This is a genomic window from Acinetobacter sp. CIP 102637, assembly GCF_000368425.1.
GTDB lineage: Bacteria > Pseudomonadota > Gammaproteobacteria > Pseudomonadales > Moraxellaceae > Acinetobacter > Acinetobacter parvus.
In genome coordinates this window covers 1,775,899-1,833,569 of sequence record NZ_KB849435.1, presented here as the reverse complement: position 1 = coordinate 1,833,569, position 57,671 = coordinate 1,775,899, and the positions used below count along the sequence as shown (strand labels likewise).

54 protein-coding genes, 1 tRNA gene, 2 rRNA genes and 3 pseudogenes (1 of these 60 running past the window's edge) are annotated in these 57,671 nt (G+C 42.7%); 38 read left to right on the top strand and 22 right to left on the bottom strand.

The features are described 5' to 3' along the window. The 4 genes from F967_RS11820 to F967_RS11805 all read left to right on the top strand — a co-directional run. Positions 1-762, top strand: a 23S ribosomal RNA gene (locus F967_RS11820) (it extends 2,132 nt beyond the left edge of the window). A 195-nt stretch (positions 763-957) separates the two neighbouring features. Beyond that, positions 958-1,072 (top strand): 5S ribosomal RNA (gene rrf / locus F967_RS11815). Positions 1,073-1,297: 225 nt separating this feature from the next. Then, complete coding sequence (locus F967_RS11810) at positions 1,298-2,461, top strand: acyl-CoA dehydrogenase family protein (RefSeq protein ID WP_004800099.1); 1,164 nt, start codon at positions 1,298-1,300, stop codon at positions 2,459-2,461. 91 nt (positions 2,462-2,552) lie between these two features. Further along, positions 2,553-3,722 (top strand): acyl-CoA dehydrogenase family protein, encoded by a 1,170-nt coding sequence (locus F967_RS11805; protein WP_004800097.1) that lies wholly within the window; start codon positions 2,553-2,555, stop codon positions 3,720-3,722. A 71-nt stretch (positions 3,723-3,793) separates the two neighbouring features. Here the strand turns inward: F967_RS11805 and F967_RS11800 are convergent. From F967_RS11800 to F967_RS11785, 4 genes and pseudogenes are all read right to left on the bottom strand, one after another. Beyond that, positions 3,794-4,532 (bottom strand): annotated as a pseudogene (locus F967_RS11800) (hypothetical protein). A gap of 17 nt (positions 4,533-4,549) precedes the next feature. Continuing rightward, positions 4,550-5,167 (bottom strand): DUF6915 family protein, encoded by a 618-nt coding sequence (locus F967_RS11795; RefSeq protein ID WP_004800094.1) that lies wholly within the window; start codon positions 5,165-5,167, stop codon positions 4,550-4,552. A 249-nt stretch (positions 5,168-5,416) separates the two neighbouring features. Further along, positions 5,417-5,821, bottom strand: coding sequence for a YbbD-related protein (locus F967_RS11790; protein WP_004762126.1), 405 nt, complete (start codon positions 5,819-5,821; stop codon positions 5,417-5,419). Positions 5,822-5,856: 35 nt separating this feature from the next. Beyond that, positions 5,857-6,456, bottom strand: coding sequence for a TetR/AcrR family transcriptional regulator (locus F967_RS11785; RefSeq protein WP_004800092.1), 600 nt, complete (start codon positions 6,454-6,456; stop codon positions 5,857-5,859). Between the two features lie 194 nt (positions 6,457-6,650). Between F967_RS11785 and F967_RS11780 the strand changes: the two genes are divergently transcribed. The 6 genes from F967_RS11780 to F967_RS11755 all read left to right on the top strand — a co-directional run bounded on the left by F967_RS11780 (position 6,651) and on the right by F967_RS11755 (position 15,607). Then, on the top strand, positions 6,651-8,456 hold the full coding sequence (locus F967_RS11780) for an acyclic terpene utilization AtuA family protein (RefSeq protein WP_004800090.1): 1,806 nt from the start codon (positions 6,651-6,653) through the stop codon (positions 8,454-8,456). 18 nt (positions 8,457-8,474) lie between these two features. Beyond that, positions 8,475-9,395 carry an SDR family oxidoreductase gene (locus F967_RS11775; RefSeq protein ID WP_004800087.1) on the top strand — a complete coding sequence of 307 codons (921 nt, stop codon included), beginning with the start codon at positions 8,475-8,477 and terminating at the stop codon, positions 9,393-9,395. 3 nt (positions 9,396-9,398) lie between these two features. Continuing rightward, positions 9,399-11,012 (top strand): acyl-CoA carboxylase subunit beta, encoded by a 1,614-nt coding sequence (locus tag F967_RS11770; RefSeq protein ID WP_004800084.1) that lies wholly within the window; start codon positions 9,399-9,401, stop codon positions 11,010-11,012. 43 nt (positions 11,013-11,055) lie between these two features. Continuing rightward, positions 11,056-12,216, top strand: a complete 1,161-nt coding sequence (locus tag F967_RS11765; RefSeq protein ID WP_004800081.1) for an acyl-CoA dehydrogenase family protein — start codon at positions 11,056-11,058, stop codon at positions 12,214-12,216. Positions 12,217-12,720: 504 nt separating this feature from the next. Continuing rightward, entirely contained in the window at positions 12,721-13,551 is an 831-nt protein-coding gene (locus F967_RS11760; protein WP_004800080.1) for an enoyl-CoA hydratase/isomerase family protein, read from the top strand. Positions 13,552-13,660: 109 nt separating this feature from the next. Beyond that, positions 13,661-15,607: an acetyl/propionyl/methylcrotonyl-CoA carboxylase subunit alpha gene (locus F967_RS11755; protein ID WP_004800078.1), complete on the top strand. Its 1,947-nt coding sequence runs from the start codon at positions 13,661-13,663 to the stop codon at positions 15,605-15,607. Between the two features lie 108 nt (positions 15,608-15,715). On the opposite strand, the gene F967_RS11750 is transcribed toward F967_RS11755, so the two are convergent. The 9 genes from F967_RS11750 to rplM all read right to left on the bottom strand — a co-directional run bounded on the left by F967_RS11750 (position 15,716) and on the right by rplM (position 21,321). Further along, the gene (locus F967_RS11750; protein ID WP_004762112.1) at positions 15,716-16,135 is read right to left on the bottom strand and encodes a roadblock/LC7 domain-containing protein; all 420 of its coding nucleotides are present in this window, start codon (positions 16,133-16,135) and stop codon (positions 15,716-15,718) included. A gap of 22 nt (positions 16,136-16,157) precedes the next feature. Further along, entirely contained in the window at positions 16,158-16,700 is a 543-nt protein-coding gene (locus F967_RS11745; RefSeq protein ID WP_004800075.1) for a GTP-binding protein, read from the bottom strand. Positions 16,701-16,708: 8 nt separating this feature from the next. Beyond that, positions 16,709-17,677 (bottom strand): hypothetical protein, encoded by a 969-nt coding sequence (locus F967_RS11740; protein ID WP_004800074.1) that lies wholly within the window; start codon positions 17,675-17,677, stop codon positions 16,709-16,711. A 167-nt stretch (positions 17,678-17,844) separates the two neighbouring features. Then, positions 17,845-18,204 (bottom strand): roadblock/LC7 domain-containing protein, encoded by a 360-nt coding sequence (locus tag F967_RS11735; protein WP_004800072.1) that lies wholly within the window; start codon positions 18,202-18,204, stop codon positions 17,845-17,847. A gap of 385 nt (positions 18,205-18,589) precedes the next feature. After that, complete coding sequence (locus tag F967_RS11730) at positions 18,590-19,249, bottom strand: hypothetical protein (protein WP_004800070.1); 660 nt, start codon at positions 19,247-19,249, stop codon at positions 18,590-18,592. Positions 19,250-19,264: 15 nt separating this feature from the next. Next, on the bottom strand, positions 19,265-19,690 hold the full coding sequence (locus tag F967_RS11725; protein ID WP_004675483.1) for a ClpXP protease specificity-enhancing factor: 426 nt from the start codon (positions 19,688-19,690) through the stop codon (positions 19,265-19,267). A 14-nt stretch (positions 19,691-19,704) separates the two neighbouring features. Beyond that, complete coding sequence (locus F967_RS11720; RefSeq protein WP_004675484.1) at positions 19,705-20,361, bottom strand: glutathione S-transferase N-terminal domain-containing protein; 657 nt, start codon at positions 20,359-20,361, stop codon at positions 19,705-19,707. A gap of 132 nt (positions 20,362-20,493) precedes the next feature. Continuing rightward, complete coding sequence (gene rpsI, locus F967_RS11715) at positions 20,494-20,880, bottom strand: 30S ribosomal protein S9 (RefSeq protein WP_004675485.1); 387 nt, start codon at positions 20,878-20,880, stop codon at positions 20,494-20,496. A gap of 12 nt (positions 20,881-20,892) precedes the next feature. Further along, positions 20,893-21,321, bottom strand: a complete 429-nt coding sequence (rplM, locus tag F967_RS11710; protein WP_004675486.1) for a 50S ribosomal protein L13 — start codon at positions 21,319-21,321, stop codon at positions 20,893-20,895. A 261-nt stretch (positions 21,322-21,582) separates the two neighbouring features. Between rplM and F967_RS11705 the strand changes: the two genes are divergently transcribed. The 17 genes from F967_RS11705 to F967_RS11625 all read left to right on the top strand — a co-directional run bounded on the left by F967_RS11705 (position 21,583) and on the right by F967_RS11625 (position 37,344). After that, a complete protein-coding gene (locus tag F967_RS11705; protein WP_004800067.1) occupies positions 21,583-22,218 on the top strand; it encodes a hypothetical protein in 636 nt (211 codons plus the stop codon). A gap of 36 nt (positions 22,219-22,254) precedes the next feature. Continuing rightward, on the top strand, positions 22,255-23,229 hold the full coding sequence (gene pdxA, locus F967_RS11700; RefSeq protein ID WP_004800065.1) for a 4-hydroxythreonine-4-phosphate dehydrogenase PdxA: 975 nt from the start codon (positions 22,255-22,257) through the stop codon (positions 23,227-23,229). A 32-nt stretch (positions 23,230-23,261) separates the two neighbouring features. Continuing rightward, on the top strand, positions 23,262-24,074 hold the full coding sequence (gene rsmA / locus F967_RS11695; RefSeq protein ID WP_004800062.1) for a 16S rRNA (adenine(1518)-N(6)/adenine(1519)-N(6))-dimethyltransferase RsmA: 813 nt from the start codon (positions 23,262-23,264) through the stop codon (positions 24,072-24,074). Between the two features lies 1 nt (position 24,075). After that, positions 24,076-24,915, top strand: a complete 840-nt coding sequence (locus F967_RS11690; protein ID WP_004683188.1) for a symmetrical bis(5'-nucleosyl)-tetraphosphatase — start codon at positions 24,076-24,078, stop codon at positions 24,913-24,915. Between the two features lie 158 nt (positions 24,916-25,073). After that, positions 25,074-26,360, top strand: coding sequence for a glycosyltransferase family 4 protein (locus F967_RS11685; protein ID WP_004800060.1), 1,287 nt, complete (start codon positions 25,074-25,076; stop codon positions 26,358-26,360). Positions 26,361-26,387: 27 nt separating this feature from the next. Beyond that, positions 26,388-26,939, top strand: coding sequence for a phosphatase PAP2 family protein (locus F967_RS11680; RefSeq protein ID WP_004675495.1), 552 nt, complete (start codon positions 26,388-26,390; stop codon positions 26,937-26,939). Positions 26,940-27,044: 105 nt separating this feature from the next. Next, the gene (iscX, locus tag F967_RS11675; protein WP_004652532.1) at positions 27,045-27,245 is read left to right on the top strand and encodes a Fe-S cluster assembly protein IscX; all 201 of its coding nucleotides are present in this window, start codon (positions 27,045-27,047) and stop codon (positions 27,243-27,245) included. 112 nt (positions 27,246-27,357) lie between these two features. Next, the gene (gene ndk, locus F967_RS11670) at positions 27,358-27,789 is read left to right on the top strand and encodes a nucleoside-diphosphate kinase (protein ID WP_004683185.1); all 432 of its coding nucleotides are present in this window, start codon (positions 27,358-27,360) and stop codon (positions 27,787-27,789) included. A 122-nt stretch (positions 27,790-27,911) separates the two neighbouring features. Beyond that, on the top strand, positions 27,912-29,147 hold the full coding sequence (rlmN, locus tag F967_RS11665; protein WP_004800057.1) for a dual-specificity RNA methyltransferase RlmN: 1,236 nt from the start codon (positions 27,912-27,914) through the stop codon (positions 29,145-29,147). 17 nt (positions 29,148-29,164) lie between these two features. Further along, entirely contained in the window at positions 29,165-29,965 is an 801-nt protein-coding gene (pilW, locus tag F967_RS11660; RefSeq protein ID WP_004800054.1) for a type IV pilus biogenesis/stability protein PilW, read from the top strand. Further along, positions 29,956-30,747, top strand: a complete 792-nt coding sequence (locus tag F967_RS11655) for a helix-turn-helix domain-containing protein (protein WP_004675501.1) — start codon at positions 29,956-29,958, stop codon at positions 30,745-30,747. Before pilW ends, F967_RS11655 begins: the two co-directional genes overlap by 10 nt. 22 nt (positions 30,748-30,769) lie before the next feature. Continuing rightward, positions 30,770-31,885: a flavodoxin-dependent (E)-4-hydroxy-3-methylbut-2-enyl-diphosphate synthase gene (gene ispG / locus F967_RS11650; protein WP_004800052.1), complete on the top strand. Its 1,116-nt coding sequence runs from the start codon at positions 30,770-30,772 to the stop codon at positions 31,883-31,885. Continuing rightward, positions 31,882-33,174, top strand: coding sequence for a histidine--tRNA ligase (hisS, locus tag F967_RS11645; RefSeq protein ID WP_004800051.1), 1,293 nt, complete (start codon positions 31,882-31,884; stop codon positions 33,172-33,174). The genes ispG and hisS overlap by 4 nt, the downstream gene beginning before the upstream one ends. A 32-nt stretch (positions 33,175-33,206) precedes the next feature. Then, positions 33,207-33,905, top strand: coding sequence for a YfgM family protein (locus F967_RS11640; RefSeq protein ID WP_004800049.1), 699 nt, complete (start codon positions 33,207-33,209; stop codon positions 33,903-33,905). Beyond that, complete coding sequence (bamB, locus tag F967_RS11635) at positions 33,905-35,047, top strand: outer membrane protein assembly factor BamB (protein WP_004800048.1); 1,143 nt, start codon at positions 33,905-33,907, stop codon at positions 35,045-35,047. Before F967_RS11640 ends, bamB begins: the two co-directional genes overlap by 1 nt. Positions 35,048-35,222: 175 nt before the next feature. Beyond that, positions 35,223-36,632, top strand: coding sequence for a ribosome biogenesis GTPase Der (gene der / locus F967_RS11630; RefSeq protein WP_004757160.1), 1,410 nt, complete (start codon positions 35,223-35,225; stop codon positions 36,630-36,632). Positions 36,633-36,696: 64 nt separating this feature from the next. Beyond that, positions 36,697-37,344, top strand: a complete 648-nt coding sequence (locus F967_RS11625) for a 4'-phosphopantetheinyl transferase family protein (protein ID WP_004800045.1) — start codon at positions 36,697-36,699, stop codon at positions 37,342-37,344. Between the two features lie 53 nt (positions 37,345-37,397). Here F967_RS11625 and secF read toward each other — a convergent pair whose 3' ends face one another. From secF to F967_RS11585, 8 genes are all read right to left on the bottom strand, one after another. After that, the gene (secF, locus tag F967_RS11620) at positions 37,398-38,366 is read right to left on the bottom strand and encodes a protein translocase subunit SecF (RefSeq protein ID WP_004800042.1); all 969 of its coding nucleotides are present in this window, start codon (positions 38,364-38,366) and stop codon (positions 37,398-37,400) included. Between the two features lie 10 nt (positions 38,367-38,376). Beyond that, the gene (gene secD / locus F967_RS11615) at positions 38,377-40,278 is read right to left on the bottom strand and encodes a protein translocase subunit SecD (protein ID WP_004800041.1); all 1,902 of its coding nucleotides are present in this window, start codon (positions 40,276-40,278) and stop codon (positions 38,377-38,379) included. Positions 40,279-40,329: 51 nt separating this feature from the next. Next, the gene (gene yajC / locus F967_RS11610) at positions 40,330-40,659 is read right to left on the bottom strand and encodes a preprotein translocase subunit YajC (RefSeq protein WP_004675516.1); all 330 of its coding nucleotides are present in this window, start codon (positions 40,657-40,659) and stop codon (positions 40,330-40,332) included. Positions 40,660-40,768: 109 nt separating this feature from the next. Beyond that, entirely contained in the window at positions 40,769-41,899 is a 1,131-nt protein-coding gene (tgt, locus tag F967_RS11605) for a tRNA guanosine(34) transglycosylase Tgt (RefSeq protein WP_004800039.1), read from the bottom strand. 386 nt (positions 41,900-42,285) lie between these two features. Then, complete coding sequence (locus F967_RS11600) at positions 42,286-42,855, bottom strand: LemA family protein (RefSeq protein WP_004762077.1); 570 nt, start codon at positions 42,853-42,855, stop codon at positions 42,286-42,288. A gap of 31 nt (positions 42,856-42,886) precedes the next feature. Then, positions 42,887-43,912: a hypothetical protein gene (locus tag F967_RS11595; protein ID WP_004762075.1), complete on the bottom strand. Its 1,026-nt coding sequence runs from the start codon at positions 43,910-43,912 to the stop codon at positions 42,887-42,889. Positions 43,913-44,089: 177 nt separating this feature from the next. Then, positions 44,090-45,127 (bottom strand): tRNA preQ1(34) S-adenosylmethionine ribosyltransferase-isomerase QueA, encoded by a 1,038-nt coding sequence (queA, locus tag F967_RS11590; protein WP_004800037.1) that lies wholly within the window; start codon positions 45,125-45,127, stop codon positions 44,090-44,092. Between the two features lie 101 nt (positions 45,128-45,228). Beyond that, positions 45,229-45,315, bottom strand: a tRNA-Leu gene (locus F967_RS11585). A gap of 314 nt (positions 45,316-45,629) precedes the next feature. On the opposite strand from F967_RS11585, the gene F967_RS11580 reads away from it, so the two are divergent. The 11 genes and pseudogenes from F967_RS11580 (at position 45,630) to F967_RS11530 (ending at position 57,139) form a co-directional block, all read left to right on the top strand. Then, a complete protein-coding gene (locus F967_RS11580; protein ID WP_004762073.1) occupies positions 45,630-46,901 on the top strand; it encodes a sensor histidine kinase in 1,272 nt (423 codons plus the stop codon). 73 nt (positions 46,902-46,974) lie between these two features. Next, positions 46,975-47,055: pseudogene (locus F967_RS14645) on the top strand (hypothetical protein); the annotation flags it as partial. A 49-nt stretch (positions 47,056-47,104) separates the two neighbouring features. Next, a protein-coding gene (locus F967_RS13965) for an IS5 family transposase (RefSeq protein ID WP_155756412.1) occupies positions 47,105-47,856 on the top strand; the annotation gives its coding sequence in 2 pieces (ribosomal slippage) (positions 47,105-47,441 and positions 47,441-47,856; 753 coding nt in all). Beyond that, a pseudogene (gene glnE / locus F967_RS11565) lies at positions 47,849-50,542 on the top strand (bifunctional [glutamate--ammonia ligase]-adenylyl-L-tyrosine phosphorylase/[glutamate--ammonia-ligase] adenylyltransferase); the annotation flags it as partial. The gene F967_RS13965 and the pseudogene glnE, both read left to right, overlap by 8 nt. Before the next feature lie 101 nt (positions 50,543-50,643). Beyond that, complete coding sequence (locus F967_RS11560; RefSeq protein WP_004683158.1) at positions 50,644-51,570, top strand: branched-chain amino acid transaminase; 927 nt, start codon at positions 50,644-50,646, stop codon at positions 51,568-51,570. 137 nt (positions 51,571-51,707) lie between these two features. Next, complete coding sequence (locus F967_RS11555) at positions 51,708-52,868, top strand: nucleotide sugar dehydrogenase (protein WP_004757172.1); 1,161 nt, start codon at positions 51,708-51,710, stop codon at positions 52,866-52,868. Between the two features lie 111 nt (positions 52,869-52,979). Next, positions 52,980-53,600: a 2OG-Fe(II) oxygenase gene (locus F967_RS11550; protein WP_004675532.1), complete on the top strand. Its 621-nt coding sequence runs from the start codon at positions 52,980-52,982 to the stop codon at positions 53,598-53,600. A gap of 6 nt (positions 53,601-53,606) precedes the next feature. Beyond that, on the top strand, positions 53,607-54,365 hold the full coding sequence (locus tag F967_RS11545) for a hypothetical protein (protein ID WP_004675534.1): 759 nt from the start codon (positions 53,607-53,609) through the stop codon (positions 54,363-54,365). A 31-nt stretch (positions 54,366-54,396) separates the two neighbouring features. Then, complete coding sequence (locus F967_RS11540) at positions 54,397-55,392, top strand: Stealth CR1 domain-containing protein (RefSeq protein ID WP_004675536.1); 996 nt, start codon at positions 54,397-54,399, stop codon at positions 55,390-55,392. 15 nt (positions 55,393-55,407) lie between these two features. Next, the gene (locus F967_RS11535; protein WP_004675538.1) at positions 55,408-56,166 is read left to right on the top strand and encodes a glycosyltransferase family 25 protein; all 759 of its coding nucleotides are present in this window, start codon (positions 55,408-55,410) and stop codon (positions 56,164-56,166) included. A gap of 61 nt (positions 56,167-56,227) precedes the next feature. After that, positions 56,228-57,139: a capsular polysaccharide synthesis protein gene (locus F967_RS11530; RefSeq protein WP_004675540.1), complete on the top strand. Its 912-nt coding sequence runs from the start codon at positions 56,228-56,230 to the stop codon at positions 57,137-57,139. Between the two features lie 55 nt (positions 57,140-57,194). Here F967_RS11530 and F967_RS11525 read toward each other — a convergent pair whose 3' ends face one another. Next, positions 57,195-57,590 carry an SGNH hydrolase domain-containing protein gene (locus F967_RS11525; RefSeq protein WP_004757174.1) on the bottom strand — a complete coding sequence of 132 codons (396 nt, stop codon included), beginning with the start codon at positions 57,588-57,590 and terminating at the stop codon, positions 57,195-57,197. Positions 57,591-57,671 lie beyond the last annotated feature (81 nt).

Here is a 57,671-nt window from a genome sequence, read left to right as displayed (position 1 = left end):
CGCTAGTTTCGGTGGAGCCAATCTTGAAATACCACCCTGGTAATATTGAGGTTCTAACTCTGTCCCGTTATCCGGGACGAGGACCATGTCTGGTGGGTAGTTTGACTGGGGCGGTCTCCTCCTAAAGAGTAACGGAGGAGTACGAAGGTGCGCTCAGCGTGGTCGGAAATCACGCGTAGAGTATAAAGGCAAAAGCGCGCTTAACTGCGAGACCCACAAGTCGAGCAGGTACGAAAGTAGGTCTTAGTGATCCGGTGGTTCTGTATGGAAGGGCCATCGCTCAACGGATAAAAGGTACTCTGGGGATAACAGGCTGATACCGCCCAAGAGTTCATATCGACGGCGGTGTTTGGCACCTCGATGTCGGCTCATCTCATCCTGGGGCTGAAGCAGGTCCCAAGGGTATGGCTGTTCGCCATTTAAAGAGGTACGCGAGCTGGGTTTAGAACGTCGTGAGACAGTTCGGTCCCTATCTACCGTGGGCGCTGGAAATTTGAGAGGATCTGCTCCTAGTACGAGAGGACCAGAGTGGACGAACCTCTGGTGTACCGGTTGTGACGCCAGTCGCATCGCCGGGTAGCTATGTTCGGAAGGGATAACCGCTGAAAGCATCTAAGCGGGAAGCCTACCTCAAGATAAGATTTCCCCGAGGCTTTATGCCTCCTAAAGAGCCGTTCGAGACCAGGACGTTGATAGGTTGGGTGTGGAAGCACGGTGACGTGTGAAGCTGACCAATACTAATTGCTCGTGAGGCTTGACTATACAACACCCAAACAGTTGTTGTATTCAAGATAAATTCAATACACAACTTGATTTAGTGTGAAAACTAGTTAAAATGCTGAACACAAAGTTAGACTCAATATCTAATCCGTTAATAACTCTTTGGTTCGTAAGTAAGGCAGACATGAAGTGAAAACACAACATGATCAATAAGACCCCAAAACACCACAACAGTTTGCTGGCGACAATAGCAAGAGTGAACCACCTGATCCCTTCCCGAACTCAGAAGTGAAACCTCTTCGCGCTGATGGTAGTGTGGCGTTTGCCATGTGAGAGTAAGTCATCGCCAGCTTTTAAATTCAAATACCCCCTCCGCTAATGCAGAGGGGGTGTTTTTTATTTCTTATTTGTTTAAACAGTTAATAGAAAATTTAATAGTTTCCTCATTTTTACTGGCTTTTCTAAGTATTTTTTAACTTTTAATTTTGCCAAGCGCTTGCTTGGTTTTTATGGTTTTGATACCTTAGAGCTCACTAAATACTCGAAAACAATGATCAATAATTATTAGGAAGCAAGCATGCTACTCAACCCTTTATATTACACCGAGCAACATTTAGCCTTTGCTGAGAGTGTTAGGCGCTTTACTGAAAAGGAAATTAGTCCTTTTATCACTAAATGGGATGAAGCGGAAACTTTTCCGCGTGAGCTGTATAAAAAGGCCGCTGATATAGGCTTGCTGGGTGTTGGCTTTGATGAAAATTATGGTGGTATTGCGGGAACGGATGCATTTTATACTCTGCTTGCCTCAGTGGAGTTGGCGAAGTGCGCATCAGGTGGTTTGGCTGCATCATTGCTTTCACATGCGATTGGAACACCACCAATTCAGCATTTTGCTCAAGAAGAGGTCAAGGCTGAAGTTTTACCACAAATTTTGTCAGGAGAAAAAATCTCTGCATTGGCAATTACTGAACCTAGCGGTGGTTCGGATGTTGCGGCTTTAAAAACCAAAGCGGTTCGAGATGGTAACGATTATATTGTCAGTGGTGAAAAGACCTTTATTACATCGGGTATTCGAGCAGATTATTATTCAGTAGCAGTACGTACTGATCCTAATGCCAAAGGGGCAAATGGTATTTCTATGCTGTTGATTGATGCGCATAGTGAGGGCATCACCAAATCCAAGCTGGATAAAATGGGATGGTGGGCATCGGATACAGCACATTTGCATTTTGATAACGTGCGTGTGCCAGCCAGAAACCTGCTTGGTGCAGAAAATATGGGCTTCTTTGTGATTATGAACAATTTTAACATGGAGCGTTTTTTTCTTGCTGCAAGTAGTTATGGCTATGCACTGGTCTGTTATGAGGAAGCCTTGGATTGGGCGAAACAGCGTCAGACTTTTGGTAAACGTTTGATTGATCATCAAGTGGTTCGACATAAGCTGGTGGATATGGCAACACGTTTAACCTCAACCCATGCCCTGTTGGAAGATACAGCTTATCGTTTGGCCAAGTCTGAATTACAGGGCAATGAACTGATTGCACAAATTTGTATGCTCAAAAATGTGGCAACGCAAACCATGCAATTCTGTGCCGATGCTGCAGTACAAACACTGGGTGGTATGGGCTTTATGAGGGGTACAAAATCTGAGCGAATTTATCGTGAAGTGAAAGTGAACATGATTGGTGGTGGGGCAGAGGAAATCATGAAAGATCTTGCCAGTCGCCAACTTGGTTATTAATCGAAATCTTTTAGAGCTTTAGATCATGAGGAGATTGGTTTAAAGCCTGATTCATACAACAATAAGTTAATAATAATTTAGGAAAAAGAGCATGGATGGTTTATTCAACCCGATTTATTACACAGCAGAACATCGAGCTTTTGCAGATAGTGTAAAACGCTTTGTAGAAAAAGAAATTTCACCTTATGTTAATGAATGGGACGAAGCAGGAACATTCCCACGAGCGCTTTATCAAAAGGCTGCAAGTGTCGGTTTGTTGGGCTTGGGTTTTGATGCTGAACATGGCGGCATTCCTGATGCTGATGCTTTCTATGTGATGTTGGCAGCGATTGAAATGGCAAAAGCGGCATCAGGTGGTGTGCATATTTCCCTGATGATTCATAGTATTGGTACACCACCGATTCATCATTTTGCTCAACCTGGAATTCGGGATCAGGTGATGCCTCAGATTATTGCTGGCGAAAAAATCTCGGCTTTGGCTATTACTGAACCAAGTGGCGGTTCTGATGTGGCAGCCATTAAAACCAAAGCCGTTCGAGAGGGTGATTACTATATTCTGAATGGTGAAAAAACCTTTATCACTTCAGGAATTCGGGCTGATTATTATACCGTTGTAGTCAAAACCGATCCTCATGCTAAAGGGGCAAAAGGCATTTCCATGTTATTGGTCGATGCCCATAGTGATGGGATAAGCAAATCACCGTTAAAGAAAATGGGCTGGTGGGCATCGGATACCGCACATTTACATTTTGACAATGTCAAAGTGCCTGTTAGCCATTTATTAGGCGAAGAAAATGCAGGTTTTAAAGTGATTATGAACAACTTTAATATGGAGCGTTTTTGGTTGGCGGCAATGGCGTATGGGTATGCGTTGGTATGTTATGAAGAGGCATTGGATTGGGCAAAACAGCGTCAGACTTTTGGCAAGCGTTTGATTGACCATCAGGTGCTTCGGCATAAACTGGTGGATATGGCAACGCAACTGACCACAACGCGGGCATTGCTGGAAGATACAGCCTACCGTATGGGACAGAAAGAGTTACAGGGAGCAGACCTCATTGCACAAATTTCGATGTCAAAAAATGTAGCGACTCGTACTATGCAATTTTGTGCGGATGCTGCTGTGCAAACTTTGGGTGGAATGGGTTTTATGCGTGGAACGAAGTCCGAACGAATTTATCGTGAAGTCAAAGTGAATATGATTGGTGGTGGTGCTGAAGAAATTATGAAAGACTTGATCAGTCGCCAATTGGGCTATTAATTCTTGGTTTGATTATAACAAGTGAAAAGTGCGGTCAAAACACCGCACTTTTTTAATTTCACTTTGGTTGATTATTCTAATTCAGCCAATTGTTCTAAAGTGACTTGGCGGATTTCAAATATCGGTTGCTTAAGAAAGGAGTTTAAGGCTTTTAAGTGAATAAATTCTATACTGTCTAGGGAAAATCCCAATGATGCTGTCTTTTTCGGCATGGTAACGAATATCTGGTGTTTGCTCAATAAAGGCTTTAAACAGGTCTGGGCTGTCGCTTAATTCGGAAAGTGGCTTGTCGAAGAGTGCTTCAAACTCATAATCCATCGCATAAATATTGGATTCCCAAGAAACATCACCAAAGTTTTCATCTTGACTTGAAATGATGCTGCCAGTTTCATAGCCACTAAAATAGTCTTCTTCAGAGTTAATCCAGAGTACATAGCAAGGTTGTGATGCATCAACTTCCAATAATTGGTACCAGACAATACCTGAGATTTTAGCAAATTCAAAAGCATCATCTTCATTCAATTTAGGAATTTCACCATCATCTATATTAAAAGTTTTTCCTGTTTTTTCTAAAATTAAAGCTTCAAGTTTTTCGTAGATTTCATCATCTGCTTCACCATTGCCAATATCATAGTTACATAGTTCATCATAGTATAAGCCTTCAACGACTAATGATTTGTATGCCTTTTCTGCTTCAGCTTTATCTGTATAAATCTGCTTGATCGCCCCAGTTGAAACACAATTAGTCAGATGCCATTCATCATTGTAAGCAAAGTCGTTTTGACGAATAACGTATTGGATAGTACTCATTTTTATTTCCCCTTAAATTAAGCGATTTTCATTTTTAAGTCTTGCAATTTGGCTGCACTTGGCGGGAAGGTCATCCCATTGTCCATCCAGAATTCAAAACGCATTGGATTGAAAAAGAAGTCTGGACTAATATCAAAATCAATAAATTTAGCTTCGCTTTTTCCCATCATTGGCAGAATGGTATTGATAAACCAACTATTGTGAGTGATCAGTAAAGATTTTAGTTGTCCTGTCACTGATAATGGAGAGAGTAATGTTGCTGATAGCTTTGGATCATCAATCACATCTGAGTGGAATTTTTCGAGGCGTTTAGCCAGTCCATACGTAGGAATATCCTGCATTGCAGCAACGAAGTCTCCTATCGTTGGAATAAAGCGGTGATGGAAATCAACTAACAGATGATCTTTTTCACAAAGGTCTTTAACTTCAATGCTATTTCCCGCACTATTTTCAAAGTGATGTCCAAAAATCGGGATAATCACTTCTTGAACTCCCCAAAAAGTATGCAAGATACGATGGCGATTGTCAGTGCATAGCATTTTTGTGCTGTCGATTAGCGCATGAATATCAATATAATCTTCAAGCTCGCCCCCACGACGTTTCACTGAAATATTGGCATGTTGAACTGGATTCATTTTTACTATTTCTTGTAATCTTTTGATGTTTAAGCAGAATAGCAGTTTTTAATTTGAACGAGAATAGAGCAAATTGGTTAGGCGTTAAGTTGTGTCGTTTGTTTTATTAAAGTAAAAGTCATCATTTAACTGAATTATTTTAACCATGTATTGCTGATAGTTTGAATATATAAGTGGCGGCAGCGCTGAAGAAATTATCAAAGACTTGATTAGTAAACAGTCTGGTTACAGATATTTATATTTGGGAGACTATCTTATTAACTCAATCCAATAGTTTCCTTTCCCTTCTGGATGAACTGCTATATACCAAAGTGATGAATCTTTAGCATATACGAAAATTTGAAACCCCTGATCCTGCATTTCCTTTTTTGTACCATGATTTACAGTACTTATTTTAATTGGAATTGCACCTTGATCGCTAAAATACTTTAGGTCTGTTGGTGAAAAAGTAAAAGAGCCGTTACCTTTATTCAAGTCTAGATCATTTGTTTCAACAATATTTTTTGTACTGGGCGGTAAAATTGGAGGTAACCAACCGCGTTCAAAAGCATGTTCAACTTTCGCATGCCGCAAATCTGTAAATTTGGTTGTAACGATATCATCTGTACAACCGAGTATTAGGCTGGAAAGTAAGATTATAAATGTTCGTTGCATATATTTTGCTCAAAAATATAAGAGGAAATTATTCATTATTTTAGTGCCATTTCCCAAACCATTTCAGTCAGTTCATCCACTTTGACTTTACCATCTGGGTTATACCACGTGACCGACCAGGAAATAGAACCACCAACCAAACGTCGCCAGATAAAGGCATCATGCTTAACCTTGCCTTGGGCACGTAATTTTTCAATCACACTGAGCCAAACTTGCTCATATTCATTACGCATTTTAAGCAGATATTCCTGTTTCTCTTTAGAGAGGGCAAACCATTCATGTACCAGTACAGCCATAGCCGCACCAGTATCACCAGTAATGGAAATCAGTTCAGCCTTGATTAAGTCGCGTAATTGTTGTTGAGGGTCATTGGAGCGTTCAGCCGCCTCTTTTAAACGGGCAAAGTTATAGATAATGGTTTGCTCCATTACCGTGGCGAGAATATCATCTTTACTTTTAAAATGATGAAATAGACTGCCTGACTGAATACCAATAAACTCACCGAGTTGGCGAACCGTGGTTTTATCATAACCCTGTTTATAAAACAGATAGGCGGCACCAAGCAGCAAGCGTCCACGTGGACTATCGTCAAAACATACAATTTTAGGTATTTGCTCAATTGAAGTTGCGATCATGCCAGTCTGTCTATCCTATTAAATCTAGTAAGCATTGTAACAAAATTCATTTCATGAATTGTCCTATCTTTTTATAACAAGCATTTGCCTGAGTTTGTCTATTTTTGCCAATACAGCATATCATTATGTACTTTACAAACCAAGCACTTGCTTGGTAATGTTGGAGCAATTTAGAAATAACAATGAGAAAGCTCATGACAAGCGTCAAGCAGGATGACCAGAGGGTAGTCAAAATTGGGTGTGCATCAGGGTTTTGGGGTGATACCAACACAGCCGCATTTCAGTTGGTCCATCTGAGTGATATTGATTATCTGGTTTTTGATTATCTGTCAGAAATTACTATGTCTATCATGGCAAAGGCAATGATGACCGATCCAAATCATGGTTATGCTTTAGATTTTGTTAGCCGAGTCATGTCGCCACTGATTAATAAAATTGCTGAGAAAAAAATCAAAGTCATTAGTAATGCAGGTGGTGTTAATCCTTTAGCTTGTCGTGATGCCTTACAAAAAATAATTGATGAAAAAGGATTAGATTTAAAAGTTGCTGTGGTACTTGGGGATGTTGTATTACCTAAACATGCTGATTTACTGAAACAAAATATTCAGGAAATGTTTAATGGCGAAGCTTTACCACATCATGTAGCCAGCAGTAATGCCTATTTAGGGGCGATTGCGATCCGCGATGCCTTGGATTTAGGTGCAGATATTGTGATTACAGGTCGAGTGGTTGATTCGGCTGTGGTACTTGCACCCTTATTGCATGAATACAAATGGTCACTCGATGATTATGATAAGTTGGCTCAAGGCTCATTGGCAGGGCATGTGATTGAATGTGGTGCTCAATGTACAGGTGGTAATTTTACTGATTGGCGCTTAGTACAGGGCTTTGACAATATGGGCTTTCCAATTGTAGAAGTCAGTGCCGATGCTTCCTTTATTGTGACCAAGCCACAAGCTACAGGTGGATTGGTTTCGACTGCGACTGTGGCAGAGCAGATTGTTTATGAAATTGGTAATCCACAAGCCTATCTCTTGCCTGACGTGACTGCTGACTTTAGCCAAGTCCATTTAGAACAGGTGGGTGAAGATCGGGTTAAGGTGATGGGAGCTACAGGTCATGCACCAACAGGGCAATATAAAGTTAGTGCAACCTATGCCGATGGTTATCGCGTTCTCGTCAGTTTCCTGATAGTAGGACGTGAAGCACCTGAAAAAGCACAAACTATTGCTGATGCGATTTTAAATAAATGTGAACGTGTCTTGGCTCTGCGTTCAGTCCCACCATTTAGTGAAAAATCCGTCGAAATCCTAGGCATTGAAAGTACCTATGGTTCACATTCAAGAATCAAGGATAGCCGTGAGGTGGTGGTCAAAATTGCCGTCAAACATATGTTTAAAGAAGCCTGTATGTTTTTTGCCTCTGAAATTGCACAGGCATCTACAGGCATGGCACCTGCTTTGGCAGGCATTGTCGGTGGTCGCCCTAAAGCTTCGGCAGTGGTTAAACTTTTCTCTTTCCTAATTGATAAAGATCAAATCAAGGTTGAGGTCGATTTTGCAAGGCAACGTCATGCTGTTGAGATTCCAACTGGCTTAACTCCACAAGATATTAATCTGCATTCAGTGGGTGAAGTTGCAATTTATCAAGGTGATGAAATTGAAGTGCCGTTAATTGAAGTGGCACATGCGCGCAGTGGTGATAAAGGTAACCATAGCAATATTGGGGTGATTGCCCGTAAAGCAGAATATCTACCGTGGATTCGGGCAGCCCTGACGGAGCAAGCCGTTGCAGAATATATGCAGCATGTACTTGATCCTGAAAAATCAAAAGTGATTCGTTATGAATTGCCAGCCATGAATGCACTGAATTTTATGTTGGAAAATGCATTGGGTGGCGGCGGGATGGCTAGTTTGCGTATTGATCCACAGGGTAAGGCTTTTGCACAGCAATTGTTAGATATGCCAGTCAAAGTACCAGTACAACTGTTAGAAAAATAAATAAAGGATGTAAATCAAATGAGTTACCAATCAATTTTCAGGGCAGATGCATTTACTGACAAAGTGATTATCGTGACAGGTGGTGGCTCGGGTATTGGCCGTTGTACCGCACACGAATTGGCTTCTTTAGGCGCTCAGGTGGTGATCACTGGCCGCAAAATTGAAAAGCTAGAAAAAGTCAGCCAAGAAATTTTAGAGGATGGTGGCAAAATTGGTTTCATCGTCTGTGATAACCGTGATGAAGAACAAGTCAAAAACATGATTGCTGAAGTGATTGAAAAATTTGGCAAGCTAGATGGCTTAGTCAATAACGCAGGTGGGCAATTTCCATCTGCACTTGAAAGTATTTCTGCCAATGGCTTTGATGCGGTGGTGCGTAATAACTTGCATGCAACTTTTTACCTGATGCGTGAAGCCTATAACCAATGGATGGCAAAACATGGTGGTAGCATTGTCAATATGGCTGCTGATATGTGGGGCGGTATGCCAGGAATGGGACATTCAGGTGCGGCGCGTTCAGGCGTGGACAATCTGACCAAAACCGCTTCAGTTGAATGGGGGCGTTCAGGTGTTCGAGTTAATTGTGTCGCACCAGGCTGGATCATTTCTTCTGGTATGGATAACTACAGTGGTGACTTTGCCAAATTTATTATTCCAAGTTTGGCTGGCAATGTGCCTTTAAAACGGATGGGTACAGAGTCTGAGATTTCTTCAGCGATTTGTTACTTACTGTCTGATGCTGCTGCATTTGTTTCAGGGGTAACATTAAGAGTTGATGGTGCTGCTTCACAAGGAACACGGATGTATCCGCTAGCAGATGCAACCAATAGCCAGTCTTTTAATGGCTTTCATCGTGCATTTATTCCTGATGTGCTCAAAGATCAGATTGAAAAAGCAGAGCAACACTCTGCCCAAGCGCAAGATGCAAACAAGGATTAAATCATGACTATTCTTCAATCTGAAATTGCAGTCGGTAGTGAACAATACCAACAAAATCGAGATGCTTTATTAAGCCAAATTACAGAAGTGCGTGCCGTACAGCAAAAAGGTATTGATAAGTCTTATGCAGCAAAACCGAAGTTTGATAAGAAAGGTAAAATTCTTCCACACGAACGTGTACGTTTACTTCTCGATGCTGATTCACCTTTTGTCGAGCTATGCGGTCTCGTTGGCTATAACATGCATGATGATAAAGATGGCTCTGAAGCGGGTGGTGGTATTATCGCGGGAATTGGTTTTGTCAGTGGCGTTCGTGCTTTGGTCACTGCCAGTAATAGCGCAATCAAAGGCGGTACGATGTCACCGATGGGTGTACAGAAAACCTTACGTTTACAGAAAATCGCACTTGAACAAAAACTACCGATTGTGACCTTAACGGAAAGTGGTGGGGCAAATTTAAACTATGCAGCCGAAGTATTTACTTATGGTGGTATGACTTTTGCTAATCAAGCACGAATGTCTGCGGCAGGGATTCCACAGATTTCGGTGGTGCATGGTAATGCCACCGCAGGTGGTGCATATCAACCAGGTCTATCTGACTATGTGATTGCCATCCGTAAGCAAACCGAAATGCTGTTGGCTGGCCCACCATTATTGTTAGCAGCAACAGGTGAAGTTGCAACGGCTGAGGAACTCGGTGGTGCAGAAATGCATACCCAAGTGTCAGGCGTGGCGGAATATCTGGCTGAAAATGATGCTGATGGCATTCGTATTACCCGTGAAATTTTTGAGCATCTGAACTGGAAAGAACAAACCAAAAGTCTCGATCAAGACTACAAGGAACCTCGTTATTCAGCAGAAGAACTGTTAGGCATTATTCCACAGGATCCAAAGCAACCTTTTGATATGAAAGAAGTGGTGGCACGGATTATTGATGATTCTGATTTTCTGGAATTTAAACAGGAGTACGATGCTTTAACCGTTTGTGGTTGGGCAAAAATGGGTGGGGTACATATCGGCATTATCACCAATAATGGACCAATCACACCGCAGGGGGCGGTCAAGGCTGCGCAGTTTATTCATCTGTGTGAACAAACCCAACGACCACTTTTATTCTTGCATAACACCACGGGTTTTATGGTCGGAACGGATGCTGAACAAAACGGCATTATCAAGCATGGTTCCAAGCTGATCCAAGCGGTTGCCAACGCGACTGTACCCAAAATCTCGATCATTGTTGCTGGTTCTTATGGAGCAGGTAACTACGCCATGTGTGGACGTAGTTTATCCCCTAACTTTATCTTTGCTTGGCCAAACTCACATGTTGCAGTGATGGGTTCAGCACAGGCAGGAAAAGTGTTGCGTATCGTGGCTGAGGGGAAACAGAAGGCTTCAGGCATGGAGCCGAATCCACAGATGCTGGATTTTCTGGAACAAAGTACCTCAATGAAACTGGAACAGCAATCAACTGCATTGTTCAACACTGCAATGTTGCATGATGATGGCATTATTGATCCTAGAGACACACGTAAAGTACTTATCTTCTTGTTACAGACCATTTATGAAGCACAGCAACGTGAGTTGAATCCAACACGATTTGGCGTTTCACGTTTCTAATTCAATACAAAATTTAGGCAATAAAAATATTTAGGACAAAACCATGAAATTTACCGCAGAGCATGACGCTTTACGCCGTACCGCACGTCAGTTTGTAGAAAATGAACTCAATCCATTTATTCCAGAATGGGAAGAGGCAGGACGTTTCCCAATCCATGATGTATTTAAAAAAATGGCAGACTTGGGTTTGCTGGGTATTTGTAAACCTGAAGAAAATGGCGGCTTAGGTCTAGATTATTCTTATAACCTTGTGGTGGCAGAAGAATTAGGGCGTGCGGCATGTGGTGGTGTGCCTCTAGCAATTGGTGTGCAAACCGATATGGCAACACCAGCCCTTGCCCGTTTTGGTAGCAAGGAGCTGAGAGAGGAGTTTCTGAATCCTGCCATTCGTGGTGAATATGTAGCATCAATTGCAGTTTCAGAAGTACATGCAGGTTCAGATGTTGCAGCGGTTAAAACCACCGCAAAAAAAGATGGCGATGATTACGTCATTAATGGCAGCAAGATGTGGATTACCAATTCACTGCAAGCAGATTTCTTCTGCCTGCTTGCCAATACCTCTGATGACAAGCCGCATGTCAATAAATCGATGATTATTGTTCCAGCCAAAACCGCAGGGATTAGTTTTTCAGAACCATTGAATAAGTTGGGAATGCGCTCCACCACAACCGCCCAAGTCTATTTTGATAATGTCCGTGTGCCGCAACGCAATCTGGTGGGTGCTGAGGGTATGGGCTTCATGATGCAGATGATGCAGTTTCAGGAAGAACGGATGTGGGCATGTGCAAATGCAGTCGGTGGTCTGGAAAATGTGATTCAACAAACCATTGATTATACGAAAGAACGGACGACATTTGGTCAGCCACTGATTAATAACCAATATGTGCATTTCCGTTTTGCTGAGTTGATGACCGAAGTTGAAGCCCTCAAAGCATTGACTTATCAAGCCTGTGAGCAGCATATCGCAGGGGAGAATGTCACCATGATGGCTTCGATGGCAAAACTCAAGGCAGGACGTTTAACCCGTGAGGTGGCGGATAGCTGCCTACAATATTGGGGTGGCAATGGCTTTATGTGGGAAAACCCAGCGTCTCAGCTCTACCGTGATGGTCGCCTTGGTTCGATTGGCGGTGGTGCGGATGAGATCATGTTAGGAATTATCTGTAAGTTGATGGATATTCTGCCGAAGAAGCAGAAAGGGTGATCTAGGGTTAATTTATATTTTACCTATATCTAAATCTTCCCTGAGATGTGGCTTAGGCATCGTGGTAGGGAGGATTTAGGAAGGTAAAATTAAAAATAGTGAAAGATTGGTATAGCTCAAGTGGCTAAAGTTTGGCTTTGCATTATCCCGATAGTAAAAAGAAATATTTTACCTATAACAATAGTTTTAAAATCTTTATAAAAACATCATCAAGTTGATGAGATTGATATAGACGCTGTGGTGCGTACCGCCAAAGCTAATCACGCGTGATAATGCTTATTTTACAAACCAAGCACTTGCTTGGTTTGTAAAGTGGAGATATATTGTGAAGTATGGCTGGGTTGATGTGAGGGGCTGAGGTCATGGTCATCTGGGCTATAACAATGTCATATATTGGGCAAGGAGCTTTGATTCAGGTCATGTTGCCCCTGTGATCATCTGGTTGCGTATGATGTTGATCCTGTATAGCTAACCTGTGATTAAGAATGAAAAATTAGGAATAAAATGAGTAATCTGGATACTTTACAAGTGGATGACAGCATCCAGCTTGAACGACAAGGCGGTATTTTAACGCTATGGCTGAACCGACCTGAAAGCCGTAATGCCATGAGTCTAAACATGGTCAATGCCATTCAGCAGATCTTTGCTCATATTGCCCAAGATACCTCGATTCGTGCCGTGATCCTGCGTGGAAAAGGCGGGCATTTCTGTGCAGGTGGAGACATTAAGGATATGGCAGGCTTACGTGTTGAAGCTGCCAATGCTGGTAGCCTACAACCCTATATTGATTTTAACCGCCGTTTTGGTGCCATGATTGAACAGGTGGATCAAGCACCGCAAACTGTTGTGGCGATTTTAGAGGGTGCGGTATTAGGTGGTGGTTTTGGCTTGGCTTGTGTTTCTGATGTCGCGATTAGTCGTGATAACGCCCAGTTTGGATTACCTGAAACAGGTTTGGGTGTGTTACCCGCACAAATTGCTCCTTTTGTGGTGAAACGAATTGGACTGACCCAAGCGCGTCGTTTGGCACTGTTGGGCTTACGTTTTAATGGTGAAACCGCGTTAAAGTTCAGTGTAGTGCATGAAGTGGCTTCGGATGAGGCAGCGCTTGAACAGAAACTTGCTGAGACCGTCCAACAGATTAAACGTGCTGCGCCGTTGGCATCCCGTACCACCAAAGCCTTATTACATCGGACCTTAAATGAGTCTTTAGACACTTTGCTTGATGATGCTGCACAGCAGTTTGCCCAAGCGGTTGGTGGGGCAGAAGGTCAGGAAGGCACGATGGCCTTTATTCAAAAACGTTTGCCAACTTGGGCAATGGATGAGCAGTGATCAGCAAAGCAATGCTTTGCCACTGCGCAAGAGTGATCAGCAAAGCACTGCTTTGCCACTGCGCAAGAGTGATCAGCAAGGCGAAATGATGCTTTGAGAGAGAATAAAAATGGCTTTTACAAAAGTTTTAGTGGCAAACCGTGGTGAGATTGCCGTTCGGGTGATGCAAACAGCGAAAGCAATGGGCTATCAGACCGTTGCAGTATATTCAGATGCCGATGCCAATGCACGCCATGTTCAGGTTGCAGATGAAGCAGTGTATATCGGAGCGTCTAAAGTTTCAGAATCCTATCTGTCGATTGCCAACATTATTGCAGCCTGTCAAAAGACAGGTGCCGATGCGGTACATCCTGGCTATGGTTTCCTGTCTGAAAACACTGATTTTGCACAGGCATGTATTGACCACAACATTAGCTTTATTGGGCCGACTGCACCTGCAATTGAATTGATGGGCAGCAAACGTTTATCCAAGATTGCCATGATTCAGGCAGGTGTGCCGTGTGTTCCTGGCTATGAGGGTGATCAGCAAGATATTGAATACTTGGCTGAACAGGCAGAGAAAATTGGTTTCCCTTTAATGGTGAAAGCTTCGGCAGGTGGTGGTGGACGTGGTATGCGTTTGGTACACCAGTCGGCTGATTTGTTGGAAGCCTTAAAGACTGCGCGTTCAGAAGCAGAAAATGCCTTTGGTTCAGGTGAGTTGATCATTGAAAAAGCAGTGATTGCACCGCGCCATGTGGAGATACAGGTATTTGGTGATACCCATGGCAATTATGTGTATCTATTTGAACGCGATTGCTCGATTCAACGCCGTCACCAAAAAGTGGTGGAAGAAGCTCCGTGCCCAGTCATGACCCCAGAACTACGCCAGAAAATGGGCGAGGCTGCTGTTGCTGCCGCTAAAGCCTGTGATTATGTCGGTGCGGGAACGGTTGAGTTTTTACTAGACCAATCGGGTGAGTTTTATTTCCTTGAAATGAATACCCGTTTGCAGGTGGAGCATCCTGTCACAGAAATGATTACAGGGCTGGATTTGGTGGAATGGCAACTGCGTGTGGCCAATGGCGAAACTTTGCCATTACAGCAACATGAATTGACCCTAAATGGCCATGCGATTGAAGTGCGTTTATATGCGGAAGACCCACGTCAGGACTTCTTGCCACAGACAGGAAAAGTGTTGCGTTGGCAGCCTGCTGCGTTGCCGAATGTGCGTATTGATCATGGCATGCTGGAACAGGGTGAAATTAGCCCATTCTATGACCCAATGGTTGCCAAGGTGATTGCCTATGGTAAAACCCGTCAGGATGCCATTCGCTTACTGGCAAGAGCAGTTGATGATTGTGTGTTGCTGGGTGTAAACAGCAATAAACAGTTTTTGGTGAATTTACTGCGTCATCCGATTATTGTGGCGGGTGATACCAATACCGCATTTATCCAGCAGCATTTTCAGGATGATGTTAGCCTGCATCAGCAAAGCCTGAATATTGAAACATTGGCGGTAGCTGCGGCGTTGTTTACCCAGCACAATCAGTCAAAAGTTTCTTGGCAAACAGGTGTTTCAATCCCGTTCCCACTCAAGCTGAAATATGCAGACCAGCAATTACTGCTGCATGTCCAAACCAATCACCAGCAAGTGAAAGTGGAACTATGCGACCAGCAAAGCACGGTGGATGTGGTTGAAATTAGTGATGATCAGATTATTTACAATGTGAATGGTGTGCGCCGTAAACTAGATTATGTGCTTGATCAGAATCAGCTTTATTTAGATGCGGGCAATGGCAATCTTGTCATTGAAAATATCACTTATGCGGCTCCAGAGGCTGCTGAGGTGGTGGGCGATGGTAAAATCCGTGCACCAATGGATGGAGCGATTGTGAATCTGTTGGTTAATGTGGGTGACACCGTAAGCAAAGGCCAAACCTTGCTGGTCTTGGAGGCCATGAAGATTCAACAACAGATTAAGTCTGATGTGGATGGTGTGGTTGATGAACTGATCGGTCAGGTGGGACAGCAGGTGAAAAAACGACAATTACTGTTAAATGTCACGATTACATAAAGCGTATAAATTAAAAAGCTAGGTTCCACCCCTAGCTTTTTAATAGTCTTTCAACTGCGATCAGTGAGTGTGTGGAATTGTCTTTCGGATTAATCAATAAGTTAAGGATTAAGCTTGATCAGCGGCAACAATCGCGGCACTGGCCTGTTTTAAACTATAAAGCAACTGTCCGAGTAGAACATCCTTATTACTCAGCGTCACCATGACCATCGGATGATGTGGTGCAGGAATGGAGGTCAGGATTGCCTTGCCATTTTCCGCATCGAGGGTGATGCTTTGACACCCAGTCAACTGGATTTCATTCAGGAACGCACTGACCATTGCCAGAATGGAACTGCTGACAGCAGCCAGCTTGGTACTGTTATAAGGATTCTTCTTATAAACGGAAGCCAGTTCAAATCCATCTGTTGAACAGAGCATGATGTAATCAATACCCCGAATGTTCATTAAAATATCATTGGCCTGGCCTTTCGCCATTTGAATGAGTTCTTTGGGCGCCGTACGTTGTTGACTCGGGATACTGAACATAATTCTTCTCTTTATAAAGCGATTAATTTGTTGCTTTTAAATTGACTTCTAATGCTGCAATCAGTGATTCAATCATGAGCAACACATGCTCCTGTTTACGGGCATCAATAAAAAACAGGGGATATTGATACTCGTTCTGTATCAGCCACTCCCGATAAATAGAGGTAGTATGTTCCTTGTTTTCATCCACATGCGTAATACCAATCGAAATATTCTTGGTATAGTCCTTAAACGTGTCAAGATAGCCCTCAAGTTCTTCAAGGGGAACCTTGCTGTTATGGTCGACTAATAGAATAACACCTAAAGCACCCTGACAAATAACAGGCCAGATAAAGTCAAAGCGTGATTGTCCAGGTGTTCCATATAAACCAATCTTTACCCCATCATCTAATGTAATTTCACCATAATCAATACCAACTGTCGTTTGCATCTTATTATGGGCCTGACTATCTGTATTGAGTGCTTCGGTGGCAAGGACTGGAATTTCAGAAAGGGACTTAATCGCTTCTGTTTTACCTGCACCCATGCTTCCTGCAAACACAATTTTATATTGTTGAAGAATCATATTATTCCTTAAAGTCCAAAGCGGCGTCTGATTTTGCCGAAAAATTTATTCAGAAGACCTTGCTGTTCAGCGGGTTGTACAGCAGTTTCAGTTTGTAAATAATGGCTTTCTGAAGCAGGGATAATGCCGCCGTTGTTGGAAACAATGCAGGCAGCAATAAACTGTTGAACCGTTTGAATGGGGAGTTTTAATTGTGTGGCGACTTGGGAAAGTTGTGCTCCCTGTATAAAGCAGGCTGAGAGATGCAGTGTAATTTTTCGATCGCTACTCTGCGCTGGTTGAGGCCAGTATTCGATTTTATAGTATTCACTTTCGTTTGGCGCTAAACGCTGAAATTCAGGTGAATGCCAAAACAGGTTCCATAACCAGTCCTGTAAATTATATTCGACCTTGCGGGACACCTTGGTGAAGTCTGAGGTGGTCGCAAATCCATAATTAAAACTGTGGTTGGTCTGGGTCTGGGTTCGTGTCGGCTCTAGCCAGGCAATCTGGCTACGTGTGTCAATAATTGCCAGAGTGCCGCGATCATCAAAAAGATGAAGTCGGGCATTTTCTGGATTCAGCATGTCTGTTAAAAACTTTTCATTGACCGCATCATGTGCTGAAACAGGCTCTATCTTGGTGTATTGAGATTGTTGCTTGGATAGATAACTTAAAAGACGAAGATGAATCCATTTTTTCAAGGCATCGGTCTGTTGAAAGGGTAAGTAAATTGTATTGTGTTCTTCTATATTACAAGTTCCTTGCCCTTTGGAAACCTTTAAGCAGGGAAGTTGTTTTTGTTCTAAAATACGTTGAATGCCTTCAGTATCAAAAAAATTTTCATTTATGAGTAGTAAGTCGATATTTGGATGGGCAATGTTAATCCAGTTAATGCCAAATTCATGAGGTATTGTTTTTCTAAGTTCTATTTTTAATTCATCTGAAACTTTTAAACTTATACCCGAAATCGCGATATTAATGCAATGTCCATTCATAGTATCACTTTAATAATTTATAAAATATTGGACTGCACAAAACTAGTCTTTATAATAGAGACTAATAATAGACCGCTTGTATATATATTTATCTTCTTATTATAAATAAAGAAGATGAAAATATATACAAGAAGTCTAATTATATTAAATCATTGTGTAATTGCCAATTAAGCAAAGTCTAACTCTTTTTCAAATGTTTTTAACTCATGTCGAGCCATTGCCAGATTAGATTTAGTGCGGTCCAATACCAGATAAAGGAACAGGTTGCCATTGCTTTCCAGAGGGCGGATCAAGTGATATGCCTTACCAAGGGTGATGAGAATATCTTCAATATCATCATTCAATTTCAGTGAGTTAGCAACACGGCGTTTTGCTCGAACAACCTCAGTGTTACCCGCAGCTGCCAATTCTAAATCAAGTGTGCCCCCACCTTGAGTTGCCAGCGCCAAACCGCTTTCTGTATCTACCAAAGCCGCGGCAACGAAACCATCAATATCTGTCAAGCTTTCTAATGAAATTTTAGCCATGATTTTATCTCTACTAATACATCTTGTTTATGAATTTATATTCTCTACTTTTGTTTTTGATGAGTTTTCAAAAGTAGATAACCTTATTTATAGGAAACTCTTTTATGAAATCAATAATACTTTGAAATTATTGCAATCACAGGAATGCTAATAATTGACAATTTTTCTCAAATAAACAGGTCAAAACACCGAATAAGGGTTGAAATTGAGCTTTAATGTGATTTTATTCACATAAATATTGAAAATATAATGCTGCTTTTGATTGTAAATAAATGTAAATATTTTTCTTGTTAAACTGTATTAAAACATATTTTATGAAATTTAAATTTATTATAAGTGCATGATAAAGAAAGTTTTTAAACTTTCTTTATCAATTATTGTTTAATTAATGTGCAAGTAATTGACTGTAAGAATAATACATGAATAGTAAAATGACCAATGCAATGATTGGGGACAGTAGATAGGACCAGGCTGGAACATCTGCTTGTTCAACCTCAATTTCTTCAGCGTGATGGATGCTAGGTTGTGCCTGATGAACCATTTGATTGAACTCCTGCATGGTGGTTTCCAGTGAAATGTCTTGCTGCTCAACAGGTTTGGAGCCTTTCAGTTCGGTGAGCTGATTAGTTGACCAAACCCAGTCTTCTGCCTGTCCAGACAAGTGCTCGATTTGTCCAAGCAAAAGCTCTGTGAGTCCTGTTTGTCCAAAGTTTCCTGTCTGGTTAAGTTGATTGAGTTCAGTAAACTGTAGACTCAATACCTCTGAGATACTGGGCTCTAGCTCGGCTGGGCTAAGTGCAGATTTATTATGTTTGCAGGTAGTGAGGTGTCGGGCAATTTCCTGAATATAAAGCGGGTCGGCAGCCTTGATTTCATGATAAAGTTTTTTTGGGTCTTGTCTCCAAATGCTAATCAGTTGTCCTAGTGTCAGCACATTGACTTCATGAATATAAAATTGCTTTTCTTTGGGAGAATACTGGCTAAAAAGCTGTGGTTTTTGAAGCTTAATTTGTTCGGAAAAGTATTGAACTAAGTCGAATGCCATCGTCTATTTCCTCGTTTAATCTAAAATTCTAAGAGAAGGTTTCTTTTTACTTGGTTCTGCTTCTTTTTTTGTTTCACTCGCCTGGGCAACATGTGTATCTTCAATGTCCGCATATTCAGCTGGGTCGAAAAATAAACCCTGTCCATTTTCTTTGGCGTAAATTCCCAGCATCGCCCGAACAGGCACATAAATTTCTTTTGCTACTCCACCAAAACGTGCCGAGAACGTAATGGCTTCGTTACTCATGTGCAGAGCATGGATTGCATGTGGGGCAAGGTTCAGAACAATTTGTCCATCTTTTACGAACTGTACTGGAACATCGGTATGAGGTTGTGTGGCATCAACCAATAAGTAGGGGGTCAACTGGTTGTCACAAATCCATTCATAAATGGCGCGGGCAAGATAGGGACGGGTTGGGGTAATGGTTATTTGCTCAGACATAATTAAAAAACTTATTAAATCGTAGAAATGAAGTCATTGTAGCTGTTTTTTTCTTGGGCTGTCATTGATTTAATAAAAGATGATCGGCTAAAGATGCGCTGGCAATACAGGAAAATTGGACGGCAGTGTTGTGGAGGAAGTTCTATCCCCATGCTTTTTAAACGCAGGAAAATGGGTGCAAGCATACAATCCAGAATAGAGAAATTTTCAGACATGAAAAATGGAAAATGTTGAAATAATGGGGTCAGTGAGATCAGGGTATCTCTCAATTCTTTCTGTGCCTTTTGTTTTTGTGTGGGATTGAGTGTGTCTGCGTGACGGAGCATGTGGTCAGCCAGTTGAAACCAGTCCTGTTCAAAACGCCAGATATATTGGCGCTGCTCAGCCCGCGCCATTGGTGCATCGGCATAGAGCTTGTTCTGGCGATAACGGTCATCAAGATATTCTGCAATCACGTTTGCCGAGAAGAGTTTTAGATTTTGCTCAATGAGCATTGGCAACTGGTTGTATGGATTCAGGTCGGCTAAGTCTTCATCTTCATGGTCGGTAATGATGAGCTGATACTTGATCTGTTTTTCAGCAAGTAAAAAACGAATCCAGTGTGAACGGAAATCATCTGCATGACTATAAAGCGTAATACCTTGAACAGGTGTATTTTCAACCGATGACATATCACAAAGCTAGAGATATAAACCGATTAGCATACTAAAAAAATGCTGGAAAAGCATCTTTGTGACACTAAAGTGCCCAGAAATAAAAAACCTCGGAAAAATCCGAGGTTTTTTGTCCAACTCAATAAACGATTAACGTTTAGAGAATTGAGGACGTTTACGTGCTTTACGTAAACCAAGTTTCTTACGTTCAACTTCACGAGCATCACGAGTAACGAAACCAGCTTGACGAAGAGCAGGTTTTAAAGTTTCGTCAGCAGCGATCAACGCACGGGTAATACCGTGACGGATTGCGCCAGCTTGACCACCGATACCACCACCCTTAACAGTGATGTAAAGGTCATATTTTTCAGTTGCTTCCAAAAGCTCTAAAGGCTGACGCACAACCATACGAGCAGTTTCACGACCGAAATATTGCTCTAAAGTACGATTGTTGATTACGAGTTTGCCTGTACCAGCAGATAAGAAAACACGTGCAGTTGCGGTCTTACGGCGACCTGTACCATAATTAGTAGCCATGTGCTGTATCCCTTAGATGTCCAAAACTTGTGGCTGTTGAGCAGTATGAGGATGCTCGCTACCAGCGTACACTTTCATCTTCTTGATCATCGCGTAACCAAGAGGACCTTTTGGCAACATACCTTTTACAGCACGTTGGAAGATTTCTTCTGGTTTGTGTGCAACTAATTTTTCAAAATTAGTTTCACGAATACCCCCAGGGAAACCAGTGTGGCGATAGTATTTCTTATCAAGTGATTTGTTACCAGTCACCTGAACTTGCTCAGCATTGATTACGACGATGTAATCGCCAGTGTCAACGTGAGGGGTATAAGAAGTTTTGTGTTTACCGCGTAAACGACGGGCGATTTCAGTCGCAAGACGACCTAAAGTTTTGCCAGAAGCATCAACAACGTACCAGTCGTGTTGAACTTCAGCTGGCTTAGCGCTGAGAGTTTTCATTAACCACTACCTATTATAGTTGGTTTGGGCAAGGAATCACCCAAACAAAAGGAGACCGAATTCTATATGAATTTGAAAAAGTGTACAAGAACAATTCGATCGGGATGCCATATTTTGCTGTAAAGTGACTGATTTTGTAACTATGGCGTCATGAATTTCAGACTACATTATTTCCCTTGTGACAGTATGGGATTTACCCTATCATTTTTATATCAATTAATTGAAATAAATAGAAGTATCTAGCTCTCTTGGGAACCTTTCATGAAACTGTCGTTTGCCACAAAAATTGCTGTAGTCAGCCTGCTAATTGGCGTTTGCTCTACACAAGCAAACGCACGGCGACTATATAAGTGGGTGGACCAGAGCAGTGTGACCAATTATTCTGAATTTAAACCTAAAGAGGGGACAGAACGCAAGCTGGAAGTTTTGGAAAGCCGTGGTAATGATCATGTTGATCCAGCCATGGCGGTAACCGCAGAAATGAAACCGATTGAGATTCCTGTGGATATGGTCAATCCAGCCAGTTCACCTGTGGCAACCAATCCCAATTCGCAAACGATTTATAAGCAGGGAGCCATTGTTGAGCCATATACCCGTCCAGCAAGTGCTGTGGTGCCAACCCAGCCAATCATTGAGAAAAAAGAACCTGTCACCACACAACATCAGTTAATTAACCCTGAAAAACAGGGAAGGACTGCAATTGCAGAAAGAGCAGCGAGTACAGTTGTGGGAACTGTAGAAAAAGCGAAAAAGGAAGAGCCAGTTATGGCGGCTGTACAACCAGAGAAAAAAGTACAAATCAAGGTCAATCCGTGGACACGTACGGTGGATGCTGTTCCATCAAATTTGGTGCCTGAAAACCTACCTAGAACATTAAGTGGTAATCCTGAGAAGTAATCGCCATACTGAGTGTGATAAAGCTTGGAAACTCGGATGATTATGCTTCCTTTATATGTCACATCAGGTGAACCTGCGGGGATTGGTCCTGATATTTGCTTAAGTTTGGCTGGGCGAGTGGATAAGCGTCCAGTTGTTGTGCTGGCAGATATGCAGATGCTGCAACAGCGTGCAAAACAACTGGGCAATCCTGTTGAATTGGTTGCATATCAGGGACAGGAGCAGTCAAGCCTGTCAGGGCAGCTTTTTGTGGAGCATATCCCTTTAATTGAACCTGTTGAACTGGGACAATTAAATCCCGCCAATGCGGCTTATGTGATTGAGCAGTTACGACGTTCAGCCGATTATGCGATGTCTGGATGTAGCGTGGGTGTTGCAACGGCACCTGTGCAGAAATCCGTGATCAATGATGCAGGGATTACCTTTAGTGGGCACACAGAATATTATCAGGAGTTTGCGGGTGTTGATCGTGTGGTGATGATGTTGGCCACCAAAACATTAAGGGTTGCTTTGGTCACAACACATTTACCGTTGCGAGATGTACCTGATGCGATTACTAAAGAGCGTTTGCATCAAGTGATTGATATTCTTATTCATGATTTAAAAACAAAATTTAAAATAGCTACGCCCCGTATTTTGGTCTGTGGCCTAAATCCACATGCAGGTGAGGATGGTTATCTGGGGCGAGAAGAAATAGAGATCATTAATCCTGTGCTGGAAACCTATCGCCAGCAGGGGATTCACATCAGTTTAAGTTTGCCCGCCGATACATTATTTACCCCTGATCACCTCAAAGAAACAGATGCGGTGTTAGCCATGTATCACGATCAGGGCTTACCTGTGTTAAAATCACAGGGCTTTGGTGAGGCGGTAAACATTACATTAGGCCTGCCATTTATTCGAACCTCTGTCGATCATGGTACGGCACTTTCTCTTGCAGGCACTGGACAGGCAAAATCATCGAGTTTGCATGTTGCGGTTGATTTAGCACTTGATTTAGCCCATCAGTGAGTGATGGATAAATTATTCACGTTGGAATTATTATGTATCAAATTAATGCCCTAAACCCTAAAGATGAAGGGCATCAGGCTCGAAAACGTTTTGGTCAGAACTTTTTGCATGACCAGCGTGTGATTGCCAAAATTGTACGCTCAGTGAATCCACGTGCGGGCGATAATATTGTCGAAATCGGCCCAGGTTTGGCTGCGCTGACATCGCCTCTTATTGGGGAATGCGATGCGCTCACAGTGGTTGAACTGGACCGTGATCTGGCAGCAGGCTTGCCTGCTCGCGTGCCACATCCTGAACGTTTGATCATTGTTGAAGCAGATGCCTTAAAATATGATTTCACCCAGTTGTTTCAGGCAGGCCGTCCACTACGTGTCGTAGGAAATCTGCCCTATAACATTTCAACCCCACTCTTGTTCCATCTGTTAGAGTTTGGTGACAAAGTCAAAGACATGCATTTCATGTTGCAGAAAGAAGTGGTTGATCGTATTACCGCTGTGCCAAATACCAAAGAATACGGGCGTTTATCGGTGATGATTCAGTATTTCTGTAAACCAACCTTTTTGTTTGAAGTACCACCAGGTTCATTCAATCCACCACCGAAAGTGACTTCTGCGGTATTTCGTTTGGAACCTTATGAAACTAAGCCAATTATCGCCAAAAATGAAAAAGCTTTGGCGCGTTTGGTTGGCCATGTGTTTACCCAGCGCCGTAAAACCTTGCGTAACAGCTTAAAAGGCATGTTGGTTGAAGAGGGTTTTGAGAAAGCAGGTGTGGACCCGATGGCGCGTCCAGAAACCTTGAGTCTGGCTGATTTTGTTGCATTGTCTGATCAAATGGTGTTTTAAAATGTCCAAGCGCTATAATTATGTCATTGGTGATGTGCAGGGCTGCTTTGAAGCCCTGAAAGCGTTATTAAAAGAAATTCGCTTTGATCCAGATCAGGACTTTTTATGGTTTGCAGGTGATTTGGTTGCACGTGGCGAAAACTCAGTAGGTGCCTTGCGCTTTGTTAAAAAGCTGGCTGACCGAGGCGCTGCTGCAACCGTTTTAGGCAACCATGATTTAACCCTGATCGCCTGCGCGCGTGGCTTGAAGAAAATCAAAGACAAAGACCGTACACAAGAGATTATTGACGCAATTGATGGTGATGAACTGATTGATTGGCTGCGTAAACAGCCTTTAAGTCTATGTCCGAATGATCACACCTTGATTACCCATGCGGGTGTGCCTTGTATTTGGTCGGCAGAGCAAACTGTGCAGTTGGCAAGTGAAGTGCAACAGGTGGTTGGGCATGACGATCTTACGGTATTGGATGCTTTCCTTGCAGAAATGTATGGTGAGCAACCTGATCTTTGGTCAGATGATTTGACTGGGCAGGCTCGCTTGCGTTGTATTACCAATTATTTAACCCGTATGCGCTTAACCAATGCAGAGGGTAGGCTGGAGTTTGAGTTTAAGGATGCACTGGATGCACCGATGCCAACAGGCTTTCAGCCGTGGTTTGAGTTTGAGAGTCAGGCGGCCAAAACCCACCAATTAATTTTTGGACATTGGGCGGCGTTGCAGGGTAAAACCATTAGCTCTCAAATTCAAAATGTTGATGGTGGCTGTGTCTGGGGGCAGCAACTGGTTGCCTTGCGTTTAGAGGATCAACAGTTGTTTAAGGTGGATAATCCGTTGGCTTAGTAAAACTCCGAATTATTTTTTATTGCTCCGCTTGATGTTTAAGTGCAGCATTTTCGTTTTTTAAAGCTGTCAATAAACTGTCATACACTGATCATTAAAGTGTCAAAAAATATTTATAAGCTAAACGTATGAAAATAACGACACAAATGGATGGCGATATGCAAAGTACATACGCGACATCTCTATTAAAGCAAGATCAGTTTCCTGAAAATTTTAAATTCTATTTTAAAAGGAAGCAGCAAAAAGATCAGTCTTATGAACGATCCGAGCTGCGGGATTTGGTTCGTCCACGTCTTAGAATCGCAATTGTAACTGAAACATGGCCACCAGAAATCAATGGTGTGGCTTTATCCATGATGCAGTTATGTCAGGGCTTGCAACGTCTTGGGCATAAAATACTGCTGGTTCGTCCAGTTCAGAAAGAAACCTGTGCGGAATTCCATCCTGAACAGGAATGTCTGGTGCTGTCCCAACCGATTCCAAAATATCCAAGCCTGCAATTTGGCTGGCCGCAATATCTAAAGGTCACCAAAGCTTTTGAAAAGTTTTCACCTGATGTGGTGCATATTGTGACTGAAGGGCCTTTAGGACTCACTGCACTACAGGCAGCCAAAGCAAAGAAGATTGCGGTGTCCAGTGGCTTTCATTCGCCTTTTCAGGATTTTAGCCGCTTCTTTGACCTAGCCTTTCTGGTTAAGCCTATCCAGCGTTACTTAACCTGGTTTCATAATAGTACCGATGTGACCTGTGTACCGAGCCAGTATACCGAACAGGCACTGCGTGGTTTTGGCGTGACTTGTCCATTGGTTGTGGTTGGCCGTGGTGTCGATACGGTACGGTTCTCCCCCAAACATCGTTCCCAGCGACTGCGCCAACAATGGGGTGTCGATGCTGATACCCGTGTGATGCTGTATGTCGGGCGCTTATCACCCGAAAAAGAAGTTGATGTGCTGATTAAAAGCTTCCATGCCTTGCAGGTCCAGCAGGGTGTCAATATCAAGTTTGTGATTGTGGGTGATGGACCTGACCGTATCCGACTCAGCAAGATGACCACATCCAAAGACGTAATCTTTATGGGGAGTCTTGGTGGGCATGAGTTGGCAACAGCCTACGCAAGCGCAGATGTTTTTACCTTTGCCAGTCAGGCGGATACCTTTGGTAACGTGGTGCTGGAGGCAATCGCCAGTGGTTTGCCTGTGATTGCCTATGACTACGTCTGTGCACACCAGCACGTCAAACACAATATCACAGGATGGTTGAGTCCTTTGGGTCATACAACCGACTTGATCCAGTCCATTTGCCGTTTACCCGCGCTTCCTCAATTGCGGCAAATGGGTTTGCTGGCTAGTGAAAGCGTACAGCACAGCAGTTGGCAGTTTCCTGTACAGCAACTTGAACAAGCACTTTATCAGGTGGTGAAGGAGTCTCCCATGACCTCTACCTAAACTATTCTCAACAAGAGGAGAAAAAGTATGAAATTTCAAAATGCAAAAATAAAAATGCTCGATCTCGATTTAAAAGGCTGCGTATATCTCAATCATCTCTCCCAGACGCAAGCAGTTGCCCTGTTTTTTAAAACCATCAGTCGTTTGGGAGATGGACCTTTTTGGTATGTGATGCTGCTGTCCGTATGGATCATGCAGGGGTTGGCATACGGTCTACAAATTCTGTACCTGATTGTGGCAGGTTCAGCAGGCACCTTAATTTATAAATTCCTCAAACACAAAACCACACGTCCAAGACCTTACCAGGTCCATCAAGTCATTGTTTTAGGTGAACGGCCACTGGACCATTTTAGCTTTCCATCAGGCCATACCCTGCATGCGGTGATGGTTACGATGACCTTGGGCTATATTCAACCCATCTTATTATTGTTGATGTTGCCATTTACGATTCTGGTTGCATTGTCACGAATGATTCTTGGGCTACATTATCCAAGTGATGTGATTGTGGGGGCGATCATTGGGGCATCGGTTGCAAGTACAATCATCGTGCTGGCACCGAGCTTTAATATTCTTTTATAAATATAACAGTAAATTTGGGGTGAATTTACCGAAACAGCACTATCCCTTAAATCTGCTGATTTGTTAAAGTAGGCTAAATCACATTCATTACACTCAGGTTGTCACATGGGCTTACGTTGGACAGATACGATTGATATTGCGATTGAACTCACCGAAGCGCATCCAGATGTTGATCCACAATGGATTCGTTTTACCGATTTACACGCATGGGTCTGTGCCTTGCCTGACTTTAGTGATGACCCCAACAAGTCAACAGAGGGCTTGCTGGAAGCCATCCAAATGGCATGGCTGGATGAGGTTCGATAAAAATTCATCAGAAATTAGCGAACTTTTACAGATTCAAGCTGATTATTGGTGCTGACATCGGTATAATGCGGCAAATTTTTTTAATGTTTAGACCTAGATTAGGGAGCCAATCATGGCAATTGAACGTACTTTATCAATCGTAAAACCAGATGCAGTTGCAAAAAACCACATCGGTGACATTTTTGCCCGTTTTGAAAAAAATGGCTTAAAAATTGTTGCAACTAAAATGAAACACCTTTCTCAAGCGGATGCTGAAGGTTTCTACGCTGAGCACAAAGAACGTGGTTTCTTTGCTGACCTCGTTGCATTCATGACTTCTGGTCCAGTGGTTGTTTCAGTTCTTGAAGGCGAAAACGCAGTTCTTGCTCACCGTGAAATCTTGGGTGCTACAAATCCTAAAGAAGCGGCTGCTGGCACAATCCGTGCTGACTTTGCTGTAAGCATCGACGAAAACGCGGCTCACGGTTCTGATTCAGTTGCTTCTGCTGAGCGTGAAATCGCTTACTTCTTTGCTGACAACGAGATCTGCCCACGCACTCGTTAATCCAAAGCATTCAGGCCAGATAAGTGGTATACTGCTTATCTGGTTTTTTATTTTCTTATAGATCGGTTTGTGTAAATAATGCACAGCCTTTTCTAGCGTTGACATCTTTTAGGTAAATTCACATGAGTTCTGTAGCCGTAGTTTCATCAGAAAATCTGGATGAAAAACAACAGTCCTGCGCTACGCCTGTGGTTCAAGCTACTGCTGCAAAAGTGAACCTATTGGGCATGTCTCGTCCTGAACTGGAAAAATTCTTTGAAGACCTGGGCGAAAAGAAGTTTCGTGCTGGTCAGGTAATGAAATGGATTCACCAGTATTTCGTGACTGATTTTGCTGAGATGAGCAATATCTCAGGCAAGCTGCGTGAAAAACTGGAAAAGATTTGTGAGATCAAGGCACCTGAAGTGGTGCACCGCAACTATTCCAAAGACGGTACACGTAAGTGGGTGTTCCGTGTTGGCGATGGCGAGGGTTCCCTGGTTGAAACCGTGCTGATTCCTGCTGAAGATAAAGCAGGTGCACGCAAGACCCTGTGTATTTCTTCGCAAGTTGGTTGTGCGCTGGATTGCTCATTCTGCTCTACAGGCAAGCAAGGTTTCCAGCGTGATTTAACCCCTGCGGAAATTATCGGTCAGCTCTGGATGGCAAACTATTCCTATATGGAAGATGTGCCTGTTGCTGAGCGTGAACGTACTGTAACCAATGTTGTGATGATGGGCATGGGTGAGCCATTGCTCAACTATGATGCTGTCCTGAGCTCCATGCAGTTGATGCTGGATGACTTTGCCTATGGCATGTCCAAGCGCCGAGTGACGCTGTCAACCTCAGGTGTGGTTCCGAAAATTGACCAGTTGGCGCAGGATATTGATGTGGCATTGGCGATTTCACTGCATGCGCCAAATGATGAGCTACGAAATGAGCTTGTTCCAATCAATAAAAAATACCCATTACAACAATTGATTGCTGCATGTCAGCGTTATCTGGCCAAAGATGGCAACGAAAGTGCTCGCCGTCATGTCACCATTGAGTATGTGATGCTAGATGGGGTCAATGACCAGCCTGAACATGCACAGCAGTTATTAAAACTATTGAAAAACCTGCCAAGTAAAATCAACCTGATTCCATTTAACCCGTTTCCACATGCGCCTTATGGGCGTTCAAGCCGAAACCGTATTATTGCATTCCAAAAAACTTTGTCTGATGCGGGTTTTGTGTGTACGATTCGTCAGACACGTGGCGATGATATTGATGCTGCCTGTGGTCAATTGGTGGGACAGGTGGCTGACCGTACCCGTCGTGCCGAACAGTGGAAAAAGAAAGTGGCGCAGCAACAAGAAATTTTGCGCACACAAGGATAATACTTGAGGGTAAAGCGTTGAATACAACTCGACCAAAAACGATTCTAGCAAGTGCTATTGTATTTACTGTCTTGGGCCTGGGTGCCTGCCAATCAAACACACTGAAAAAAGACCCTGAAAAAGGGGTGCAGGTGCGTACCCAGCTCGCCGCAGAATATATTCGTACAGGTGACCTGGATTCAGCCAAACGCTCCCTTGATCAGGCGTTGAAAGTCGATTCCCGTGATGCAAACGCCAACATGATGATGGGCATCCTGCTGCAACAAGAGGGCAGTAAACCCAATATGGAGAAAGCGGACGCCTATTTCAAGCGTGCGATTTCCTCTGAGCCGAATAATGCACAGGCCCGTAATAATTACGGTACATATTTGTACCAGCTGCAACGTTATAATGATGCCATTGAGCAATTTACCCGTGCGGGTGCAACCCTGGGCTATGAGCAGCGTTATCAGTCGCTGGAAAATCTGGGGCGGATCTATTTAAAACTGGGCGATGTTGCGAATGCTGAAAAATCATTCAAACAGGCGCTACAGGCGAATCGAAATGCCACCATCTCCATGTTAGAGTTGGCGGAAATTTTCTATTTGCAGCAGAATAATAGAGATGCATCACAGCTTTATGAACAATATGTTCGTAATGTGGGGCAGAAGAATCAGGGTGCCCGTGCACTCTGGATTGGTATACGCATTGCTCGAGCCAATGCGGATCAGTTGGGAATGCAGGTGCTGGTCAACCAGATGCGCGCCTTGTTTCCTGATAGTCCAGAATATCAACGTTATTTGCAATTACAGTACAGTACTGAGGCCGTATGGAAATAAATCCAAATTCACATCAGCCAACTGGCTCAAACTCACTTTCGTCATCGTTGGGAAATATTCAACGACCTGGTGAGTATTTGCGTCAAATTCGTATTGCACAAAAGAAAGAACTTGAAGAGATTGCAAACGTATTGAACATGCCTGTCAAAACTCTGACTGCATTGGAGCAGGATGACTACAAGTCATTGCCTGAGGCGACGTTTATCAAAGGATATTACCGTGCCTACGCAAAATTCCTGAATGCGGACGCCAGCGCCATCATCCAGCGTTTTGATGAAATCTATGTCAATGACACGGGTCTCAAGGCAAATCATGCCCTGAGTAACTCACCGATCAAGACCATGGGTAAGCTTGCTGGTTCGAAAAGTGTGCGCAACCGTAAATGGTTGAATCGTATTGCTATTTTAGCTACTGTTTTAGTCTTAGGTTGGTTGGCAGTGATGGCTGTACAAAATTGGACATCTAGCCAGAAAGATGAGGCGGATGTGCCTAAAATCACCAACTCGGATGTTGAGATTCTTCCAATGGGGAATAGTGTTGCAACAACGGGTGACCAGCTTGTATTGAATTTTAGCCGACCAACCTCTGTGCATATTGTTGATGCAACAGGTAAAGTGCTGGCAACAGGTCGTCAAGCATCTACATTAACTTTGAGTGGTGAATCACCATTCCAAATTCGTTTAGATGATGCAACCGCTGTATCCTTGACCTTAAATCAGGAACAGATTTCCTTGTCTCCATATACTGTCAATGGAAAAGCAGATTTCCGTTTGTCTCGTTAACGCCAAAGAGTAGAGCTATACGATGATTGTGAACCCCATTAAACGCCGTTTGACTCGAAAAATTCGGGTAGGTTCGGTGTATGTCGGTGGTGATGCCCCGATTAGTATTCAAAGCATGACCAATACCGAAACCTGTGATGTCGATGCAACGGTTGCGCAAATTCAGCGCTGTGCCGATGCAGGTGCCGACATCATGCGTATTTCTGTGCCTTCAATGGAAGCGGCGGAGGCGTTTGGTGCCATCCGTAAGCGTGTTTCTGTACCATTGGTGGCGGACATTCACTTTGATCATCGTATTGCCTTGGCGGTTGCCGATTATGGTGCAGACTGTCTACGGATCAACCCAGGAAACATTGGTTCAGACCAAAAAGTCCGTGAAGTCGTGGCTGCGGCCAAACATCATGGCATCTCAATCCGTATTGGGGTGAATGCTGGATCACTGGAAAAAGACCTACAGGTCAAATATGGTGAACCAACAGGACAGGCCCTGCTTGAGTCTGCCATGCGTCATATCGACATTCTTGATCGTTTAGACTTTCATGAGTTTAAAGTCAGTGTTAAGGCATCGAATGTATTTTTAACCATGGATGCTTATCGTTTATTGTCTCAACAGATTGATAATCCACTGCATTTAGGTGTAACCGAAGCAGGGATTTATCGTACAGGCACGGTGAAATCAGCTATTGCGTTGGGTGGCCTGTTGATGGAAGGCATTGGCGACACCATGCGTATCTCATTGGCGGCTGAACCTGAAGATGAAATTAAAATCGGTTTTGATATTTTAAAATCGTTAGGTCTACGTTCCAATGGAATCAACTTTATCGCCTGTCCAAGCTGTTCGCGTCAGGAATTCAATGTGATTCAGGTGATGCAGGCGCTGGAAGAGCGTCTGGAAGACATTCGTACCCCAATGGATGTTTCAGTGATTGGCTGCAAGGTCAATGGACCTGGGGAAGCCAAAGAGGCTGATATCGGGATTGTCGGTGCATCACCTCGTTCGCTGGTCTACCGTAATGGCGAAAAGAGTCATTTGATTGACACCAATCAGTTGGTTGATGAAATTGAAACAATGGTTCGTCAACGTGTTCAAGAGCTTGAAGAAGCAAAATCTAAAGAAATTATTCGTAGTTCATCATGAGTTCAATTGTCGCGATCAAGGGTTTTAATGACATCCTTCCAACGCAAACTGCGGCTTGGAGAAGTCTGGAACAACAATTAGCATCTTTAATGGATGCCTATGGCTATCAACAAATCAGGTTGCCGATTGTAGAGCAGACAGGTTTATTTAAACGTGCCATCGGTGATGCAACAGATATTGTTGAAAAGGAAATGTATACCTTTTTCGACAAAGGTAATCCGCCAGAATCACTGACTTTGCGTCCAGAAGGCACGGCGGGTTGTGTACGTGCCATGCTGGAACATAACCTGCTACGAGGCGCTGCGCCGCGAGTTTGGTATGTGGGTCCAATGTTCCGTTATGAAAAACCACAAAAGGGCCGTTATCGCCAGTTCCACCAGTTTGGTGTGGAAACCTTTGGCGTGGCAACACCTGATATTGATGCTGAAATCATTTTAATGACTGCACGTTTATGGAAACGTATGGGTGTGGCAGCGAGTGTACGTCTTGAGCTGAATACTTTGGGTGAAACCGATGAGCGTGCAGAATATCGTGCAGCTTTAGTTGAATTTTTAAACCAGCATAAAGAGGCATTGGACGAAGATTCGCAACGTCGTTTAACCACTAATCCATTGCGTATCCTTGATTCTAAAAGTGAATCCACCCAAAAGATTCTGGAAAATGCACCCAAGTTGCATGACTTCCTAAAAGAAGATTCAATCCAGCATTTTCAGCAATTGCAGCAATATTTAACTGATGCTGGGGTTGAGTTCGTGATTAACCAGAAACTGGTTCGTGGTCTGGACTACTACAACAAGACTGTTTTTGAATGGACCACCACCATGTTGGGTTCACAGGGGACGGTTTGTGCGGGTGGCCGTTACGATGGTCTAGTTGGGCAGCTAAAAGGCAAGGTGGATCAGTCTGTGCCAGCAGTCGGTTTTGCTATGGGGATGGAACGCCTGTTGTTGTTGCTTGAGCAGGTCGAGCAGGCGAAAGAAGTGCGTGACTGTGAAGTGTTTCTGGTAGCCGAACCAGCTTGTCAGGCAAAAGCTTTGGTGTTGGCAGAGCAAATCCGTGACCAGTTAGAAGCAGCAAACAGCTCAATTCGTCTGAAAACAGGTTCACAAGGCAGTATGAAAAGCCAAATGAAAAAGGCTGATCAATCGGGTGCAATCTATGCCGTAATTCTGGGTGAGCGTGAATGGGAATCACAACAGCTTTTGGTGAAAGAGCTTGCCACGGCTGAACAGTCACAGGTCAGCCTGACTGAGCTGACTCCATTTTTTATCGAAAAATTTAAACAATAAATTGCACAATATTTTAGGAAAAGGACAATCACATGAGTTTAAGTGATGAAGAACAACTCGACCAGATAAAGTCGTTTGCCAAAAAATATGGTTCTGCCATGATTAGCGGAATTCTCATTGCCCTGATTGCCTTTTTCGGATGGGAATACTGGCAAAAGAAGAACTTGACTGAAGCCCAGAATCAAACCGCCAAGGTGCAAAAGCTGATGGATGAGGCGAAAGCGGTATCAGGTCAGCCAAATGCCTTGGCAACAGTCTCTGAAGCGGCAGACAAAATTGTCAAGGATGATGCGGATTCTGTGCAGGCGATTCAAACTCAATTTATCCTGGCGAAACTTGCTTATGATAAACAAGACTACGCTGCAGCTGAAAAAGCATTAAAGAAAGTTGAAAACTCAAAAGTTAAAGATGCGGGTTTGGTGCAAATTGTAAAAATACGTTTAGCGGATTCACAATTAGCACAAAAGAAATATGATGAGGCGCTGAAAACCTTATCCAAGGTGACTGAACCAGCATTTAAAGCAACCGCAGATGAGTTACGTGGCGATATCTATGTTGCGAAAAAAGACAATGCATCCGCGCGTAAGGCGTATCAAAGTGCCTGGGATAACCTGCTTGAGCGTAAACAGGAGCGTCAGCTTTTACAAATTAAACTCGAAAGTGTTGGCGTTTTAGTAGATGATCCTGAAATTGAGCGCCCGATCTTAGATACCAAAGTGGATGAGTCTTAATGCAGAATAAACTAAAACTACCTTTGGCCATTGCAGTTGCTTCAGCTTTATTGCTTGGATGTTCAAGTAATAAGGTTAAAGAGGCCAAACCAAATCCATTGCCGAAAATTCAGCAACAACAAGGCTTGAACCTTGTGTTTTCGCAAAGTGTTTCATCTACAAGTGCGGCTGAGGCTTCACGCCTACAGTTGGATACCGACAATGGCGTGATTTTTGCGATTGATCCTGATGGTCAGGTTTCTGCCTATAAGGGCAAGCAGCGTCTTTGGAAAAGCAAGATTACCAAACAGGAACTCACTGCTGGTGTAGAGGCGGCTGAGGGAATTGTTGTGGTGGGCAACCGTAAGGGACAGTTGTTTGCTTTAGATCAGGCTACTGGTAGCCAAAAATGGTCTGCCAAATTATCTGGTGCGATTTTGTCTCCTTCTCTCATTCAATCGGGACGAGTTATTACGATTGCAAATGACGGGACTGTATTTGCGCATGACGCTGTATCTGGGCAACAGGTTTGGGCATATAAATTGCCAAACGTCCAGTTTAGCCTACGTGGTCAGCCTGCACCTGTACGTTTGGATGACCGTACTATTTTGGTCGCATCAGCGAATGCCTATGTATATGGTCTGGATGTGATTAGTGGTGTGCCGCGTTTCCAGCGCCGTGTTGCGATCAGTGAAGGACGTTCAGACATTCAGCGCCTGATTGACATTGTGGGCGATCCAGTGGTTGCGGGGCAGTATCTGGTCACCACCAGTTTCCAGGGACAGGTCACAGTCACTGATCTGGCTACACAACGTGTAGTGTGGAGTGAAGATGCCAGCAGTACCAACCGTCCAGAAGTATCGGGTGACAAGGTATTTGTTTCTACGGTGGATGGTAAGCTGAATGCCTATAGCCTGAGCACAGGTCAGTTGGCTTGGCAAAATGAGGAGTTGCTGAACCGTCAGCTCAGTAACCCTGTCATGTTGGGGCAGAGCCTTGTGGTGGGTGATATGGATGGTGTGATCCATCTGCTTGATCCTGCTTCGGGTAAACTGGTTGGGCGTGCCAAAACCAGTGGTGAAGTGCAGTCACTACGCGTGATTGATAACCAGCTTTATGTTGCTACGCGGAAAGGTGCATTAAGCATTTGGCAGAATCGTTAATTTTAGCTCTGCTTGTGCTAAAATAATCAATTAGCGATTGCTAAACAGAACATTGATCGGGGTATTTGATTATCAAAGCCCCGAATTTTTATTGTGATTACTTGATCACCAAAATCTTCCATACTGTTTCTGATACGATGTCATCAAGATGGCTCGTCTGAATTAAGGTTAGTTTATGAAACCCGTTATTGCGCTCATTGGTCGTCCAAACGTCGGAAAATCAACGCTATTTAACCAGATCACCAAAAGTCGTGATGCTTTGGTTGCTGACTTCGCTGGTTTAACCCGTGACCGCAAATACGGTGATGCGGTTTATCAGAACAAATCGTTCATTGTGGTCGATACAGGTGGTATCGGTGAGAATGAGGGGGGTATCGACACCTATATGGCGGAGCAGTCAAAAACTGCCATCCATGAAGCCGATATCATTATTTTTGTTGTGGATGCCCGCGCTGGCTTATTGGCTTCAGATGAGCAAATTGCGCGTGAGTTGCGTACCCTTGGCAAGAAAGTCTACCTCGTTGCCAACAAGGTCGATGGTGTGCATGCGGAAGCAGCCTTGGTGGAGTTTTATAAGCTTGGTATGGGTGAACCCATCCAGGTCGCGGCCAGTCATGGTCGTGGTGTGCAGCAAATGCTGGAAGAAGTCCTGGCGGAAGTCCCAGAAGATGAAAATCCAGAAGAACACAATAAAAACACGGGCTTGCGTTTAGCAATCATTGGCCGTCCCAATGTGGGGAAATCAACGCTGGTTAACCGTTTACTCGGTGAAGAGCGTGTGGTGGCTTTTGACCAGCCTGGAACAACACGTGACTCGATTTATATTCCATTTGAGCGTGATGGCCGCCAATATACCCTGATTGATACCGCAGGTGTGCGTCGTAAAGGTAAGGTCGATGAAATGATTGAGAAGTTCTCAATCGTTAAGACCCTTCAGGCCATGAAAGATGCCAATGTGGTGGTTGTGGTGGTTGATGCCCGTGAGGGGATTGTAGAGCAAGACCTGCATTTAATTGGTTATGCGCTTGAAGCGGGTCGTGCCATGGTCATTGCCATCAACAAGTGGGACAATATGAGCGAGTATGACCGTAAGCAATGCAAGCTTGATGTTGAACGCCGTTTTGACTTTATTCCCTGGGCAAAAATTCACTTGATTTCTGCATTGCATGGAACTGGAGTGGGAGAACTCTATCCATCCATTCATCGTGCTTATGAATCTTCAAACTTAAAAGTTTCACCAGCGAAACTGACCCAGATATTAAATGATGCGACTGAAGCGCATCAGCCGCCATCCATTGGTGGCCGCCGTATTAAAATGCGTTATGCGCATATGGGCGGACAAAATCCACCAACCATCGTGATTCATGGCAACAAGGTCGATAAAACCCCGGCGGATTACCGTCGTTATTTAGAGAACGTGTTCCGTAAAGTGTATAAGCTTGAGGGTACGCCTGTAAAAATCGACTTTAAGACCTCAGAAAACCCATTTGAAGGGCGTAAGTCTCAAGTGGATGAGCGTGTTGCCGCACGTAAACGTCGTTATATCCAGAAATTTAAAAAGGCGGAAAAGAAATTCAAGCGTTAAGTTTTTTCTTGATGTCAAAAGCCCAAAGTCTGCTTTGGGTTTTTTTATTGCAATGAGGGCAGTTATGGCACGCATCATCCAGATTTATGTTCAGGCATTGGCTCAACTGCTTGAAAAGAAGAAAACAGATTTTGCTGATTTAAGCCGCTTTAATCATTATAAAAAACAGCAGATACAAGCTCAGCGTAACCAGCTTCTGGCCAATCAACTGAATTGCGCCATAGACGATCTAGCTTTTGCCCAGCATGAACATGGCAAACCTTTTTTAACATCTCATTCGCTACATTTTAACCATTCACATAGTCAGCAATATTATGCTTTGGCCATGAGTGAACGTGTTAAAGATATTGGGGTCGATGTTGAGGAATTGGATCGTCATGTTCGCTTTGATGCTTTGGCTCAGCATGCATTTCATCCCGAAGAATATCAAACATGGCAAGAAAGTCAGGATAAAGAATATTGGTTTAGGGTATGGACGACCAAGGAAGCAATTTTAAAGGCATCGGGTTTGGGGATTCGTTTGGACCTGAATAGTTTAAATACCCAGATTCATCCAACCAGTCATGGAGGAATGTGTTCCCATCCACTACTGGGGACTTTTGCCTATCAGAATTTTATCTTAAATCAGAAGATTGTGTTGACAGTGGCATGGCGGGCAGAGCAGTCCTGTCGTGGTTTTCAGTTTCCACAGATTGAGGTGATTCGGCCATAAAAAATGCCAGCAATTATGCTGGCATTTTATTTGAATCAAGAGAAGTAGAAAGTTTAAGGAATCTCTTCTTCTTCAAACTCAGGTTTAACCTGAACAATAAAGTCCTGACGATTCAGGCCACGCCATAAAGCGAAAGCTGTACCGATATAAATGGATGAGTAAGTACCCACAAATACACCGATAAACATCGCCACAGAGAACCAGTGCAGACCATCACCACCCAGGAACATCATGGCAAGCACCACGAGTAACAGGGTCATCGAGGTATGGATCGTACGGCGTAAGGTTTCAGTAAGGGCAATATCCACGATTTCACGCGGGGTTGCACCACGAATCTTACGGAAATTCTCACGGATACGATCCGATACAACGATGTTATCGTTAAGCGAGAAACCAATGACAGCAAGTACCGCAGCCAGAACCGTAAGGTCAAATGGCCACTGGAACAGGGCAAATGCACCAAAAATGATCACAATATCATGGAATAGCGACAGCACAGCGCCAATTGCCAGTTTGATCTCGAAGCGAATGGTTACATAGATCAGCATCAGCAGGAGCGCAAGTGCAACCGCACCCGCAGAACGTACATAAAGTTCATTACCCACTGCACCCCCGACAGAATCCACCTTATGCACTTCTGCGGCATTGTTTGGCAATTGAACCGCTTTGGTGATGGTGTTGTTCAGGTCTTCAACATTAAGGTCTTCCTGAACAGGCATACGCACGATCAGGTCAGTGTTACTGCCCAGAGTTTGTACCACGGCATCCTTGAATCCAGCACGATCCAGTGCCTGAACTACCTGAGCAGGCTGAACCGCCTGTTTATAGTTCAATTCAGCCGATATACCACCCGTAAAGTCTAAACCTAGGTTTAAACCCTTAGTGGCTATAAAGAAAATACTCGCAATGGTAATCAAAATCGAGAAGATTGCGGCAGGTTTGGCAATCTTCATGAATGGAATGATTTTTAGATTATCTGGACGACCGTATTGTTTTGAGTCTTGTTGAGTCAGATCAGTCATGTGAATCTCCTTAAATACTCAACTTTTTCAAATTACGGCGTTTGCCATAAATGAGCTGTACGATGGCACGAGTCACGGTAATCGCAGTAAACATTGAGCAGATGATACCGATCATCAAGGTCACAGCGAAGCCCTTGATTGGACCTGTACCAATTGCAAACAGAATAAATGCCACGATAAAAGTGGTTAGGTTCGAGTCAAAAATGGTGTTGTAGGCTCGATCATAACCCGCGACAATGGCTTGCTTGGGCGATGCACCCCACAGCATCTCTTCCCGTATCCGTTCACAGATCAGGACGTTGGCATCGACCGCCATACCAATGGTGATCACGATACCTGCAATACCTGGCAGGGTGAGGGAAGCGCCAATCCATGACATTACAGTAAGAATCATGGCAAGGTTGAACACCAATGCAAAGTTGGCAATCAAACCGAATAAACGGAAGAACACGATCATCCAGATCGCAACCAACAGGAAGCCGATTTGGGTAGATAACACGCCCTTATCAATATTTTCCTGACCCAGGCTAGGACCGACTACACGCTCTTCCACGAAGTACATTGGTGCAGCCAAGGCACCTGCACGAAGCATCAACGCCAGTTCAGCCGCTTCCTGTGGAGAGTCAAGCCCTGTGATACGGAACTGTGAACCCAACACGGCCTGAATGGTTGCGGCATTGATCACCACAGACTCGGTATATGGAGTACGAACTTCAGTTTGGGTCCCTGTTTGAGGATCAGTGACATAGCTGATTTTTTGCTTATTTTCAATAAACAGCACTGCCATTCGTTTACCCACAGCATCACGGGTGGCATCTGCCATGAGCTTGCCACCAGCGGAGTCCAGAGTAATGTTGACTTCTGCACCACCTGAATCCTGACTAAAGCCAGAGCTTGCGTTCTGGACGCGTTCACCGGTCAAAATACGGTTACGGTTTAACAGAAGTTGTCGGCCACTATCCAGTGATTCATAGGCAAATACTTCCGTGCCTGGAGGAAGCGGCTGACCATTATATTTTCCTGTATATGGGTCAATATATTGATCATTACTATCAGCAACCAAGCGGAACTCAAGGTTTGCGGTACGTCCAAGAACACGTTTTGCCTCGGCAGTATCCTGTACGCCTGGCAATTCAACCACAATACGGTTGTTACCCTGTGTCTGTACCAGTGCTTCAGCCACACCCAACTCGTTAATACGGTTGCGTAGGGTGGTCAGGTTCTGGTTCACTGCATAAGACTGGATTTCCTGACGGCGTGCATCAGTGTAATTCAGTTTTAAGGTGGCGCCTGTAGCCGTTGCAACCGCCTGCTGGGTAAACTCATTACTATTACGGCGCAGGAAATCTGCCGCGGCATCACGGTCAGCATTGTCAGCAAATTGGATGGTAATGGTGTTATTACTTAAATTAAGGTTGTTAAACTTGATTTTGTTGTCACGAAATTGACGACGCAGATCAGTTGCAGATGTTTCCATACGCTGACTAATTGCTTTATCCATGTCGACTTCAAGCAGGAAATGTACACCACCACGCAAGTCCAAACCAAGTTTCATCGGTTTGGCCCCAATCTTTTGCAGCCATTCTGGTGTGGTTGGTGCAAGGTTGAGGGCAACCACGTAGTCATCACCCAAATCACGGCGCAGCACTTCCTTGGCCTTTAACTGGGCCTCTGAGGAGTCTAAACGTAATAATGCCGCGTTGTTGGTGAAGCTGTTGTCGTGACTGCTAATGTTGGCAGCTTTTAAAATCTGCTCAGCTTTTTGCACTATGCTCTGATCAATCTGGGTACCTGCCTTTGCCCCAGAAATCTGGACAGCAGGTTCATCTGGATACAGACTAGGAAGTGCATATAACGTACTGATCACAAGTACCACAAGGATCAGTAAATATTTCCATGCAGGGTAACGCATTCGCTTTCTTCTTAAATGAAAAAGTCGTGCTGAGGCACGACGATCTTATGATTAAAGGTTGTTTAAAGTGCCTTCAGGCAATACTGAAATGACACTGGCACGCTGGATTTTGACCTCTACGCCACGAGAAAGCTCAACAACGGCAAAGTCACCATCAAGTTTGGTGATTCTCCCCATCAAACCACCAGCAAACACGATTTCACTGCCAACACCTAGGCTTTCAATCAAAGAACGATGTTCTTTGGCACGTTTCGCCTGTGGTCTCCAGATCAGGAAATAGAAGATCGCGATAAATACCGCAATCATCAATAAGTTTGCCATCAGGCTAGGACCTTGCTGAGCCGCTGGTGCAGCGTGAGCAGTAGAAATTAAAAAGCTCATTTCGATTTCCTAAAGTTAAAAAGCCAAAAAATTAACAATAAATTCCAATTCGTTTTGCAATGTACCCTGTCTTGCGGTCAGGCGCAAATCTTGATGCACTTACTTCACATTAGTCTTCAGGGCAGGGTGGAACTTCCAGTCCACGACGCCCATAAAAGTCCTGAACATAGTCATCAAATGTGCCATTATCCAGTGCATCACGCATGCCCTGTGTCAGGCGCTGGTAGTAACGCAGGTTATGGATGGTGCCAAGCATGGAGGCCAGCATCTCACCACATTTCTCTAAATGATATAAATAGGCACGGGTGAAATTTTTACAAGTGTAGCAGTCACAATGTGGATCTAAAGGTCCTTTATCATGACGATATTTACTGTTACGGATTCTGACCAGACCATCAGTGACAAAATAATGGCCATTACGGGCATTACGAGTTGGCATCACGCAGTCGAACATATCGACACCACGGCGAACGGCTTCAACGATGTCTTCTGGTTTACCAACACCCATCAAATAACGTGGTTTATCCTGTGGCATTTTGTTTGGTAAATAATCAAGCACCTTGATCATTTCTTCTTTCGGTTCACCCACCGATAAACCACCAATCGCATAGCCATCAAAGCCAACCTCTAACAGGCCGTTGAGTGACTCATCACGCAGGTCTTCGTACATGCCACCCTGAATAATGCCGAATAAGGCATTTTTATTCTTAAGTTCATCATGGTGGTGGGTTTTACAACGTTTTGCCCAGCGTAAGGAAAGCTGCAATGATTTTTGCGCTTCTTCATGGGTTGCAGGGTAGGGTGTACACTCATCAAAGATCATCACGATGTCTGAATTGAGTACACTTTGAATCTCCATTGAAATTTCAGGAGACAGGAACACTTTCGAACCGTCGATAGGCGAGCGGAAAGTCACGCCCTCTTCCTTGATTTTACGCATTGCACCCAGGCTAAACACCTGAAAACCACCTGAGTCGGTCAAAATTGGTTTATCCCATTGGATAAACTCATGTAGGCCGCCATGCTCCTTAATTACTTCCAAGCCAGGACGTAAATATAAATGGAAAGTATTTCCCAAAATAATCTTTGCCTGAATCTCTTCAATGTCACGAGGTAACATACCTTTCACTGTACCGTAGGTACCCACGGGCATAAACACAGGTGTTTCAACCACACCATGTTCTAACGTTAATCGACCACGACGGGCACGTCCCGACTGACCTAATTTTTCAAATTTCATGACACATCCTGAGCAAGATCGAAGCACTGCTTTGAGCGCAGCGCAAGGCGAAAAAACAGTTCGCTGATCAAAAGCGGCTATTTTCCTTGATTATGGCGTGTAGTTCTACTACTAAATGTAGCGAGGGATAAAATAAAAAAGTTTTCTGTATGAAGTGGCTGAATATTGGTTGGTGATGTGTGGAAAAGTCCCCCCTTTGAAAAAGCATAGGTATCTACAATCTGTAACCCCCTCCTAGCCTCCCCCTTGAAAAGGTGGAGAAACACCATTTAAATCAATTCTTTATAGGATTCTTGAGAAGTCTCCCCCTGATAAGGGGGAGATCTAGAGGGGGTAAAATTAGAACTTGATGATCCTGCTTTGAAAAAGGGGGACTGAGGGGAATTTTAAAAATTCGGCTTATAGTCGAAATTATCTGTCGCAAGATTATCCTTAAACGGGCGAATGGTTTTCTTGGATAAGGTTAGGGTATTGATCAGGTTGTTGGGGAACACCTCGATCTGGTTATTAAATAATTCTACGTTACGGTTAAAGATGGTAATGGCAGCACCGACATTTTCATTTTGTTCCTGAATATCATCCATCATCTTGCTATACAGCGCATCGGCTTTGAGTTCGGGATAGTTCTCAACCACGACATTGAGGCTACGGATCAGTTCCTTACTCATTTTTTCAATGTGCTGTAACTGGGAAATATCCGTGTCATTCATATTTAAATTGAGAATCTGTTGACGTAGCTCAGTGACTTTTTCCAGTGTCGATTTTTCAAACTGGGTGTATTGGGCCAGCGTTACCTCTAAGGCTTCTAGCGTTTTGACTTTTTGACGTTCAAAATTTGCAACTTCAGACCAAGCACGTTTGGTGGCATTAAAGTAACGCACGATGTTGTTTCGTGTATAAACACCCCACACTATGATCACAACAAAAATTCCCAGGAAGATCAGTAAACCTGTCATCGCTATTCCTCTTATTGTTATCGCCAGATTACTAGCTAATTAAATTCAGCATCAGTTGTTGAAACTTTTGATATTGCGGCATGGTCATGGTACGTAAATGTCCACGCAATGCTGAAATATTATGAATTTCACTGCGTTTACTGGCGGTTTGGAAAAGGTTTTGTTCGCCGAGGTAACACAAAATTTGCTCTTCATGATGATAAATTAAATCACCTGAAAAATGTTCAAAAAAATCATGCAATTTTAAGGTCATACTGGGGCCAACTTCCTTGGCGAGCTGATGCTGGTCAAGACCGAAAATTTTAAGTTTCTGGTTGATTAAAATATCGCTGCTTTGCCATGAGTTGGTATAGGGCGCAAAAAAACGTGAACGCTGATTGCTCACCGCGACACCCAACGCAGGTATCTGAAAGATAAAAGCCCCCCACAAATCCTTATGAATTTCTTTTACGATTTTTTTCTCATTGTTTTCCTGAAAAATTGGCATTTCACTGATGTAGTGGTATTGAAAAAGCAGAACCTGATGTTCTGTTATGCCATCATGCCATGTAGTTGAAGCATATTGCGTAATTTCGTTAGATTCAGTGCCACGGTTAAACAGTGGAAAGTACTGCTTTAACCTGCTCATCACCAGGAGGGGTTGTGCCTGTATGGGCAGGTAGGCAGGCAACTGTTGAAACAGTAAACCATAACGCAATACAGTCATGCGCTGTTCCAGATAATTGATGACCTGTGTCAATGGTTCTTTGGGTTCATAGAGTAAATAGGCTAAAAAGCCTGTTAAAAAAGCCCCCAGAAAACTCCAGATAAACTGAATATGGGGATGAAGAAAATAGCCAAAAATGAGTGTACTAATACTGGTAATTGCCAATAGATAAGGCAGTACATTAAAAAAGCGTAAACCATGATCCTCACGCCAAGGATGCAACGCATCCAGCAATTCCTGATCGTTATGTGATTTTTGCCCGATCTCCCAAAGTCGGGCAATATTGCGAAAAACCTGGGCATTTTTTTTGCGTCTTATATGTAGGGCTTCTTGGACGGTGTCGATCGGCATGGAGAGGATCAATTCATTGTAATAAGGCTAAGATCGTTTAATTATGCTTTAACTTTCATAAACCAAGAAGTGGCATGTGAATCTGATTGTTGTTTATCCCAAAGTAAATTTCCTATCATTCAATTTATTTTTATGAAGCAATAGGCTAAACCTTGATTTAGCCTATCTTTATATTCTTTAAATTTCTAGTTTATCAACCAGCATCGCATCGCCATAACTAAAGAAACGATAGCGCTGTTCAACAGCATGTTGATAGGCCGCTAAAATATTTTCTCGATTTGATAAGGCTGAAACCAGCATCAACAAGGTGGATTCTGGTAAATGGAAATTGGTGATCAGTCGATCCACGATACAGAATTGATAACCTGGATAGATAAAGATTTGTGTATCACCTGTCCAGGCTGCAATCTGACCTTGATTGGCTTGCGCTGCACTTTCAAGGGCACGGGTTGCAGTTGTACCCACAGCAATGACTTTATTGCCACGCGCCTTGGTTTCCAAAATCAGGTCAATGGTTGCCTGTGGCACATCACACCATTCACTGTGCATAATATGATTGGTGATGTCGGTGGTGCGTACAGGCATAAATGTCCCAGCACCGACATGCAGGGTCACAAAGGTTTTTTGCACACCTTTGGCTGCCAATTTTTCCAATAGATTTTGGTCGAAATGCAGGCTTGCTGTTGGGGCTGCTACACTGGCAATTTTTTCAGGGTCGTGAAATACCGTTTGATAACGCTCAGTATCAATCTCTTCAGCTTCACGGTTAAAATACGGGGGGATTGGCAACTGGCCATATTGATCAAGCACAGATAAAATTGGTTGTGAAAACTCAACGATAAACAGGTTTTCATGGCGACCCTGTACTGTCACAGGAATGGCATCTTCACCAATATATAGCTCTGCACCAGCCTTGGGTGAGTTGCTTGACTTAATGTGGCAATGAGCGGTGCGGGTATCTAGCATCCGTTCAACCAGAACTTCAATGGCACCGCCTGTGGCACGCTTTCCTTTTAAGCGTGCTTTCATGACCTTGGTGTCATTTAGCACCAATAAATCACCATCTTCCAGTAAATTCAGGATATCGGTAAAGACATGGTCATGGTAATGACCCTGTGGGTCGATATGCAGTAGGCGTGAGGCGCTGCGGCTTTCTAATGGATAACGTGCAATCAGTTCATCAGGAAGATCAAAAGAGAAGTCAGAGAGTTGCATAATTTCTTTTCCATATCGAATCAGAACAGCATCTTTCCAAGGTTTATCCCTAAAATAAAAAACCCCAAACTTTTAATGCCAGTTTGGGGTTTTTGAAATCTTGGTCCCGAGGGTCGGACTCGAACCGACACGTCATCTCTGACAGCGGATTTTGAGTCCGCCGCGTCTACCAATTTCACCACCTCGGGAAGAGTGCGATGCTTTGTGCTGCGTATAATACCCTGTTTAAAGCAGTTGTCAATCATGCATAATGATCAGTTGTTGAATTTTAGAGCAATTTATAGATTTTTTATGTGTTTTCATAAAAATGTTTAGAGATGGCGAAGTTGCTTGTTTTATAAGCAGAAATAAATTTTTGTTGAAAAGTCATGTTTTGTTGCGAATTGATCTAATCAATAATTGTCTTTTATGTTAAAGTTTGTTAATAGTGGGGATGATTTTCTCATTCTTTTTTAAATAAAACCTACATACATGTCATAACGATAATATTCGAGAGGCGAGCATGGCGATTCAACTATTAGAATTACATCAGGCTGATAAGTTAAGTGCTTGTAAAATTTCTCTTTCTTTAGGTATAACTTCAGAACAAAACTTGCTTGAGCAATTTTTGCAGTTTAACCGAAACCTGATGCAGGCCAATACCGCATTGCTTGTTTTTCATCAGGAACCTTATCTTTGGCATTGTTGCCCTGAAAAATTAAGAGTGATTGATTCTTCAAAAATTACCAAGAGCTTAAATACCTTATTTGTGAATGATGACCTGATTGACTGTAAACATCCACAATATCCAACATTGCTGGCTTTTCTGGCTTCACTTAAGCGAAAAGCGCAAACCGCAATCGCCCTGCAACTCAGACATCCCAATCAGACTGCCTTGGGTTATGTGATTTTATTCGATGAAGCGGCTCAGGAATTTACCGACTTACAAAAACAATTGTTGCAGGCCCATTGTGTCAGTTTCATGCAGCAACTGGAATTGAAGTTTAACCATGACGAATTAAAAGAATTATACCAACAGGAAGTGGCGCTTAATTTTAGTAAAACCAAGTTCTTCTCCATTATTTCCCATGACCTCCGTGCGCCATTTCATGGCTTGCTGGGTTTTTCCGAGATTCTGGCAAAAGAGCGTGACACACTGGATGAGGCAAGTGTCCAGAATATTGCAGACTATCTTTATGATACTGCCCAGTCGACCTATAACCTGCTGGAAAGTTTATTAAATTGGTCAATGGCCGAGGGTGGACGCTTTAGCGCTTATCCTATTGAGTTTAAGTTAAGACAAGTGACCACCATTGTCACGGATGTTTTAAGGACGCTTGCGGTCAAGAAAAATATAAACCTGATCAATGATGTGCCAGAACATATCAAGGCCTATGCTGATATGAATATGGTTACTTCCCTGATTCAGAATCTGGTGTCGAATGCCTTGAAATTTACCGATATAGATGGTTTAGGCGTAGTGTCGATTCGCGCGGAAAAGCAGGGTCGCCATGTTGCCATTTATATTCAGGATACAGGTTTGGGTATGACCGATGAGCAAATGGCAGAGTTGTTCCATCCTCGCCTAACTGTCAGCTTAAAAGGTACAGCAGGTGAAAAGGGTGCAGGCTTAGGCTTGACCTTGTGCAAGCGTTTTGTCGATTTAAATCATGGCGAAATTAGCGTCAGCTCGAAAGAGGGTGAGGGAACCACCTTTAAGGTGCTGTTGCCAGCCGCAGGTGAGCACATGGATGTATGTGTTGAACAACCTAAAGCCAAGGAAAAATTAGCCTAAACAGATTTTAAAGATAAGCTCGTAACTGATATAAATGATCTGAGATGACATGACATTAGTCGAGCTTTTTTATATGAATGTGGAACAGCGACAAAAAACCTTGGTTGCAAGCCAATATGCTGAGCAAGTTTTAAATTTATACCAGACACAATTAGGGCTTGTTGAGAATTAACAAAGGCTACTGATTAATTTATAATAGTACTATGGATAGATACATACTTACTGATGCCCAATGGGCAAAAATGGAACCTTTTTGCCTAGGTAAAGTGACCGATCGAGGTCGTAGTGGAAAAGATAATCGATTATTTTTAGAAGCAGTCCTATGGATTGCCCGTACAGGCAGTCCATGGCGTGATCTACCTGCTCATTTTGGCAAATGGAATACCGTGTTTAAAAGATACCGTGACTGGGTGAAAGCTGGTGTATTTGAAACTATTTTTGCATCTGTAAATGAAGATGTTGATTTGGAATACGCCATGATTGATGGAACGATTGTTAAAGTTCATCGACATGGGCAAGGTGCAAAAGGGGGACTTTCAAACAGTCTATAGGTAAATCTCGAGGTGGAATGACCTGTAAAATTCTTGCCTTAGTGGATAGTCTAGGCAACCTCATTAAGTTTCGATTAATGCCTGGTCAATATCACGATTTAGTAGAAACCAAACCTTTAATTGAAGATATTGATTTTCAAGCATTACTGGCTGATAAAGCATTTGATGCAGATTGGCTCATCCAAGAACTCAATGAACGTAAAGTGAAAGTGGTGATCCCACCCAAATCTAATCGAAAAGTAATGAGAGCATTTGATACGATTATGTATAAATGGCGTCATCTCATTGAAAACTATTTCTGTAAGTTAAAAGAATTTAAACGTATAGCGATGCGTAGTTGTAAAACAGATACGAGTTTTGAAGCCATGATTCAATTGTGCGCGAGTGTAATTAACTCTCGGTAATTCTCAACAGACCCTAGAACAAGACTACTTGGAAGATCAATTTCTTGATTCGCTTTCAACTGAAAGTATCCACCAGAAAGTCCAGCATGCTGTCATAGATTTAACTGATGAGCAGGCCTGGATGAAAGCCTTGCGTATTCTACGTGCCAGACTGATGTTTCGCTGGATTTGGCAGGATGCCAATCAACTCACCAATGTCGTTACCCTGACCCGTGAACTTTCTGATTTTGCCGATGCCTGTATCTGTGCAGCCAAGGCATTTGCACTTGTTCCCCTGATTGCAAAACATGGCGAACCGATAGGCTATTCAGGTCAGGTTCAGGACTTGATTGTGATTGGTATGGGGAAGTTGGGTGCGCAGGAGCTGAATCTTTCCAGTGACATTGACCTGATATTTGCCTTTGATGAACAGGGTGAAACCAATGGTCGTAAGTGTATAGATGTACAGCAGTTCTGCATTCTCTGGGGACAAAAGCTGATTTACTTGCTGGATCACATTAGTGCGGATGGTTTTGTATTCCGTGTTGATATGCGTTTACGTCCTTGGGGGGATGGTTCTGCCTTGGCGATTAGCCATACGGGACTGGAAAAATATTTAAGCCAGCATGGACGTGAATGGGAGCGTTATGCCTGGATCAAGGCACGCGTGATTACAGGTGGCAAGTCGGGCGCTGAACTGATGGAAATGGCGCGTCCATTTGTTTTCCGCCGTTATGTGGATTATTCCGCCTTTGCCGCAATGCGTGAAATGAAAGCCATGATCGAACGTGAGGTGATGCGCCGTAATATTGAGGATGATATCAAGCTCGGTGCTGGTGGTATCCGTGAAATTGAATTTATCGTCCAAGTATTTCAGCTGATTTATGGTGGCTCAAAACGTGAGTTACAGGACCGTCAATGTCTGGTCAATTTACATCATCTCGGTGAGGCTGAATTACTGGATCAGCAGGCGGTGATTGACCTTGAAGATGCCTACCTGTTTTTAAGACGGGTTGAGCATGCTATTCAGGCATTGAATGATCAGCAAACCCAGTCCCTGCCAAATGAACCTGAATTAAGGCAGCGCATGATTGAGACTTTGGGCTTTGCAGATTGGCAAGCCTTTCTCGATGTGTTGAACCAGAAGCGTGACAAGGTGAAAGTTCAGTTCAAGCAACTGATTCAGGAACAGGAGTTTTCTGCACCGATTGATGATTTTTCACAGTTGGAACAGCGTCTCAACACGGTGCTGGATGAAGATGCCAAGAATTTGATTCAAAATTTCTGGCATGGGCAAGCACTACGCAAAATCCCAGCCAGCGCTTTGGAGCGATTAAAGAAATTTTGGCCGCATTTGATCGAGGCAATCTTACAGTCACCGCAACCACAAGTCGCTTTGTTACGATTAATGCCCTTGGTGGAGTCAGTGCTGCGCCGTACCGTGTATTTGGTGATGTTGATGGAGAGCCGTGGTGCCTTGCAGCGACTGGTCAAAATGGCAACGGTGAGTCCGTGGATTTGTGAGGAACTGGCGCAATATCCAGTGTTGCTGGATGAATTCTTGTCGATGGATTTTGGCTTGCCGCAACGCAAGGATTTAGAGGATTCATTACGCCAGCAATTACTACGTATTGAGATTGATCAGGTCGAAGACCAGATGCGGGTATTGCGCTTATTTAAAAAGAGCAATGTATTGACCGTTGCCGCCAGTGATGTGCTGGCTGAAAGTCCACTGATGAAAGTTTCCGATGCCTTAACTGATATTGCCGAAGTCAGCGTTCAGGCAACTTTAAATTTAGCCTATCAGGCGGTGGTGGAACGGCATGGCTATCCTGTTGGAATCAATGGTCAGCGCTGTCGACTCGATGCCAAAGGTTTTGCGGTGATTGGTTATGGCAAGCTGGGTGGGATTGAGTTGGGCTATGGTTCTGACCTTGATCTGGTATTTATCCATGCCCTTGAGGAACAGAGTGAAACTGATGGCAAGAAAAGCATTAGTGGGGCCGAGTTCGCCATTCGGGTGGCACAAAAGTTTATGTCCCTGATGACCACGCAAACGCTGGATGGACGCGTGTATGAAATTGATACACGGCTTCGACCGTCAGGTGAGGCAGGGATGCTGGTCACCAGCCTAAAAGCCTATGAACACTATCAGCAAAAAAGTGCATGGTTATGGGAGCATCAGGCGCTGGTTCGGGCACGTTCAATCGCGGGTGATACCGATTTATGCCAGCAGTTTGAACAGATTCGTTGCCAGATTCTGACCCAAGTCCGTGATGAAAATGAAGTTCGTCAGGAAGTGCTGAAAATGCGTCAAAAAATGAAAGATCACCTTGGTTCATCGACAGAGCAAAAAAAACATGGGATTTTTCATTTAAAACAGGACTCAGGTGGTATCGTTGACATCGAATTTATGGCACAGTATGCAGTGCTTGCATGGAGTGGGACGAATCCAGATCTCGCCCATTTTTCCGACAATGTAAGAATTCTTGAAGATGCTGCTCAAGCAGGCTGCTTATCCAGTGAAGATGCCACAGCACTCATACAAGCTTATCTCCGTGAACGAGCCGAGAGCCACCGTCTAGCCCTTGCAAATCAATCTATGCAAGTCAATGCTGCGGACTGGCACGATACCCGTGAGATCGTTTACAAGTTATGGCAAAGATTAATTGATCCGAGTGCAATTATTGCATTAGATTTTGAATAAATTTTTTGTAACTTTATTCAAACCCTTTTGTTTTCCCCTTATCAAGGGGGAATTAAAGGGGGTTACAAAAAATGATTGTGTAAAAATTTGGAGTATGTGCCATGAATTTGGCTGATCGTGATGGTTTTATTTGGCAAGATGGAAAATTGGTTGATTGGCGTGATGCAAAAATCCACGTCTTAACACACACACTGCACTACAGTATGGGTGTTTTTGAAGGTGTCCGTGCTTATGAAACCCCAAATGGTACTGCAATCTTCCGTTTACAAGACCATACCAAGCGCTTGTTAAATTCAGCAAAAATTTATCAAATGAATGTTCCATTTGATCAAGCGACATTGGAACAGGCACAAATTGACGTTGTACGTGAAAACAAATTGGCATCCTGCTACTTGCGTCCATTGATCTGGATTGGTTCTGAGAAGCTGGGAATTGCCGCGACTGACAATACCATCCATGCTGCGGTTGCCGCGTGGGGCTGGGGTGCATACCTTGGTGAAGAGGCAATGGCACGTGGTATTCGTGTTAAAACCTCATCATTTACCCACCACCATCCAAACGTGACCATGTGTAAGGCAAAAGCCTGTGGTAACTATACGGTATCAATCCTAGCACATCAGGAAGTGGCGCGTTCAGGTTATGACGAAGCCATGTTGCTTGATCCACAGGGCTTTGTATGTCAGGGTGCAGGTGAGAACGTATTCCTGATCAAGGATGGCGTGTTACATACGCCTGATTTGGCTGGTGGGGCACTTGAGGGCATTACCCGCCAAACCGTGATTACCATTGCCAAAGACTTGGGCTATGAAGTGGTTGAACGCCGCATCACCCGTGATGAGTTCTATATCGCTGATGAAGCATTCTTTACAGGTACAGCAGCGGAAGTGACACCAATTCGTGAATATGATGACCGTGAAATCGGTTGTGGTTCACGTGGTCCGATCACCACTGTGATTCAGAAGACTTTCTTTGATGCGGTTCAAGGTCGTAATGACAAATATGCAGATTGGCTGACTTATGTGAAGTAAGTCCAAATGTTTGAAAGAGCGAGGCTTAGGCTTCGCTTTTTTATTACCAAATTGTCAATAGACTGCAATCAAAGCATCATCAATCTTTCATTTAACTGAACTAAGTTGTCTCTAAAGCGAAGCAAAATAGAGCAATAATGAAAATTACGGTGGTTGGAGCAGGCTATGTGGGCCTATCAAATGCATTATTATTTTCAAGACAACACGATGTCACTGTGCTTGATATTGACCAGGCTAGAGTGAAAAATATTAACCAGCGAATTTCACCGATCAGTGATTCCTGTATTCAAAACTATCTATCCGAATCTAACCTTGATGCAACTTGTGATAAAGCGCTGGCTTATCAACATGCCAAGCTGATCATTATCGCAACACCAACCAACTATAATTCTGAAACCAATTATTTTGACACCTCAAGTATAGAAAACGTGATTGCTGATATTCAGGCAATTAACCCCAAAGCCTTGATTGTTTTAAAATCGACCATTCCAGTTGGCTATACGGCTGAGCTATCCAAACGTTTAGGTCTTAAAAACCTGATCTTTTCTCCTGAGTTTCTGAGGGAGGGGCAGGCGCTACAGGATAATTTATATCCATCAAGAATTGTTGTGGGGGAAAAGTCAAAGCGGGCTGAAAAGATAGCCAAGCTCTATCTTAAGGCAAGCATTAAAAAAGATGCAGTGATTCTATGTGTGGATTCGACAGAAGCCGAGGCGATTAAACTATTTTCCAATACTTACTTAGCCATGCGTGTGGCTTTCTTCAATGAACTGGATACCTATTGCTTAAAAAACAGATTAAGTACTTTGGACATTGTTACGGGCGTGGGTTTAGATCAACGTATTGGTGATCACTATAACAATCCATCTTTCGGCTATGGTGGTTATTGTCTGCCAAAAGATACCAAGCAGTTGCTTGCCAATTATCATGAAACACCACAAGAGTTGATTTCAGCCATTATCCGATCCAACCAAACCCGTAAGCAGGCGATTGTGGATGATATTTTAAGACGAGATGTATCCTGTGTTGGCATCTACAGACTCACCATGAAAGCTGATTCCGATAATTTCAGGGAATCTGCGGTACATGATGTTTTGCAGGGACTGGCTGATCAGGGAGTGAAAATTGTTATTTATGAACCAACTCTGGATGTAAGTGAGTATCTAGGTCATCCTGTTGAGTCCAGTCTACAAAAGTTTAAATCACTGTCTGATCTCATCATTGTCAATCGGATGGTGCCTATGTTCAGTGATGTGATGGAAAAGATCTATACCAGAGACTTGTTTGGGGTGAATTGACGTGTATATGTCGTGCATAGGAATTTTATTGATTGCTCTTGTCCACGTAACATAAATGACTTTTTTACGTTATAATTCCTCGCAACTATACCATTCAGTTGAATTATAACTATGGCTCATATTTTAAAATTAGATGCTTTAAAAGAAGCGGGGGTTTCTACTTCACCTTATCCATATTTTGTTGTGGAAAATGCGTTACAAGATAGTGAAGTTCAATCTGTGATACAGGACTTTCCAAAGATTGAGCAGGGTGGGAGCTATAACATTAATGATGTTGAACTCAAACCGCATTTTGATCGGTTTTTGAAGTCACTAGATTGTAAAGAGTTTCGTCAAATTTTGACTGAAAAGTTTGATGTGGATGTCATGGAACATCCAATGATGATTACTTTACGTGGTTATTCTCGTCAAAAAGATGGTCGTATTCACTCCGATTCTAAAACTAAACTAGTGACCATTTTAATTTATCTAAATGAATCTTGGGATGCACCAACAGGACGTTTACGAATCCTGAATGACGAAAAAAATATAGAAAATTATGTAGAAGAAATTAATGCAGGTCCAGGTACGCTGGTTGCATTTAAGGTGACTGATAATGGTTGGCATGGTTATGTTCCGTATGAGGGACAACGCCAATCGATTCAAATTAATTTTTTGACTAGTGATAAGGCGAATGCAAAACATCGTTTTGTTCATGGGTTGAGTGCTAAAATTAAAAAATTATTTGGGTAATATAAGATGTCAAATATTCAGCAAAACTCACCAGAACCTCAACAGGATAATATTATCATATGTATGAAGTGGGGAACCAAATACGGTGCTGAATACGTCAATCGCCTGTATAACATGGTACAGCGCCATCTGACCTTACCGTTCAAAATGGTTTGTCTGACCGATATTAGCGAAGGTATTGACCTGAATGTACAATGTTTTCCGATTCCATCGCTGGATTTACCCGCAGGCGCACCTGAACGTGGTTGGAATAAACTGTCTACTTTTGAACCAGATTTATATGGACTAAAAGGCGATGCTTTATTTTTAGATTTAGATGTGGTGATTGTCGATAATATTGACTGCTTTTTCCAAGAACAAGGTGAATTTTTCATCATTCATGATTGGAAACGTCCGTGGCGTATTACCGGTAATAGCTCGGTGTATCGTTTTAAACTCGGTGCTTTTCCTGAAATATTGCCGTATTTTCGCAAACATTTTGATGAAATTCGGCAGAAATTCCGCAATGAACAAGAATATCTTTCTTGGTTTGTACATGAGCATAGTACACTTAGTTATTGGAATGATGCCTGGTGTAAGAGCTATAAATATCATTGTCTGCAAAAAATTCCATTGGCGTATTTTAAGCCGCCTGTAAAACCTAAAGATGCCAAAATTATTATTTTCCATGGCGAAATTAATCCACCTGATGCAGTTTCTGGTGGTGGTGGTAAGTGGTATCGCTATGTATTGCCTTCTGATTGGATCAAAGAGTCTTGGCAGTAAGTAAGACGACATCATTACAAGAGTTTGATTTATGAAAGATACAATACAACCTATTGATATCGTAATTGCTTGGGTGGATGGAAATGATCCTAAGTTAAAAAACAAGCGTCAACAATTTATAAATCAAACTGCACCGTCAAATGCTTTAGATGCAACGCGTTTTGCGAGTAATGATGAAATTTATTTCTGTATTGCCTCCATACTCAAATTTGTACCGTATTGCGGGAAAATTTATGTAGTCACTGATCAACAAACACCACAATGGCTGGATCAGTTTGAGCAGCAGAATCTCTGTGAGAAAGGCAAGATTAGAGTGGTCGACCACACGGAGTTGTTTAGAGGATACGAATTTGCATTGCCGACGTTTAATTCTTTAAGTATTGAAACGATGCTTTGGAATATACCGAGTATTTCAGATTATTTTATTTATTTAAATGATGATTTCTTCTTTAATCAACCCTCTGATCTACAAGACTTTTTAATTGATAGTCAAATGGTGATGTATGGGCATTGGGAAAGTAATCTAGTAAAAAAAATCAAATATATTGTTAGAAAGTTTGTGCAAAATAAATTTGGAAAACTGGCACAACCCTCATATACAATGGCGCAAATGTTAAGTGCAGATTGTGTTGGCATGTCTCAATATTTTGAGATTCACCATCGTCCGCATATCTTGAGTCGGATACTTCTATGCAATTATTTTGAAAAAAATATGCAACAATTACAGAAGCAAATTAGCTTTAAATTTAGGAATATCGATCAGATATTACCTGTAGGTTTATCTAATCACCTAGCGATTAAAAATGACCAAGCAATTCTCAACGATGATGTTGAAATCGCTTATTTAAAAGATCATCGTGATTTAGAGTCGTTTACTCAGGCTCTATCAAATCCTGATATTAAATTTGGTTGTATCCAAAGTTTGGACCAACTGCAACAGAATGATGAACAGCATATACGCCATGCACTTATTCATAAATTTAAAGATGTTTTGCCTAGTCAGATCCAAGCGACGATAGCAGGATAAGCAAAGGAAGATCGGATGAAAGTTGTTACTTATCTCATAAATCTAGAGGGTAGTGATCAGCGTTTAGCAAATGCGACAGCTCAGTTGCAACAAGCGGGTTGGGCATTTTCTCGTTTCCCTGCTTATGATGGGCGTGGTAAAGCATTATCCGAATTTGAAAATTATGATGATGCAGCAGCCCAAAAAATATTAGGTCGTAGTTTAATTAGTTCTGAGTTGGGGTGCTATCTCAGCCATTATGGTTGTGCTAAAAAATTTTTAGAAACGGATGCGGATTATCTTGTTGTCCTTGAAGATGATATTCAAGTATTACCAAACTTTAAACAAAAGCTTAATTCATTAATCAGCTATCTTGATCAGCATAAAGAACTCGAATGGTATGTGGTGAATCTTGCTGCAAAAAAGAAGAAATTGGCAAAAGACATCGTTCAGATTGATGGTTATACAATCTGGCATGCTTATTACTTTCCCATCCGTGGTGTAGGATTAGTATGGTCAAGAGCAGGTGCTGAGGCATTTGTTGAGCTTGGTAAAACCATGCAAGTGCCAGTCGATATCTTTTTTCAAAGCTGGTTAAGTAAAAATGGCAAAGGATTGGGGGTGTGGCAGCCTTTTGTTCAGCCTGCTGGGATTGATAGTGATATTTTAGGCACTGTGGCAACACAGGGTATTAAGCGCAAAGCACTGGAAAATAGAAGTGCTTCACATGGTTTTAAGAAGCAGAAAAGAATGTGGCGTGACCGTTTTTATGCGATTAGGAATTTACTCTCTTAAACGCTGTAATTATGCGAGTAAAAAGTCCTTTAATGTATTCATTTTATAGCTGAGTATTTAAATGAAAATCTTTAAGAAATTGTTTTATCTAGTGAAATTTCATTTGATGTATTCGTATAAAATTAGGCATAAAAACAAAAAAATTGATAACTATGCTGGGTTACTCACATTTAATCAAACAGAGGAAACTATAGTTTTACCAAAAAAGTTATGGATGTATTGGGAAAACGATATTCCTGAGTTTGTTGAGAAATGCATTGATCGGATGCGTGAGAAGAATCCTGAATATGAGGTTTTTGTACTTAATCCAGAGAATGTTAATCAATATAGTCATATTGATTTTAGCCAACTTAAAGATGCAACGGCCCAGCAAAAAGCTGATTTACTTAGATTTGATCTAATGTACAATCATGGAGGGATTTGGCTGGATGCAAGTATCATCCTATATGACCGTCTCGACTGGATTTCGGAGCTTATGGTTGAAAAAAAGACCGCGAATTTTGCTTATTACCGTCGTAAAAATACTACTAATTTGAATTTCCCTGTGTTAGAAAATTGGTTATTAGCAAGCGTGGGTCATAATATTTTCTTTAAACAATGGTATGAAGAATTATATTTAGCAATTCAACAAACACCTAAAAAGTATATTCAGAATATTAAGGCAACTGAATCAAATACAAAGGACATTTTTCAACAGATCAGTAATTTAGAATATTTGGTGGCATATGTTGCTTGCCAAAAGATTATGAGAAAAAATTTTCCGAGTATTAGCTTGATTGATTGTGATGAAAATGCATTCTATTACCAAGTCAAAAACAGATGGGTTAAAGAAAAAATATTAATTAACATGGCGATTAATTATCCAGCCGATGAACATCCTAAATTGATAAAACTGGCAGGGAAAGAGCGTAACTATTTATGCCAGTTCTATAATAAAGGGATGTATTTTGAAGGGTCTTTAATTGATATTTAATTTAGTTTTATAAGGGCTACTCCCAAATAAATTGTTTTAAGGTCTCGTATTTTGCTTATTGCTCGAAGTATTCGGCAGAAGCAAGTGAGCCTATGATCGAGATATGTCTACCATCCAGAGAATATGGGATTGTATCTGTAGCCATTTGATCTGATCTAAATAGTTCTTGTTGGGTGAGTAATATTGTATTTGGGTGCTTGCTTACGATCTCGTTAATGATTTTTGTTGCTCGTTTTTGTTCAGTGGCTTTCGGGTTATTCATATAACTTTGTAAGTTCAGATCTCGATGCAACCACATGGCTCTTTTAAAAAGTAGGCTGATGTTTTTATTAAAAGCATAAGGTTCAGACATTACGATGACCTTTTTATGATGTTTTTCAGCGACCTTAAGTAATTCAGAAAAACCATTTTGCTGGTTTTGCTGTACGATGTCAGACAGAGGTGGTCCCACTTGTTTGAACAACTAAAAGCGTATTTATAAGTGATATTCCGCTCTAGTTAAGCCACCTTGTTTTGTTGGGGTAGCTGATCA

What these genes read in the sequence shown, in the direction of transcription:
- F967_RS11730 (WP_004800070.1), bottom strand. Translation starts at nt 19,249, where the DNA reads ATGGCATTCGACTTAGTTCAATACTTTTCCGAACAAATTAAGCTTCAA.
- F967_RS11745 (WP_004800075.1), bottom strand. Translation starts at nt 16,700, where the DNA reads ATGATTCTTCAACAATATAAAATTGTGTTTGCAGGAAGCATGGGTGCA.
- F967_RS11770 (WP_004800084.1), top strand. Translation starts at nt 9,399, where the DNA reads ATGACTATTCTTCAATCTGAAATTGCAGTCGGTAGTGAACAATACCAA.
- F967_RS11795 (WP_004800094.1), bottom strand. Translation starts at nt 5,167, where the DNA reads ATGAATCCAGTTCAACATGCCAATATTTCAGTGAAACGTCGTGGGGGC.
- F967_RS11765 (WP_004800081.1), top strand. Translation starts at nt 11,056, where the DNA reads ATGAAATTTACCGCAGAGCATGACGCTTTACGCCGTACCGCACGTCAG.
- F967_RS11640 (WP_004800049.1), top strand. Translation starts at nt 33,207, where the DNA reads ATGAGTTTAAGTGATGAAGAACAACTCGACCAGATAAAGTCGTTTGCC.
- F967_RS11785 (WP_004800092.1), bottom strand. Translation starts at nt 6,456, where the DNA reads ATGATCGCAACTTCAATTGAGCAAATACCTAAAATTGTATGTTTTGAC.
- F967_RS11545 (WP_004675534.1), top strand. Translation starts at nt 53,607, where the DNA reads ATGTCAAATATTCAGCAAAACTCACCAGAACCTCAACAGGATAATATT.
- F967_RS11750 (WP_004762112.1), bottom strand. Translation starts at nt 16,135, where the DNA reads ATGTTCAGTATCCCGAGTCAACAACGTACGGCGCCCAAAGAACTCATT.
- ispG (WP_004800052.1), top strand. Translation starts at nt 30,770, where the DNA reads ATGATTGTGAACCCCATTAAACGCCGTTTGACTCGAAAAATTCGGGTA.
- F967_RS11705 (WP_004800067.1), top strand. Translation starts at nt 21,583, where the DNA reads ATGAAACTGTCGTTTGCCACAAAAATTGCTGTAGTCAGCCTGCTAATT.
- F967_RS11560 (WP_004683158.1), top strand. Translation starts at nt 50,644, where the DNA reads ATGAATTTGGCTGATCGTGATGGTTTTATTTGGCAAGATGGAAAATTG.
- secF (WP_004800042.1), bottom strand. Translation starts at nt 38,366, where the DNA reads ATGACTGATCTGACTCAACAAGACTCAAAACAATACGGTCGTCCAGAT.
- F967_RS11530 (WP_004675540.1), top strand. Translation starts at nt 56,228, where the DNA reads ATGAAAATCTTTAAGAAATTGTTTTATCTAGTGAAATTTCATTTGATG.
- rpsI (WP_004675485.1), bottom strand. Translation starts at nt 20,880, where the DNA reads ATGGCTACTAATTATGGTACAGGTCGCCGTAAGACCGCAACTGCACGT.
- F967_RS11580 (WP_004762073.1), top strand. Translation starts at nt 45,630, where the DNA reads ATGGCGATTCAACTATTAGAATTACATCAGGCTGATAAGTTAAGTGCT.
- secD (WP_004800041.1), bottom strand. Translation starts at nt 40,278, where the DNA reads ATGCGTTACCCTGCATGGAAATATTTACTGATCCTTGTGGTACTTGTG.
- F967_RS11550 (WP_004675532.1), top strand. Translation starts at nt 52,980, where the DNA reads ATGGCTCATATTTTAAAATTAGATGCTTTAAAAGAAGCGGGGGTTTCT.
- F967_RS11790 (WP_004762126.1), bottom strand. Translation starts at nt 5,821, where the DNA reads ATGCAACGAACATTTATAATCTTACTTTCCAGCCTAATACTCGGTTGT.
- der (WP_004757160.1), top strand. Translation starts at nt 35,223, where the DNA reads ATGAAACCCGTTATTGCGCTCATTGGTCGTCCAAACGTCGGAAAATCA.
- F967_RS11725 (WP_004675483.1), bottom strand. Translation starts at nt 19,690, where the DNA reads ATGTCTGAGCAAATAACCATTACCCCAACCCGTCCCTATCTTGCCCGC.
- F967_RS11685 (WP_004800060.1), top strand. Translation starts at nt 25,074, where the DNA reads ATGCAAAGTACATACGCGACATCTCTATTAAAGCAAGATCAGTTTCCT.
- F967_RS11535 (WP_004675538.1), top strand. Translation starts at nt 55,408, where the DNA reads ATGAAAGTTGTTACTTATCTCATAAATCTAGAGGGTAGTGATCAGCGT.
- F967_RS11690 (WP_004683188.1), top strand. Translation starts at nt 24,076, where the DNA reads ATGTCCAAGCGCTATAATTATGTCATTGGTGATGTGCAGGGCTGCTTT.
- hisS (WP_004800051.1), top strand. Translation starts at nt 31,882, where the DNA reads ATGAGTTCAATTGTCGCGATCAAGGGTTTTAATGACATCCTTCCAACG.
- F967_RS11595 (WP_004762075.1), bottom strand. Translation starts at nt 43,912, where the DNA reads ATGCCGATCGACACCGTCCAAGAAGCCCTACATATAAGACGCAAAAAA.
- ndk (WP_004683185.1), top strand. Translation starts at nt 27,358, where the DNA reads ATGGCAATTGAACGTACTTTATCAATCGTAAAACCAGATGCAGTTGCA.
- F967_RS11755 (WP_004800078.1), top strand. Translation starts at nt 13,661, where the DNA reads ATGGCTTTTACAAAAGTTTTAGTGGCAAACCGTGGTGAGATTGCCGTT.
- rplM (WP_004675486.1), bottom strand. Translation starts at nt 21,321, where the DNA reads ATGAAAACTCTCAGCGCTAAGCCAGCTGAAGTTCAACACGACTGGTAC.
- pdxA (WP_004800065.1), top strand. Translation starts at nt 22,255, where the DNA reads ATGATTATGCTTCCTTTATATGTCACATCAGGTGAACCTGCGGGGATT.
- F967_RS11805 (WP_004800097.1), top strand. Translation starts at nt 2,553, where the DNA reads ATGGATGGTTTATTCAACCCGATTTATTACACAGCAGAACATCGAGCT.
- F967_RS11760 (WP_004800080.1), top strand. Translation starts at nt 12,721, where the DNA reads ATGAGTAATCTGGATACTTTACAAGTGGATGACAGCATCCAGCTTGAA.
- queA (WP_004800037.1), bottom strand. Translation starts at nt 45,127, where the DNA reads ATGCAACTCTCTGACTTCTCTTTTGATCTTCCTGATGAACTGATTGCA.
- F967_RS11740 (WP_004800074.1), bottom strand. Translation starts at nt 17,677, where the DNA reads ATGAATGGACATTGCATTAATATCGCGATTTCGGGTATAAGTTTAAAA.
- F967_RS11810 (WP_004800099.1), top strand. Translation starts at nt 1,298, where the DNA reads ATGCTACTCAACCCTTTATATTACACCGAGCAACATTTAGCCTTTGCT.
- F967_RS11780 (WP_004800090.1), top strand. Translation starts at nt 6,651, where the DNA reads ATGACAAGCGTCAAGCAGGATGACCAGAGGGTAGTCAAAATTGGGTGT.
- F967_RS11775 (WP_004800087.1), top strand. Translation starts at nt 8,475, where the DNA reads ATGAGTTACCAATCAATTTTCAGGGCAGATGCATTTACTGACAAAGTG.
- F967_RS11555 (WP_004757172.1), top strand. Translation starts at nt 51,708, where the DNA reads ATGAAAATTACGGTGGTTGGAGCAGGCTATGTGGGCCTATCAAATGCA.
- F967_RS11655 (WP_004675501.1), top strand. Translation starts at nt 29,956, where the DNA reads ATGGAAATAAATCCAAATTCACATCAGCCAACTGGCTCAAACTCACTT.
- F967_RS11625 (WP_004800045.1), top strand. Translation starts at nt 36,697, where the DNA reads ATGGCACGCATCATCCAGATTTATGTTCAGGCATTGGCTCAACTGCTT.
- F967_RS11540 (WP_004675536.1), top strand. Translation starts at nt 54,397, where the DNA reads ATGAAAGATACAATACAACCTATTGATATCGTAATTGCTTGGGTGGAT.
- tgt (WP_004800039.1), bottom strand. Translation starts at nt 41,899, where the DNA reads ATGAAATTTGAAAAATTAGGTCAGTCGGGACGTGCCCGTCGTGGTCGA.
- F967_RS11600 (WP_004762077.1), bottom strand. Translation starts at nt 42,855, where the DNA reads ATGACAGGTTTACTGATCTTCCTGGGAATTTTTGTTGTGATCATAGTG.
- yajC (WP_004675516.1), bottom strand. Translation starts at nt 40,659, where the DNA reads ATGAGCTTTTTAATTTCTACTGCTCACGCTGCACCAGCGGCTCAGCAA.
- F967_RS11720 (WP_004675484.1), bottom strand. Translation starts at nt 20,361, where the DNA reads ATGTCATCGGTTGAAAATACACCTGTTCAAGGTATTACGCTTTATAGT.
- rsmA (WP_004800062.1), top strand. Translation starts at nt 23,262, where the DNA reads ATGTATCAAATTAATGCCCTAAACCCTAAAGATGAAGGGCATCAGGCT.
- F967_RS11680 (WP_004675495.1), top strand. Translation starts at nt 26,388, where the DNA reads ATGAAATTTCAAAATGCAAAAATAAAAATGCTCGATCTCGATTTAAAA.
- iscX (WP_004652532.1), top strand. Translation starts at nt 27,045, where the DNA reads ATGGGCTTACGTTGGACAGATACGATTGATATTGCGATTGAACTCACC.
- bamB (WP_004800048.1), top strand. Translation starts at nt 33,905, where the DNA reads ATGCAGAATAAACTAAAACTACCTTTGGCCATTGCAGTTGCTTCAGCT.
- F967_RS11735 (WP_004800072.1), bottom strand. Translation starts at nt 18,204, where the DNA reads ATGGCTAAAATTTCATTAGAAAGCTTGACAGATATTGATGGTTTCGTT.
- rlmN (WP_004800057.1), top strand. Translation starts at nt 27,912, where the DNA reads ATGAGTTCTGTAGCCGTAGTTTCATCAGAAAATCTGGATGAAAAACAA.